Origin of the sequence: Paractinoplanes rishiriensis, from assembly GCF_016862375.1 — a bacterium.
GTDB classification, from domain to species: Bacteria; Actinomycetota; Actinomycetes; order Mycobacteriales; family Micromonosporaceae; genus Actinoplanes; species Actinoplanes rishiriensis.
On the sequence record NZ_BOMV01000078.1, the window covers coordinates 1 to 57,671 of the forward strand.

Annotated in this window: 50 protein-coding genes and 1 pseudogene (1 of these 51 running past the window's edge); 17 read left to right on the forward strand and 34 right to left on the reverse strand. The window is 71.8% G+C overall.

The genetic code is table 11. The features are described 5' to 3' along the window. The 15 genes from Ari01nite_RS36795 to Ari01nite_RS36865 all read right to left on the reverse strand — a co-directional run. On the reverse strand, positions 1-573 hold a 573-nt coding region (locus Ari01nite_RS36795; protein WP_203787120.1), incomplete at its 3' end, for an RICIN domain-containing protein. A gap of 180 nt (positions 574-753) precedes the next feature. Further along, entirely contained in the window at positions 754-3,216 is a 2,463-nt protein-coding gene (fxsT, locus tag Ari01nite_RS36800; protein WP_203787122.1) for an FxSxx-COOH system tetratricopeptide repeat protein, read from the reverse strand. Positions 3,217-3,248: 32 nt separating this feature from the next. Beyond that, entirely contained in the window at positions 3,249-3,980 is a 732-nt protein-coding gene (locus Ari01nite_RS36805; protein ID WP_203787124.1) for an SDR family NAD(P)-dependent oxidoreductase, read from the reverse strand. Further along, complete coding sequence (locus tag Ari01nite_RS36810) at positions 3,977-4,963, reverse strand: alcohol dehydrogenase catalytic domain-containing protein (RefSeq protein ID WP_203787126.1); 987 nt, start codon at positions 4,961-4,963, stop codon at positions 3,977-3,979. The genes Ari01nite_RS36805 and Ari01nite_RS36810 overlap by 4 nt, the downstream gene beginning before the upstream one ends. Continuing rightward, complete coding sequence (locus Ari01nite_RS36815) at positions 4,963-6,069, reverse strand: zinc-binding dehydrogenase (protein ID WP_203787128.1); 1,107 nt, start codon at positions 6,067-6,069, stop codon at positions 4,963-4,965. The genes Ari01nite_RS36810 and Ari01nite_RS36815 overlap by 1 nt, the downstream gene beginning before the upstream one ends. After that, complete coding sequence (locus tag Ari01nite_RS36820) at positions 6,069-7,085, reverse strand: zinc-dependent alcohol dehydrogenase (protein WP_203787130.1); 1,017 nt, start codon at positions 7,083-7,085, stop codon at positions 6,069-6,071. The genes Ari01nite_RS36815 and Ari01nite_RS36820 overlap by 1 nt, the downstream gene beginning before the upstream one ends. Next, on the reverse strand, positions 7,085-8,095 hold the full coding sequence (locus tag Ari01nite_RS36825; protein WP_203787132.1) for a class I mannose-6-phosphate isomerase: 1,011 nt from the start codon (positions 8,093-8,095) through the stop codon (positions 7,085-7,087). The genes Ari01nite_RS36820 and Ari01nite_RS36825 overlap by 1 nt, the downstream gene beginning before the upstream one ends. Next, a complete protein-coding gene (locus Ari01nite_RS36830) occupies positions 8,092-9,597 on the reverse strand; it encodes a M81 family metallopeptidase (RefSeq protein ID WP_203787134.1) in 1,506 nt (501 codons plus the stop codon). The genes Ari01nite_RS36825 and Ari01nite_RS36830 overlap by 4 nt, the downstream gene beginning before the upstream one ends. Continuing rightward, positions 9,582-10,373 (reverse strand): SDR family NAD(P)-dependent oxidoreductase, encoded by a 792-nt coding sequence (locus tag Ari01nite_RS36835; protein WP_203787136.1) that lies wholly within the window; start codon positions 10,371-10,373, stop codon positions 9,582-9,584. Before Ari01nite_RS36835 ends, Ari01nite_RS36830 begins: the two co-directional genes overlap by 16 nt. A 49-nt stretch (positions 10,374-10,422) precedes the next feature. Next, positions 10,423-11,631: an enolase C-terminal domain-like protein gene (locus Ari01nite_RS36840; RefSeq protein ID WP_203787138.1), complete on the reverse strand. Its 1,209-nt coding sequence runs from the start codon at positions 11,629-11,631 to the stop codon at positions 10,423-10,425. Next, a complete protein-coding gene (locus tag Ari01nite_RS36845) occupies positions 11,631-12,908 on the reverse strand; it encodes an aspartate aminotransferase family protein (RefSeq protein ID WP_203787140.1) in 1,278 nt (425 codons plus the stop codon). Before Ari01nite_RS36845 ends, Ari01nite_RS36840 begins: the two co-directional genes overlap by 1 nt. Before the next feature lie 26 nt (positions 12,909-12,934). Continuing rightward, entirely contained in the window at positions 12,935-13,696 is a 762-nt protein-coding gene (locus Ari01nite_RS36850; RefSeq protein ID WP_203787142.1) for an SDR family NAD(P)-dependent oxidoreductase, read from the reverse strand. Then, positions 13,693-15,534: an ABC transporter permease subunit gene (locus Ari01nite_RS36855; protein ID WP_203787144.1), complete on the reverse strand. Its 1,842-nt coding sequence runs from the start codon at positions 15,532-15,534 to the stop codon at positions 13,693-13,695. The genes Ari01nite_RS36850 and Ari01nite_RS36855 overlap by 4 nt, the downstream gene beginning before the upstream one ends. 16 nt (positions 15,535-15,550) lie before the next feature. Then, entirely contained in the window at positions 15,551-16,759 is a 1,209-nt protein-coding gene (locus tag Ari01nite_RS36860; protein ID WP_203787146.1) for a sugar ABC transporter substrate-binding protein, read from the reverse strand. An 81-nt stretch (positions 16,760-16,840) separates the two neighbouring features. Then, the gene (locus Ari01nite_RS36865; RefSeq protein WP_203787148.1) at positions 16,841-18,331 is read right to left on the reverse strand and encodes a M81 family metallopeptidase; all 1,491 of its coding nucleotides are present in this window, start codon (positions 18,329-18,331) and stop codon (positions 16,841-16,843) included. 146 nt (positions 18,332-18,477) lie between these two features. On the opposite strand from Ari01nite_RS36865, the gene Ari01nite_RS36870 reads away from it, so the two are divergent. Genes Ari01nite_RS36870 through Ari01nite_RS36885 form a run of 4 tightly spaced genes read left to right on the forward strand, consistent with a single transcriptional unit; the run spans position 18,478 to position 23,039 of the window. After that, the gene (locus Ari01nite_RS36870) at positions 18,478-19,242 is read left to right on the forward strand and encodes an IclR family transcriptional regulator (protein ID WP_203787150.1); all 765 of its coding nucleotides are present in this window, start codon (positions 18,478-18,480) and stop codon (positions 19,240-19,242) included. 18 nt (positions 19,243-19,260) lie between these two features. Further along, positions 19,261-20,817, forward strand: a complete 1,557-nt coding sequence (locus Ari01nite_RS36875) for an N-acyl-D-amino-acid deacylase family protein (RefSeq protein WP_203787152.1) — start codon at positions 19,261-19,263, stop codon at positions 20,815-20,817. Continuing rightward, a complete protein-coding gene (locus Ari01nite_RS36880) occupies positions 20,810-21,916 on the forward strand; it encodes an alanine racemase (RefSeq protein WP_203787154.1) in 1,107 nt (368 codons plus the stop codon). Before Ari01nite_RS36875 ends, Ari01nite_RS36880 begins: the two co-directional genes overlap by 8 nt. A 10-nt stretch (positions 21,917-21,926) precedes the next feature. Next, positions 21,927-23,039, forward strand: a complete 1,113-nt coding sequence (locus Ari01nite_RS36885; RefSeq protein WP_203787156.1) for a Gfo/Idh/MocA family protein — start codon at positions 21,927-21,929, stop codon at positions 23,037-23,039. Here Ari01nite_RS36885 and Ari01nite_RS36890 read toward each other — a convergent pair. The 3 genes from Ari01nite_RS36890 to Ari01nite_RS36900 form a co-directional block, all read right to left on the reverse strand. Then, positions 23,018-23,311, reverse strand: a complete 294-nt coding sequence (locus Ari01nite_RS36890; protein ID WP_203787158.1) for a TM2 domain-containing protein — start codon at positions 23,309-23,311, stop codon at positions 23,018-23,020. The genes Ari01nite_RS36885 and Ari01nite_RS36890 overlap by 22 nt on opposite strands. Before the next feature lie 8 nt (positions 23,312-23,319). Further along, positions 23,320-24,156, reverse strand: a complete 837-nt coding sequence (locus tag Ari01nite_RS36895; RefSeq protein ID WP_203787160.1) for a hypothetical protein — start codon at positions 24,154-24,156, stop codon at positions 23,320-23,322. 82 nt (positions 24,157-24,238) lie between these two features. Then, positions 24,239-24,892: a DedA family protein gene (locus tag Ari01nite_RS36900; RefSeq protein WP_203787162.1), complete on the reverse strand. Its 654-nt coding sequence runs from the start codon at positions 24,890-24,892 to the stop codon at positions 24,239-24,241. 177 nt (positions 24,893-25,069) lie between these two features. On the opposite strand from Ari01nite_RS36900, the gene Ari01nite_RS36905 reads away from it, so the two are divergent. Both Ari01nite_RS36905 and Ari01nite_RS36910 read left to right on the forward strand, forming a co-directional pair. Continuing rightward, entirely contained in the window at positions 25,070-26,668 is a 1,599-nt protein-coding gene (locus Ari01nite_RS36905) for a sensor histidine kinase (protein WP_203787164.1), read from the forward strand. Further along, complete coding sequence (locus Ari01nite_RS36910; protein WP_203787166.1) at positions 26,668-27,333, forward strand: response regulator; 666 nt, start codon at positions 26,668-26,670, stop codon at positions 27,331-27,333. Before Ari01nite_RS36905 ends, Ari01nite_RS36910 begins: the two co-directional genes overlap by 1 nt. Positions 27,334-27,380: 47 nt before the next feature. Here the strand turns inward: Ari01nite_RS36910 and Ari01nite_RS36915 are convergent, their stop codons facing one another. Both Ari01nite_RS36915 and Ari01nite_RS36920 read right to left on the reverse strand, forming a co-directional pair. Next, positions 27,381-28,169: an ABC transporter permease subunit gene (locus tag Ari01nite_RS36915; RefSeq protein WP_203787168.1), complete on the reverse strand. Its 789-nt coding sequence runs from the start codon at positions 28,167-28,169 to the stop codon at positions 27,381-27,383. Next, on the reverse strand, positions 28,166-29,086 hold the full coding sequence (locus Ari01nite_RS36920; protein ID WP_203787170.1) for an ABC transporter ATP-binding protein: 921 nt from the start codon (positions 29,084-29,086) through the stop codon (positions 28,166-28,168). The genes Ari01nite_RS36915 and Ari01nite_RS36920 overlap by 4 nt, the downstream gene beginning before the upstream one ends. A gap of 219 nt (positions 29,087-29,305) precedes the next feature. Here Ari01nite_RS36920 and Ari01nite_RS36925 point away from each other — a divergent pair, with 219 nt between their 5' ends. The 4 genes from Ari01nite_RS36925 to Ari01nite_RS36940 all read left to right on the forward strand — a co-directional run bounded on the left by Ari01nite_RS36925 (position 29,306) and on the right by Ari01nite_RS36940 (position 35,114). After that, the gene (locus tag Ari01nite_RS36925; RefSeq protein WP_203787172.1) at positions 29,306-30,361 is read left to right on the forward strand and encodes a pectinesterase family protein; all 1,056 of its coding nucleotides are present in this window, start codon (positions 29,306-29,308) and stop codon (positions 30,359-30,361) included. Positions 30,362-30,539: 178 nt separating this feature from the next. Next, a complete protein-coding gene (locus Ari01nite_RS36930) occupies positions 30,540-31,817 on the forward strand; it encodes a TolB-like translocation protein (RefSeq protein ID WP_203787174.1) in 1,278 nt (425 codons plus the stop codon). Positions 31,818-31,858: 41 nt separating this feature from the next. Next, the gene (locus tag Ari01nite_RS36935) at positions 31,859-33,193 is read left to right on the forward strand and encodes a hypothetical protein (protein ID WP_203787176.1); all 1,335 of its coding nucleotides are present in this window, start codon (positions 31,859-31,861) and stop codon (positions 33,191-33,193) included. 100 nt (positions 33,194-33,293) lie between these two features. Next, entirely contained in the window at positions 33,294-35,114 is a 1,821-nt protein-coding gene (locus Ari01nite_RS36940) for a right-handed parallel beta-helix repeat-containing protein (protein WP_239163327.1), read from the forward strand. Between the two features lie 57 nt (positions 35,115-35,171). Here the strand turns inward: Ari01nite_RS36940 and Ari01nite_RS36945 are convergent, their stop codons facing one another. Next, entirely contained in the window at positions 35,172-37,100 is a 1,929-nt protein-coding gene (locus Ari01nite_RS36945) for a putative bifunctional diguanylate cyclase/phosphodiesterase (protein WP_203787178.1), read from the reverse strand. A gap of 228 nt (positions 37,101-37,328) precedes the next feature. After that, complete coding sequence (locus Ari01nite_RS36950; RefSeq protein WP_239163328.1) at positions 37,329-38,171, reverse strand: hypothetical protein; 843 nt, start codon at positions 38,169-38,171, stop codon at positions 37,329-37,331. 209 nt (positions 38,172-38,380) lie between these two features. On the opposite strand from Ari01nite_RS36950, the gene Ari01nite_RS36955 reads away from it, so the two are divergent. Then, complete coding sequence (locus Ari01nite_RS36955) at positions 38,381-39,634, forward strand: toll/interleukin-1 receptor domain-containing protein (protein WP_203787180.1); 1,254 nt, start codon at positions 38,381-38,383, stop codon at positions 39,632-39,634. A gap of 1 nt (position 39,635) precedes the next feature. On the opposite strand, the gene Ari01nite_RS36960 is transcribed toward Ari01nite_RS36955, so the two are convergent. Then, a complete protein-coding gene (locus tag Ari01nite_RS36960; RefSeq protein WP_203787182.1) occupies positions 39,636-40,400 on the reverse strand; it encodes a phosphotransferase family protein in 765 nt (254 codons plus the stop codon). Between the two features lie 112 nt (positions 40,401-40,512). Between Ari01nite_RS36960 and Ari01nite_RS36965 the strand changes: the two genes are divergently transcribed. Then, positions 40,513-41,115, forward strand: coding sequence for a DUF4360 domain-containing protein (locus tag Ari01nite_RS36965; protein ID WP_203787184.1), 603 nt, complete (start codon positions 40,513-40,515; stop codon positions 41,113-41,115). Between the two features lie 7 nt (positions 41,116-41,122). On the opposite strand, the gene Ari01nite_RS36970 is transcribed toward Ari01nite_RS36965, so the two are convergent. After that, positions 41,123-41,782, reverse strand: a complete 660-nt coding sequence (locus Ari01nite_RS36970) for a TetR/AcrR family transcriptional regulator (RefSeq protein WP_203787345.1) — start codon at positions 41,780-41,782, stop codon at positions 41,123-41,125. Positions 41,783-41,862: 80 nt separating this feature from the next. On the opposite strand from Ari01nite_RS36970, the gene Ari01nite_RS36975 reads away from it, so the two are divergent. After that, positions 41,863-42,753, forward strand: a complete 891-nt coding sequence (locus Ari01nite_RS36975; protein WP_203787186.1) for an alpha/beta fold hydrolase — start codon at positions 41,863-41,865, stop codon at positions 42,751-42,753. Here the strand turns inward: Ari01nite_RS36975 and Ari01nite_RS50375 are convergent, their stop codons facing one another. Together Ari01nite_RS50375 and Ari01nite_RS36985 are read right to left on the reverse strand one after the other, a co-directional pair. Next, complete coding sequence (locus Ari01nite_RS50375) at positions 42,754-43,605, reverse strand: pentapeptide repeat-containing protein (protein ID WP_239163329.1); 852 nt, start codon at positions 43,603-43,605, stop codon at positions 42,754-42,756. Between the two features lie 9 nt (positions 43,606-43,614). Then, positions 43,615-43,968: a hypothetical protein gene (locus Ari01nite_RS36985; protein WP_203787188.1), complete on the reverse strand. Its 354-nt coding sequence runs from the start codon at positions 43,966-43,968 to the stop codon at positions 43,615-43,617. Between the two features lie 189 nt (positions 43,969-44,157). On the opposite strand from Ari01nite_RS36985, the gene Ari01nite_RS36990 reads away from it, so the two are divergent. Together Ari01nite_RS36990 and Ari01nite_RS36995 are read left to right on the forward strand one after the other, a co-directional pair. Then, on the forward strand, positions 44,158-44,904 hold the full coding sequence (locus tag Ari01nite_RS36990) for a hypothetical protein (protein ID WP_203787190.1): 747 nt from the start codon (positions 44,158-44,160) through the stop codon (positions 44,902-44,904). Next, complete coding sequence (locus tag Ari01nite_RS36995; protein ID WP_203787191.1) at positions 44,888-45,439, forward strand: hypothetical protein; 552 nt, start codon at positions 44,888-44,890, stop codon at positions 45,437-45,439. The genes Ari01nite_RS36990 and Ari01nite_RS36995 overlap by 17 nt, the downstream gene beginning before the upstream one ends. Before the next feature lie 3 nt (positions 45,440-45,442). Here Ari01nite_RS36995 and Ari01nite_RS37000 read toward each other — a convergent pair whose 3' ends face one another. The 8 genes and pseudogenes from Ari01nite_RS37000 to Ari01nite_RS50380 all read right to left on the reverse strand — a co-directional run bounded on the left by Ari01nite_RS37000 (position 45,443) and on the right by Ari01nite_RS50380 (position 55,634). Continuing rightward, positions 45,443-48,826, reverse strand: coding sequence for a serine protease (locus Ari01nite_RS37000; RefSeq protein WP_203787193.1), 3,384 nt, complete (start codon positions 48,824-48,826; stop codon positions 45,443-45,445). Between the two features lie 166 nt (positions 48,827-48,992). Beyond that, positions 48,993-50,231 carry a trypsin-like serine peptidase gene (locus Ari01nite_RS37005; protein WP_203787195.1) on the reverse strand — a complete coding sequence of 413 codons (1,239 nt, stop codon included), beginning with the start codon at positions 50,229-50,231 and terminating at the stop codon, positions 48,993-48,995. Positions 50,232-50,385: 154 nt separating this feature from the next. After that, complete coding sequence (locus Ari01nite_RS37010; protein WP_239163330.1) at positions 50,386-51,996, reverse strand: methyl-accepting chemotaxis protein; 1,611 nt, start codon at positions 51,994-51,996, stop codon at positions 50,386-50,388. Between the two features lie 103 nt (positions 51,997-52,099). Next, the gene (locus Ari01nite_RS37015) at positions 52,100-52,999 is read right to left on the reverse strand and encodes an AraC family transcriptional regulator (RefSeq protein ID WP_203787197.1); all 900 of its coding nucleotides are present in this window, start codon (positions 52,997-52,999) and stop codon (positions 52,100-52,102) included. 51 nt (positions 53,000-53,050) lie between these two features. Continuing rightward, complete coding sequence (locus Ari01nite_RS37020; protein WP_203787199.1) at positions 53,051-53,569, reverse strand: DUF1990 domain-containing protein; 519 nt, start codon at positions 53,567-53,569, stop codon at positions 53,051-53,053. A 19-nt stretch (positions 53,570-53,588) separates the two neighbouring features. Continuing rightward, positions 53,589-53,966, reverse strand: a complete 378-nt coding sequence (locus Ari01nite_RS37025; RefSeq protein WP_203787201.1) for a DoxX family protein — start codon at positions 53,964-53,966, stop codon at positions 53,589-53,591. 13 nt (positions 53,967-53,979) lie between these two features. Beyond that, positions 53,980-54,600, reverse strand: a pseudogene (locus tag Ari01nite_RS37030) (NADPH-dependent F420 reductase); the annotation flags it as partial. After that, positions 54,594-55,634, reverse strand: a complete 1,041-nt coding sequence (locus Ari01nite_RS50380) for an LLM class flavin-dependent oxidoreductase (RefSeq protein ID WP_239163332.1) — start codon at positions 55,632-55,634, stop codon at positions 54,594-54,596. The pseudogene Ari01nite_RS37030 and the gene Ari01nite_RS50380, both read right to left, overlap by 7 nt. Before the next feature lie 45 nt (positions 55,635-55,679). Between Ari01nite_RS50380 and Ari01nite_RS37035 the strand changes: the two genes are divergently transcribed. Together Ari01nite_RS37035 and Ari01nite_RS37040 are read left to right on the forward strand one after the other, a co-directional pair. After that, entirely contained in the window at positions 55,680-56,171 is a 492-nt protein-coding gene (locus tag Ari01nite_RS37035; protein ID WP_239163333.1) for a MarR family winged helix-turn-helix transcriptional regulator, read from the forward strand. A 63-nt stretch (positions 56,172-56,234) separates the two neighbouring features. Continuing rightward, positions 56,235-57,671, forward strand: the 5' portion of a protein-coding gene (locus Ari01nite_RS37040; RefSeq protein WP_203787203.1) for an RICIN domain-containing protein. It continues 363 nt past the right edge of the window; the window shows 1,437 of its 1,800 coding nt (coding positions 1-1,437); the start codon lies at positions 56,235-56,237; its stop codon lies beyond the right edge, outside the window.

The window sequence follows — 57,671 nt, forward strand, 5'->3', positions numbered from 1 at the left end:
GCCGGTCGGCGGGGTGGTCGGCGTCGTGTTGCTGTATCCGGGCAGCCGCCACACCCGGGCCGCCGCCGTGCTGCAGGTGATCTGCACCAGCGCGGTGCCGGCTGCCGCCGCGTCGCCGGCCGGTGCCACGCACTTGCCGGAGTGGACCGCGACCAGGTTGAACGTGTTCGGCCCGGCACCCGCCGCGCGCAGCTGGAAGCGCTGGTTGGCGTTGCTGTGGCAGGTCCACTGGATGACCTGGGCGTTGTCGGCGGTGCCGGCGCCGGACACGTCGAGGCAGCTGCCGGCCGTCGAGGTGCCCACGTTGTACTGGTCGGCGGTGCCGGCCACCGGGGTGAAGCTGAACGACTGGTTGGCGGCGGACGCACAGCCGGACTGGTTGAGCTGCTGACCGGCGGTGGAGCCGGGCACCGTCGCGCAGTTGCTGTTGCCGGTGTTGACGGCCGTGCTGGTGAACGCCGTGGCGGCGTCCGCCTGCCGGGCCGCCAGGAACAGCCCGCCGAGCACCAGCGTGCCGGTGAGCGTGGCCGCGCCGACCCGTCTGGTCCGGCGCGAAATCCTAGTGAGGAGCATCGGGGATCCCTTCTCAGGACAGGAAGCTGCCGCACGAGCCGGGACGGAACTGGCACTTTCCGTGCGGCCGAATCGACGGGATGGGGAGGCCCGTCGAAAACCTTTTCAGGAAAATACCAGCACATGGGTACGCGTCAATAGCAATGACTTTTCAGGCCGTACCGAAAACATTTCGGCGCACTATCGTGGCTTGCCGGCATCCGCGCGGACGCTGTCCAGGTTGGTCCGCGCCCCGTGGGTCCGCGGGTGGTCCGGGCCGAACACACGCGCACAGGCCGCCAGGTTGTCGGTCAGCAGGGCGATGGCCCGGTCGTACCGGCGGGCCGCCTGGCAGGCCCCCGCCAGGTTGTTGCGGGAGGTCAGCGTGTGCGGATGATCCGGGCCGAACGCGTTCTCGCTGTCCGCCAGCACCCGGGTGGACAGCTCGATGGCCTCGTCGTGCCGGCCCAGTTCCCGATAGGTGCAGGCCAGGTTGTTGCGCACCGCGACGGTCAGCGGATGGCCCACGCCCAGCACCCGCTCGGCATCGGCCAGGGCCCGGCCGTACAACGCGGCGCCCTCGTCCCGCCGGCCCATCGCCTCGTAGGCGCCGGCCAGGTTGTTGCGGGACGCGATGGTGTCCCGGTGGTCCGGGCCGAGCACCCGTTCGCGTTCGGCGAGCGTACGGCCGAACAATGCGAAGGCCTCCTCCCGGCGGCCGAGGGACGCGCAGGCACCCGCCAGGTCGTTGCGCGTCTGGATGGTGTCCGGGTGCTCGGTGCCCAGCACCCGCTGCCGGTCGACGAGCGTCCGGGTGAACAACGCGAAGGACCGGTGCGGCTCCCCGGCCGCGCGGTAGGCACTGGCGAGACCGTGGCGTGAGGTCAGGGTGTCGGGATGGAGCGGGCCGAGCACCCGTTCGCGGGCGGCGAGCGTAGCGGCAAATCGCACGACGGCCTCGACGTGCCGGCCGATCTGCTGGAACGCCGAGGCCAGGTCGTGCTGGAGGGCCAGCGTGTCCGGGTGGTCGGCGCCGAGCACCGCCTCGGCGTCGGCCGCCAGCGCGGCACCCACGATCACGCTGTGCGTCAGGCTGAACGCCTTGACCAGCAGGTGGGTCAGCCGCACGAGCAGCGACACCACCTGCCGGCGCGGGCCCTCGCCGGTGGCGTGTGCCAGCAGGGCCTGGCCGTGTTCGGCGTACTCGGTGAGCAATGCGCGCTGCTCCCACCGCTCGGCCACCCGCTCGGCCGCCGCACCGATCGCCGTCGCTGCCCCGGTCACCGCCCGATCCGCCGAGCCGGCCCGCTCCCGGACCACCCGCTGGATCAGGCGGTGGACCACCAGGCGCTCGCCGTCGCCGGCCACGGCGAGCGACCGGCCGGCCAGGACGGCGGCGGCCTCGTCCACCCCCTCGACCAGATGGCCCAGCAGCACCGGGTCGGCGCCGACGGGGGCCAGCACCGCGAGCCGGTCCAGCAGCCGGCGCGCCGAACCGCTCGCCTCGGCCCGGCCGAGATCGTCCAGGCTGAGCAGGATCGCCTCGGCCAGCCCGAACGGATACGGGTCGCCGGCCGTCCGTGGCAGCAGTTCCGCGGTGCTGGTGCCCGCCGCGGCCGCCAGATATCTGCGGTAGGTGGGATAGCGCCGGCCGGCCCCGATCACCGCACCGGCATGGGCCAGCGCCAGCGGCAGGTGGCCCAGATGCGCCGCCAGTTCGGCCGCACCGGCGTCGTCGTCCAGGCGGGTGCGCCGGCGCAGGTACGACCCGGCCTCCGCGGCGGTGAACAGGTCGACGTCGACCAGCTCGCCGAGCGCGTCGAGGGCCCGGACCGTGGTGGTCACGACGGTGTGCACCGAACCGACCGGCGGTGTCCACGCGCGGATCAGGTCGGCGTCCACCGCGTTGTCGTAGACCAGGAGACAGGGGCCGCGATGGTCGCGCAGCCACCGCAGGCCGGCCCGGGCCGCCTGCACCGGATCGTCCTCCGGCCGGCGCCGGCCCGCCGCGGTGGCCAGTTCGTCCAGGGCGGTGACGATGCCGGCCGCGCCGGCCGCGTTCGCCCACACCACGATCGGCCAGCCGTGCCGGATCCGCAGCCGGGCGTAGGCGGCGGCCAGCTGCGTCTTGCCCACCCCGCGCTGCCCGGTCAGCGCCGCGATGACCGCCGTGCCGCCCAGACCGGCGGAGCGGACCAGCTCGTCCACCGGACCGGGTCGTTCCTGCCACGCCACCGCCTCGCCCGGCAGGTCGCCGACCACCAGGGACCGGGCGCCGCCATCCGGCACCGCGACGCCGCCGAGTCGGTCGACGAACCGCCGGTCGGGCAGCTGTCCGGCGCGGGCGTCGAAGTAGTTGCTGGTGCCGAGCGCGAAGAACGCGGTGCCGGCCAGCAGCACCGGCAGGATCGGCTTGCCCTGGTCGCGGGCCCGCTGCAACTCGTTGCCAACGTGCGGGGACGCCTCCGCCGCCGGGCTCATCACCACGATCATCGCGGCGCAGTCGTCGACCCGGTCACGCACCACGTGTTCCCACCGGTCGCCCACCGCGAGTTCGTCGGTGTCCAGCCACACCCGTACGCCCGCCCGGGTCAGGTGGTCGGCCAGTCCGGTCACGTACTCGCGGTCGCGGCGGCTGTAGCTGATGAAGACGTGGCCGGACATGGACCCACCTCATCACAGTGGACCAAGCCGCGTCAGCGGTAGACCAGGCCGGCGCCCACCTCGATCACCTGTCCGGTCGTCGCGCCCGCGTCCGGGCCGGTCAGGAAGCGCACCACGGCCACCAGGTCGGCCGGCACCAGGCGGCGCGGGATCGCCTGGGTCGCGAGGATCTCGGCGTCCTGGTCCCGGCCGCCGGACAGTTCGGCCTCGCTCTCGGTGCGGATCGCGCCGGGCGACACGGCGTTCACCGTGATGCCGGCACCGCCCATGGTGCGTGCCAGCGACCGGGTGAGGCCCACCAGGGCCGCCTTGCTGGCCACATAGGAGGGTCCGGACGGGCCACCGAGCCGCACCGTGGCCGAGGTGATGTTGACGATCCGGCCCCAGCCGCGCTCCGCCATGCCGGCGCCGAGAGCCCGGCTCAGCAGCATCGGGGCGGTGACGTTGACCGCGAAGGTGGCCTGCCACTCGGCCGGGGTGAGCTCCTCGATGGCCACGTTCGACGCCCGCGCCGCGTTGTTGACCAGCACGTCGATCGGCCCGGCCGCAGCCGCCAGGCGCTGCACCGCGGCCATGTCGGACAGGTCGGCCTCCAGGATCTCGACCGCGGCACCCCGCTCCCGGCAGCGCCGGGCCACCGCGAGCGCCTCCTTCGGCGCGTCCAGGTGGTGCAGCACCAGCCGGCCACCCGGCTCGGCGAGACCGGCCGCGATCGCCGCGCCGATCCCCCGCCGGGCACCGGTGACCAGGATCCGCCGGCTCACGGGGTCAGCACCGTCTTGACCGTGGCGCCGGAGCGCACCAGGTTCAGGGCCGCGTCCACCTGGTCGAGCGGAAACCGGTCGGTGACCAGCGGCGCGAGCCGGCCGGCGTGCCGGCGCACCGTGTCGACGGCCGGCGGGAAGCTGTGCAGGATGGCCATCGAGCCGACGATGGTCAGCTCGTCGGCATAGATCCGGTGCGGCGACACCGCGGCCCGCGCGTCCGGCGACGCCACGCCGAACACGAGCAGGCTGCCGGCCCGGTCGACGCACGCGAGGGCCTGCTCGAACGCGGCCGGGTTGCCGGTCGCCTCGATCACCCAGGGCGCCCGCAGGCCGGTGACGTCCGCCGGTGCGGCCACCGTGGCGCCGGTGAAGCGGGCGGCCAGTTGCCGGCGGGCCGGGTTGACGTCGACCACCGTCACCGGGCCGACCCCGCGGGCGTCCAGCAGGATCGCCAGGATCAGGCCCATGGTGCCGGCGCCGAACACGACGGCCGGCTGGTCCGGCTGCGGCGCGAGGCGGCGCAGGCCCCGCTCGGCGCAGGCCACCGGCTCGGCCAGCGGGGCGGCGTCCAGCGGGAAGTCCGGCTCGAGCCGGTGCAGGTTGGCGGCCGGCACCGCGGTGAGTTCGGCCCAGGCGCCGGCCGTGGTGGCGCCGATCGCGGCCCACTCCCGGCACATGTTGCCCTGGCCGCGGCGGCACCGGTCGCAGGCGCCGCAGTGCAGCGACGGATCCACCGCCACCAGGTCGCCGGCCTGGTGCCCGCGCACGTCCGCGCCGACGGCGACGATCTCGCCCCACGGCTCGTGCCCCGGCACCAGCGGGAACCGGTCCTGCCCCAGGTCGCCGCCGAGCAGGTGCAGGTCGGTGCCGCAGATGCCGCAGGCGCGCACCGCGATCACCACCCCGTCCGGCGCCGGAGCCGGGTCGGGCAGGTCGGTGACGGTCAGTTCGCCCGGCCCGGTGGCCAGCACGGCCCGCATCAGGCCACCGCCTCGTCGAACACGATCAGCCCGCGGGTGGCGGTGCCCGCGCGCAGGGCGTCGTAGGCCTCGTCCATCTGCTCGGGACGCCACCGGTGCGACACCATGGCCGCCAGGTCGAGGCGGCCGGCCAGATAGAGCCCGGCGAGGTCGGGGAAGTCCACCGGCGGGTTCGAGGAGCCGTACTTGCTGGCCACGATCCGGCGCTCACCGTTGAGCAGATGCCCCGGGTCGAACGTCACGCTCGCCCCGTCCGGGTACCCGGCGATCAGCACGCACGTGCCGCGGGCCGCCAGCACCGTCATGGCCAGCGGGAACGCACTCGCCGCGCTGGTGGTGACGAAGGAGTGGTCGACGCCGCGTCCCACGATCGCCCGCACCTGCTCGGCGGCGTCCGGGTCGCCGGCGTTCACGCAGTGGGTGGCGCCCATCCGGAGCAGGGCCGGAAACTTCAAAGGCTGAACATCAAGGGCAATGACCGGGTACGCGCCGGCCAGCGCCGCCGCATGCAGGGCGGCCATGCCCACACCGCCACACCCGACCACCGCGACCCCGTCGCCGGTGCGCACCCGCGCGGTGTTGCGGACGGCGCCCACTCCCGTGGTGGCGGCGCAGCCGATCAGCGCTGCCAGATCAAGAGGAACGGCCGGGTCGATCGGCACCACCGCGCGCTCGGTGACGACGGTGAACGGCGCGTTGGTGGCCGGCCCGTAGTGGAAGACCTCCCCGCCCGCGTGCCGGAACCGGGTCTCGCCGTCGGCCATCCGCCCCAGCGGCGGCTGCCGGGTGCAGAGCGCCGGCCGTCCCTGCCGGCAGGTGCGGCAGGTGGCACAGCCCGGCGCCCACGAGACCACAACGTGATCGCCGGCCGCGACCCCGGTGACGCCCGGTCCGACCGACTCGACCACGCCGGCCCCCTCGTCGCCGAGAATGATCGGCTTCGGGATCGCGGCATGCTCACCGTCGATCGCGTAGAGGCACGAGTGGCAGACGCCCGACGCGGCCATCCGCACCCGGACCTCCCCGTCCCGAGGCTCGGCCACCGTGACGTCCAGCATCGCGTGCGGCTCCCGCGCCGCCACCAGCACCGCCGTGGCTACCCGCATCAGGCACCTCCCTGTGGCCCCGCCAGATGAATCTTGACCTCGCCCCCGGCGGCCGCCGCCGCCAACGCTTCCGGCGCCCCCGCAAGCGGCCGGACGGAGGTGATCAGCCGCTCCACCGGCGCCCCACCGGCGATCAGCCGCTCGGCCGCCGCGAAGTCCGCCGCCACATACATGGCCGACCCGGCAATCCGGATCTCGTGGTCCTGCACCGCCTCGACGGTGAGGTCCATCGGCCCGTGCCCCACCCCGACCACCACCACGGTCCCGCCGTTCATGGCCAGCCGGACCGCACCGGCCAGAGTCGCCCGACCGGCCACACAGTCGAAAACCACATCGGGCCGCCCACCAAGCGCCGCCCGGATCTCGCCCTCGGCCGCATCGGACGACGGGTCCACCGTGGCTGCGACGCCCAGCGAGCGGGCCAGGTCGCGTTTCGAAGCGACCGGGTCGGTGAGGACCACCTCGCCGGCGCCCGCGCCCAGGGCGGCCAGCAGCATGCACTGGCCGATGGTGCCGCCGCCGAGGATGGCCACCGTGGCGCCGGCCAGGCCGGCGGGGGCGGCCACCGACACGGCGTGCACTGCGGTGGCCAACGGCTCGGTCATGGCGGCTGCCGCCAGCGAGACGCCGTCGGGGACGGGGGCCAGGGCGGCGGGCGGGACCGCGAAGCGTTCGGCGAAAGCGCCGGGGGTGTGGGAGCCGACGCCGATCAGGTTGGCGCAGAGGTTGGTGCGGCCTCGGGCGCAGTAGAAGCATCTGCCGCAGGAGACCGCGGGGCGCAGGTAGACCCGGCGGCCCGGGGCGAACCCCGGGCCGCCGAGCACCACGCCGGAGGCCTCGTGTCCGGGCGCGATCGGGTAGGGCAGCCAAGGGTGCCCGCGCCGAAGGGTGTGCAGGTCGGAACCGCAGATCCCGGCGTACGCGACCTCGACCAGCACCTCCCCGGCGGCGGGTACCGGTTCGGCCACCTCGCGCACCTCCACGGACCCCGGCGCGGTGATCCAGGTTTGCCGCATCACGGCACCTCCGGTGGTAGGCAGACGATGGCGGTGACGCTGCCGCGGAACTCGAGCGGGCCCGCGGCGTACGGGATCACCAGGGTTTGGCCTTTCTGCACCTGCAGTGAGCCGCACTCGCCGGCGCCCTCGGTGACCACGACGACCGCGAACGACGGCTCGGCCAGGCGCACCGCATCCGTGCAGTCGACCCGCCAGGCGCGGAAGAACTCGTCGGCCTCGGCGGCGAACAGGCTGGTCACACCGGGGGCCAGCGATCTCGGAGTGGGCAGCAGGTCGGCGCTTCGCCGCGCGTACCCGCTCAAATCGAAGCAGTCGAGCGCGACGTCCCAGCCCAGCCCTAGTGTCGCGGCCTGCTCGCCGACGCCGAAGGCGTCATGGTCGGCCAGCACGGAGAATGACGTGGGCTCCTGAAGTTCGGTGATCAGCACGCCGGGGCCGATCGAGTGCGGCACGCCGGCCGGCACGTAGAGGACCTGGCCGGGACGGACGGTCAATTCGTTCATGGCGGCGAGCATCGCGGCAGTGTCCTGGCCGGCGATCCAGCGGCGCAGGTCGTCGCGGTCCACCTGATCGCGCATGCCGAGCCAGACCTTCGCGTCGGCGGCGGTGGCCAGCACGATCCAGCCCTCGGTCTTGCCGAACAGACTTCCCAGGCGGGCACGCGCGAACTGCCGGTCCGGGTGGCAGTGCACCGGCAGCCGCTCCCCCGCGTCGAGCAGCTTGACCAGCACGCCGCTCGATCCGCCGTAGGCCGCCGCCAGCTTCTCGCCCAGCCATGCGGCCGGATCGGCGGCGACCAGTTCGGCCAGCGAGCCCGCTCCGGTGCGGGAGACGCCGGTGTCGGCGGGGTGCCCGGCCGGGAGGATCGCGGACGGCAGCGCGGACAGCGAGCCCACCCAGTCCTCGGGACCGGTGGCCGGTGCGACGCCGCGGAACTCGCTGATCCGCTCGCCGCCGGCGTAGTAGACCGGCACCCGGTTGTCGGCCAGGCGCAGCGGGTGGGTCATCCGTCCTCCCCACCTTGCAGCGGTCCGGGGTCCAGCGGGAACAGCGGGCGCGGGGCGTGCTGGAAGGTGAGGTAGTCGAGCCGCGGGGTGCTGGCGCCGGGCAGGTCGAGCAGCACCGCCTCGGCGTACTGGCCGGCGAAACCGGCGCGGTACATGGTGGCCGAGCGGACCAGCACGGCGTCCACGTCGGCCGGCTCCAGTCCGGCGTGCCGGTAGCCGGCCGGGTCGAAGGTGGGTGCCGGGCGTTCGGTGAGCAGCAGGCCCAGCCCGGAACCGGTGTCCAGCACCGCCCAGCGGCCCAGCGCCACGGTCTGCCCGGTCATCGAGTCGCCGGTGAGCACCACCGGGTCGGCGGCCAGCCGGGTCACCGTTCCGGTCACCCGCACCGGCTCGGACCAGCGGCGGTCCAGGGTGGCACCGATCGGGGTGTTGACCAGGCCGCCGATGCCGGCGCGGTGGCAGGCGTCGACCGCGGGTGCGTCCACCAGGGTGGCCACGGCCCGGATCTCGCCGGCCCGTTTGAGCAGCGCGGCGACCACGACGGCGCTGTCCGCGGTGGCGCCGGCCGTGGGTGAGTCGGCCGACTGCACCAGCAGCACCGGGCCGCGGCCGGGGCGGATCGCGGCGACCGCGTCGTCCACCGGAACCGGGTGCACCGCGAACGACTCCCGGGCCGCCCAGGCGGCGCCGGCGATGCGGTCGGCCACGGCCCGTGCCGCGGCCTCGTCGCCGTCGTGGGTCACGGTCACCCCGAAACCAAGCTCCGGTACGTCGAGCCAGGGCTGCACCGGGAACAGCGAGACATCCAGGATCGGCCCCACGGTGGCCTCGTCGGCGAGCCGGCGCAACGCTCCCATCGGCGGGTCGGCGATGGCCTGCGCCTCGGCCGGGATCAGCAGCGGGCGCTTGGCCAGCACGGTTCCGGGCCTCTTCCGGCCGGCGAGCAGGTCGACCGCGAGCACCGCGCCGCGCCGGCCGGTGTCGCCCTGGTCGATGTGCGGGTACGTGTGGAAGCCGACCAGCGCGTCCGCGGCCGCCACGATCCGGCCGGTCAGGTTGGCGTGCAGGTCGTGCGTCACGATCACCGGGGTGCCGGGCCGGAGCGCGGCCCGGGCGGTCTCGGCGAGCACCGCGTCGGCGGCCGGTTCCCCCTCGGCCACCAGCGCGCCGTGCAGGCAGAGCACCAGCGCGTCCAGCGGGCCGGCCCCGATCAGCCCGTCGAACAGTTGCCCGCGCAGCACCGCGAACGCCCGCGCGGTCAGCACCCCGCCGGACATCGCCCAGGCCCGCACGATCGGCACCGGCTGGTGCCCGGACCGGTGCACGTGCGCGATCGCGCCGGCGATCTCGGTGTTGGTGCCGGCCGACCGGTCGGCGGCCTCGACGCCCCGCCAGTAGCCCTGCGCCACGAAGTCGTCCAGCGTGGACGGCTGCGGCGAAAAGGTGTTGGTCTCCTGGATGATGCTCGCCACCGCGATCCGGCCCATCAGTGCATCGCCCACCCTCCGTCGACGACCAGCAACTGCCCGGTGATGAAGGACGCCTCGTCACTCAGCAGAAACGCGCAGGCGGCGGCCACGTCGGCCGGCTCACCACGGCGGCGGAGCGACTGCAGCGCGAACATGGCGGCGTCCACGTCCTCGGGGTCGCCGTAGACGGCTTCGGCCGGCGTGCGGATGGCGCCGGGTGCGATCGCGTTGACCCGCACGCCGTCCGGTCCCGCCTCCCGCGCAAGCGCACGGGTGAAGCCGATGAGTGCCGCCTTTGAAGTGACATAATGCAAATTCCCGGTACGCCCAAGAAGCGGCGTAACGGACGACAGAACAACAATCGAACCGCCCGGCCCACCGCCGCCCTCGCCGGCCACCGCGCCGCTGCCCGCCCATTCCGCGGCCAGATCCGGATATGTCGCCTGACAGAGGTTAAATGCGCCGGTCACATTCACCGCGAGCACGCGCTGCCAGTCGGACGCGGTCAGCGTGTGCCACGGCCGCTGCGCGGCCACCGAGGTGGCCGCATTGCAGACCACCGAGGTGATCGGCCCCAGGGTGGCCCGAACCTGGTCGACCATGGCGTGCACCGCGCCGGGATCGGCCACATCCGCCGCGACGGCGAGCGCCAGGCCACCGCTGTCCGAAATGTCCCGCACGACGGCCTCGCCGGCCGCCTCCTCGCCCGGTAGGTGGTTGACCGCGACCGCGGCGCCGTCCGCGGCGAGGCGGGCGGCGATCCGCGACCCGATGCCCCCGGCCGCGCCGCTCACGATGGCCACCCGCATCAGAACCCCGTGCCCGTCAAGATCCCGCGCCCACCACGAGCCGCCTCCATCAGAACCTCGGGAACTTCGCCCGGAACCCGGCCCGGCCCGGGTCCACGAATTCGCTCGCCTCGCCGACCTTGCGGTGGTGTTCGGCGTAGAAGTTCAGCTTGTCCCGGTCGATCTCGACGCCCAGGCCCGGACCGGCCGGCACCTCGAGGCAACCGTCGCGGAACCTGAACGGCGTGGTGATGATGTCGTCCGCCTGTTCCGGCAGGTGCGAGTCGATGGCGTGGCTGACCATGGTCTCGGCGGCCGCCAGGTGCAGCACGGCCGCGGTCGAGATGCCCAGCTCACGGTCGCTGTGCAGGCTCAGGCCCAGGTTGAACGTCTCGCACACCTTGGCCAGTTGCAGCACCGGGGACGGGCCGCCCCAGAAGTGCACGTCGCCGAGGATCACGTCGACCGCGCGGGCGCGTACGGCCAACGGAATTTGTTCGAACGTTACGCAGCACATGTTGGTCGCCAGCGGCACGGGCGTGCGCTCGCGGACCAGCGACATGCCCTCGATGCCCCAGGTCGGGTCCTCGCAGAACTCCAGGCCGAAGTCGTTGAGCTCGTTGAGCACCCGGACGCTGGTCTCCACCGACCACACCGCGTTCGGGTCGAGCCGCAGGTTGCGCAGCCGGTCGCCGAGGCGTTCGCGCATCATCCGGACCGAGGCGATCTCCTGGCGCGGGTCGAGCACGCCGTTCTTGAACTTGATGTCCCGGAAGCCGTACGTCTCGAACAGTTCCTCGGCGTGGTCGGCGGCGTCCTCGGGCCGGTTGCCGTTGCCCACCTCGGTGCGCGACGCGTACCGGTAGAAGACGTACGCGGCGAATTCCACCCGGTCGTCCTCGATGCCGCCCCACAGGTCGCCGCAGCGCTTGCCGAGCGCCTTGCCGACCAGGTCCCAGCAGGCCATCTCGATGCCGGCGCCGGCCAGCTTGGCGGCACCGACCAGGGCCAGTTGCTCGCTGGTCATCCGGAACACCCCGAACCGCCGGGTGATCCGGCCGACCTCGAGCGGGTCGAGCCCGATGAACAGGTCGCGGTGCAACTCGACGGCGTCGGCCACCTCGTCGCCGCCGCGGGTCTCGCCGATGCCGACCAGGCCCTCGTCGGTGATCAGCTCGATGATGGTCCGGGTGGTGGTCACCTCGACCCCGAACGACCAGCGCAGCGGGCGGCGCAGCGGCACCGTGACCGGGGTGGCCCGGACGTCGACGATCCGCATCACTCAGCCCTCCCGGCCAGCACCGCGCGCACCGCGGCCAGCGTCCGGTCGACGTGCTCGTCCTCGTGCGCGGCGGAGACGAACCAGGTGCCGCGGGGCAGCACCCGGACGCCGAGGTCGAGCAGGGCGGCGGCCAGGTCGGCATACCGGGCCCGGTCGGCGCGTAAACCTTCGCGGTAGTCCCGGGGCGGGACCGGGTCGAGGCGTACCTGGAAGACCGCGGGCCAGCCGACGATCCGGGCGTCCACCCCGGCGTCCGCGAACTCCTTGCGCAGGCCGTCCATCAGCCGCTTGCCGACCTGGTCGATGCGCCGGTACGGCTCGCCGCCGGCGATCTCGGTGAGCGTCGCGACGGTGGCGGCCATCGCGACGCTCTGCGTGTTGTACGTGCCCCCGTGCAGCACCGCGCCGCCGAGCTGGGACATCGGCCCGCGCCGGCCGACCAGCGCGGCCACCGGGAAGCCGTTGGCCAGCGCCTTGCCCAGGATGGTGAGGTCGGGCGTGACGCCGAACTCGCGCTGCGCGCCGCCCGCCGACACCCGGAACCCGGTGATCACCTCGTCGAAGATCAGCAGGGTGCCGGTTTCGTCGCAGGCCGCGCGGGCCGCCTCGAGATAGCCGGGCAGCGGCAGGATGCCGGCGTTGTTGAACATGACCGGCTCCATGATCACCGCGGCCACGTCGTGGCGGCGCAGGCGCTCGGCCAGCAGGCCGGCGTCGTTCCAGGGCAGAACGGCCACGTCGGCCGGTTGCTGGCCGGCCGAGCCGGGCACCGGGATGGGGGCCTCCCGGGGCCCGGCGTCGGCCGGTTCGGGGGCGACACTCCACAGCACGTTGTCGAACCAGCCGTGATAGTGGCCCTCGAACTTGAGCACCGTCGACCGGCCGGTGTGCGCCCGGGCCACCCGCAGCGCGGCGTGCACCGCCTCGCTGCCGGACAGCGCGAACCGCACCTGCTCGGCGGACGGGATCAGATCGGCCAGCAGTTGTGCGGCCGCGTACTCGGCCTCGGTCTGCCCGGCCACCAGGATGCTGCGGTCCAGCGCCTGCCGGGCCGCGGCCACCACCGGGGGCGGCCGGTGGCCGAGCAGCATCGGGCCCATGCCGAGGAAGTAGTCGATGAGATGGTTGCCGTCGAGGTCGGTGAGGATCGCGCCGTCGGCGGCCGTGAAGACCAGCGGGTGCGGCCGGATGCCCTGCCGGAACGCGCTGTTCACGCCGTTGACGACCAGGTCGGAGGCGTCCTCTATCCGTTGCCGGGAAGCGGTGAATCGCATGGTGGTGCTCCTAAGCGGTGAACGGCCTACCAGACGGTCCAGCCGCCGTCGACGGCGAGGCTCTGGCCGGTGACGAACGACGAGGCGGGCGCGGCCAGGAAAAGTACGGCGGAACGCAGTTCCCGGTCGGTGCCGAGCCGGCCCATCGGGGTGCCGCGTTCGAGCGCGTCGATCACCTCGGGCTGCAGGGCGTCGTCGTTGGCGGGGCTCGGGAACATGCCCGGGCAGAGCGCGTTGACGGTCACCCCGGACGGCCCCACCTGCGCGGCGAGGAACCGGGTGAGCCCGACCAGCGCGTGCTTGCTGGCGAAGTACGACGCGATGTCGAGGCCGATGCCGGGATAGCGGGACGCGTCGCCGCCGACCAGGCCGTACACCGAGGCCACGTTGATCACCCGGCCCCAGCCGCGCTCGATCATGCCGGGCACGAACTTCTGGAACAGCGTGAACGGCGCCTCGACGTTCAGCTGCATGATCCAGCGCCAGTCCTCGGCCTTGGCCTCCGGCCAGGGGGCGCGGTGGGCGAGGCCGGCATTGTTGACCAGTACATCGATCGGCCCGGCCTCGGTGACCAGGTGCTCCACGTCGGCCGGGACGGTGACGTCGGCCCGGACCGGGATCACGTTGCTCAGTTCGGCCGCGGTCCGCTCCAGCGGCTCCGGGCGGCGGCCGCAGATCACCACGGTGGCGCCGGCGTCCACGAACGCCCCGGTCATCTGCCGGCCCAGGCCGTCGCCGCCGCCGGTGACCAGCACCCGGCGCCCGGTCAGGTCGAAGTCCGCGGTCATTGCTTCACTCCCTCGGCGTCCGAGACGTCCTCCAGGCCGGCCATCAGATGCAGGAGCTTGGTGTGGGTGACCCGGTCGATGGTGTCGTCGTGGACCACCTGGCCGAGGCGCAGCACCACGACCCGGTCGGCGACCGCGAAGACCGTGCGGATGTCGTGGCTGATCAGGATCACGCCGGCGCCGTTGTCCGCGGCCTGCCGGGCGATCCGCAGCACGTTGCGGGTCTGGGTGACGCCGAGCGCCGCGGTCGGCTCGTCCAGGATCACGAGCTTCACGCCGTCCTTCATGGCGCGGGCGATCGACACCGACTGCCGCTGGCCGCCGGAGAGCCGGCCCACCGAGCGGTTCAGGTCGGTCAGCGTGATGCCGAGCGAGGCCAATCGTTGCTTGGTACGGGCGACGGCCGCGGCGTCGTCGCGCACCGGGATGAAGCCGAGCAGCCGCTTCTTCGGTTCGTCGCCGAGGATGAGGTTGTGCGCCACCCCGAGGTTGGGGCAGACCGCGAGGTCCTGGTGCACGGTCTCGATGCCGGCCCGCCGGGCGTCGATCGGACCGCCGAAACTGACCTCCCGGCCGTCCAGCTCGATCGTGCCCGAGTCCGGCCGGTGGACGCCCGAGATCAGTTTGATCAGCGTGGACTTGCCGGCGCCGTTGTCACCGACCAGGCAGACCACCTCGCCGGAGCGCACCGAGAAGGTGCCGTCCCGCAGGGCGAAGACCGAACCGAAGCGACGGGACAGGCCGGTGGCGGTCATCACCACGGGGCCCGGCTCGTGCGCCGGATCGCGCTCCAGGTCGTACTCGTCCATGGGTTTGGATGTTGATTTGACCTCGCCGGTGTCGGGGGGTGCCTCCTTGCGCAGCGAACGGGCCCGGCGATGCTCGGCGATCTGGTCGGCGCCGAGCGCGAGCAGCAGCACCAGCCCCTTGCTGATCTGCTGCCACCAGTCCTCGAGGCCGGCGAAGATCAACCCGGAACTGAGGATGCCGATGGTGGCCACGCCGACGAACACGCCGGCCGGGTGCCCGCTGCCGCCGGCGAAACCGACCCCGCCGAGGATGACCGCGGTGAGCACGTCCAGCTCGAACGAGGTGCCGATCTGTGGCGTGCCGCTGCCCAGGCGGGCCGTGGTGAGCACCGCGACCACGCCCATCAGCAGGCCGTTGAGCACGTAGAGCCGGACCACGGTCCAGTCCACGTTGACGCCGGTGAGCCGGGCCGCGTTCGCGTTGCCGCCGATCGCGAACAGGCGCAGCCCGCCCGAGGTCCGCAGCAGCCACAGGCCGCCGGCGATGAAGATGACGGCCGCGATGATCACCGGCAGCGGCACCGTGTTGATCCGGGCGCGGCCCAGGAAGATGAACGACTCGGCGAACCCGAAGACCGATCGGCCCTCGCTGACCAGGTACGCCAGGCCCTTGAAGACCGCCATCGTGCCCAGCGTCACGATCAGCGGCGAGATCTTCATGTAGCGGACCAGGATGCCGTTGGTGGCGCCCAGGATCAGGCCGGCGACCAGTCCGGCCACCACCGCCAGCACCACGTTGCCCGAGTCCTTGGCGAACTGGGCGGTGATGACGGAGATGAGCGCGTACTGGCCGCCGATCGAGAGATCCACGTTGCCGGAGATGAGCAGGAGCATGGCGCCGACCGCCGCGATGGCGATCGCCGAGACGTTCATCAGGATGGTCAGGCCGTTCGAGACGGTGAGGAAGTTGTCGAAGGAGATTCCGAAGTAGGCCACCAGCACGAGGCAGAGCAGCGCGAGGCCACTGCGCCGGCTGGGTTCACCGGGTACGAGGTATCGGCGGCTGCCCGCCACGGACGCGATCGACACGCTTCCCTCCGCAGGCTCAGGCGGCGTAGTTGATGAACTGCTCGCGGTCCTGGTAGCGGATCGAGCCGAGCATGGTGAAGTACTCGGCCGAGTTCTTCCAGGTCTCCGCGACGGCCTTCATGTCGGCCTGGTACTTGTCGATGGTCGCGGCCGAGTTGAGCTCGATCGCGTTGAACTGCATGACCTGCGGGATCGGCTTGCCCTCGATCCAGTCGGCCGCGAACTGGCCCCACGCGTACCCCATCAGCGGGTAGGCGAAGGCGAAGCTCGCCTTGTAGGCACCGCCCTTGCGGATCTCGGCGAGGGCCTGCTCGTCGCCGTCGATGCCGGACAGGTACATGTCCGGCTTGGCCTTGCCGGCCGCCTGCAGCGCGGAGAGCGCGCCGAGGCAGTACGTGTCGCCGCCGATCACGACGTTCACGTCCGGGTTCTTCTGCAGGATGGTGTTCATCGCCTTGAACCCGCCGTCCTGGGTGATCGCCGACGGCTGGATGTCGGAGACGATCTTCATGCCCGGGCCGGCCGTCTTGAGGCCGTCGAGCGCGCCCTGGTGCCGGGCCTTGAGCACCTCGATGGTGTCGGTGTTGAAGTAGACGACGTTCGCGTTGCCGCCCATCTTCTCGGTGATGTACTTCGCGGCGGCCAGCCCCTGGGCGTTGCCCACCTTGTACTGGTCGGCCACCACCTGCGAGGTGCTGGGCGGGGTCACCAGCGAGAGCACCGCGGCGCCCGCCTCGATGGCCCGCTTCATCAGCGGCGCCTGCGCGTTGGCGTCCAGCGGCTGGATGCACAGCGCGGCGATACCGCGCTGCAGGAACGTCTCGATCTGCTCGACGTTCTTGGCCGAGTCGTCGTTCGCGATCGCCGTCACGAACTCCAGGCCGCGAGCCGTGGCCGCACCCTCGATGGCCCGGGTGATCTGCAGGAAGAACTCCGCGTCGGAGGTGTTGGCCCAGGCGATCCGCTTGGGGATGTTCGGCTTCTCGCCGGCCGGGGCGTTGAAGTCGAACGGCGCCAGCTCTTTCTTCTCGGTGATGCCGTTACCGATGACCTTGGCGCTGGCCCCCGCGTCCGAGCCCGACCCGGTGCCCGAGCCGTCGTCGACCGAGCAGCCGCTCAGCAGGGGTACGCCAAGAAATGTTCCCGCGCCCGCAAGCGCGCCGAATCGCAGAAGGTTACGCCGGTTGATCTGCCCCCGAAACGCGTTTGTGTCGTCACCAGGCATGTCGACTCCTCTGAGATCGGGTCCGCATTGCGGACTCCGATTTTGCTATGCGGACCACGGTAGGAATGTGGCGAGGATCTGTCAATCAGTTGGGCGCAGGCTCTTGACCAGGGCCGCTTCCCACACCGGGTCCTGGTCGAGCGGGTACAGCGGCGTCGGGCGGTCGCGGTAGGGGAGCTGATCGACGGCCGCCGGGCAGTAACCGGGCGTGCGGACATAGATCGACCTCGCGCAGTACGGGCCGAACGCCGCCTTCCACGCGATCGCGCCCTTCGCGACGATTGCCCGGGCCTGCCGCGGCCGGACCTCGACCGCGGCCAGGTGGTCGTCGTCGAACGGGACCACCCGGCGCTCGGTCAGCACGATCTCGCCGATCGGGGCCTGCACCACCGCGACCCGGCCCATGTCCACCCGCTGCCCGCGCATGTAGGAGCCGGAGCGCAGGTAGGTGACCCCGTCGTAGCGGCGGACCCGGCCCTCGGCCAGGAACGGCGGACCCATCGCCGGGTCGCTGTGCCCGCCCGCCTGGACCACCACGGCGTCGCCGGTCACCCCGAAGATCCGGTCCACCGCGCCGGGGTCCCAGAGCACCGCGACCGCGCCGGACACCCGCTGCCGGGCCAGGGCGTGCAGCATCGCGGTGCCGTCGCCGGGCGAGCCGCCGCCCACGTTGTCGGCCACGTCCACGAGCACCACGGGACCGGCGCCCTGGGTCACCGCGGCCGCGGCCTGGTCCGGATCGACCAGCGGGGCGGCGAACTCGGCCCGGCGCTCCCAGACCGTGGCGGCCAGTTCCCGGGCCAGTTCCTCGGCCCGGTAGTCGGCCGCCACGTACACCGCGAAGCCGAGCCGGTCGGTCTCCGCGTACGCGAATCCCGGCAGCGCGCTGGCAGCCCACACCCCCGGCTCGGCGCGCAGCGCCTCGGCCGCCGCCAGGATCGAGCGCATCGGCTCGGCCGCGTCCTCCTGGGCGTGCGGGACGGTGAGCAGCGGGAGCTTGACCAGGTGGGTCCGCGGCCGGCGGCCGGACCGGACCATCCGCAGCACCGCCTCGAGCGCCTCGGCGCCGCGCTCGGCCATGTCGGTGTGCGGATAGCTGCGATAGCCGCAGAGCACGTCGGCCAGTCCGGCAAGCCGCTCGCCGGCGTTCGCGTGATAGTCGAGGGTCACCCCGATCGGCAGCGAGCCGAGCGCGTCCCGGAGCACCGCGACGATCTCGGCCTCCGGGTCGGGATGGCCGTCCACCACCATGGCGCCGTGCAGCGAGAGCACCAGCCCGTCGAGCACCGGGCCGTGCCGGGCGCGCTCCACGACCGCCGCCAGCATGGTCTCGAACGCGGCGCGGTCCACGGTGCCGGCCGGCAGCGCGGCGCCGAACAGCAGCCCGACCGGCTCGACCCGGTGGAACCGCGCCGCCCCGATCGCGCCGCCCAGTTCGGTGCCGGTGCCGGCCAGTGCCGAGACCAACTCGGGGCCTTCGAAAAGCTGGTATCGCCGGAAGTCTTCCAACGTCGTGACCTGCGGTGCGAAGGTGTTCGTCTCCTGCCAGATGCCTCCGAGCCCGATCCGCACGAGCGCCCCCTGGTAAAGATTCCGAAAAGCTGTACGCTAAGCGGAACCTAATTCCGCGAAGCGGACTAGGCAATCGTCTAAAGCGCCAGGAGGTTCCTAGAATCCAGGCAACATCCCTACCGATTCCCGAACGGAGCACGGCTACCGTGGCCAACGAACGCCGCTCGGACGAGGTCGGAGTCCTCGTCAAGGCACTCGATCTGCTCGACCTGATGGCGACCGACGCACCCTGTTCGGTGGCCCACCTCTGTCAGGTCACCGGCGTCACGAAGCCGGCCGCGTACCGGATCCTGAAGACCCTCGACCAGCGCGGCTACGTGGTCCGCGACGAGGTGCGCCGGGAGTATTCGCTGGGCCCCGCGCTGCTCGGCCTGAGCCGGGCCGCCCGCAACTCCACCGACCTGGTGCGCATCTGCCGGCCGGCCATGCAGGCGCTGCACGACGAGTTCGGCGAGACCGTCAACCTCGGCGTGGTCACCCACGGCCAGGTGGTCTACCTGGACGCGATCGAGAGCGTCCAGCGGCTGCGCACCACCGTGCACATCGCGCTGCGCGACAAGGTGCACACCACCGCGCTGGGCAAGGCCGTGCTGGCCGCGCTGCCCCCGCCGGTCGTGCGCGAGCAGCTGGCCGAGGCGGACTGGACGGCCAGCACGCCGAACACCGTGCTCTCGGCCGAGGCGCTGCTGGCCGAGCTGGACCGGTACCGGGCTCAGGGCTACGCCATCGACAACGAGGAGAACGAGGTCGGCTCGCGCTGCGTGGCCGCGCCGATCCTGGACGGTGCCGGCCGCCCGGTCGCCGCGATCAGCGTCTCGGCGCCCACCCCGCGGATGAGCGACGAGATGCTCGCCCTCGTCGGAACCCGCCTCGTGGACACCTGCAAGAGGCTGGGCAACGCGCTCGGCTGATCTTTAGGGAGCACGGACTTGGACCTCGACCTGCTCCTGCGCGGCGCCACCGTGCTGGACGGCACCGGCGGCCCGCCGCGCCGCCTCGACGTCGGCATCCGGGCCGGCCGAATCATGTTGGGGAGCATCGGCCCGGCGGCCCGCGACATAGACCTCGACGGCCTGGTCCTGGCGCCCGGCTTCGTCGACATCCACACCCACTCGGACGTCAGCCTGCTGCACGATCCGGCCGGCGAGAGCGCGGTGCTGCAGGGCGTCACCACCCAGGTGGTCGGCAACTGCGGCTACTCGCCGTTCCCGGTGCACCCGGAGCGGCGCGCCGATCTGGCCGACCACCTGGCCCGGCTGGGCGACCCGCGCACCGCGATCACCTGGTCCGATCTGAACGGCTACGCCGCATCGATGCATCCTGCACTGAACGTGGCGCCGCTGGTCGGGCACGGTGCGCTGCGGATCGCGGCGATGGCCGGCCCGTACGGGCCGGCCTCCGCCGGCGATCTGGCCCGGATGCGGGAGCTGCTCGACGCGGCCCTGGCGGCCGGGGCGTTCGGGCTGTCCACCGGCCTCACCCACTCGCCGTCCTCGTCCGGCGACCCGGCCGAGGTGACCGCGCTGGTCGAGGTGGTGGCCCGGCACGACGCCATGTATGCCACCCACGCCCGGGCGGCGGCCGGCAAGGAGTTGGACGCCATCGACGAGGCGATTTCCGCGGCCCGGGACACCGGCGGCCGGCTCCAGTTCTCCCACCTCGCGCTCAACGACCCGGCGTTCTGGGGGCGGGCGGCCGACGCGCTGGCCCGCTTCGACGACGCCCGCGCGGCCGGGCTGGACGTGGCGTTCGATGTTTATCCGTACGACGCCTCGTCGTCGGCGGCCATCCAGTACCTCCCGCTCTGGGCCCAGGACGGCGGCAGCGACGGGCTGCGCGCGGCGGTGGCGTTCCCGGCCGGCCGGGAACGTGTGCTGGCCGGTATCCGCGAGGGTTTCTTCGGCGGCATCCCGTGGCACTGGGACCGGATCGTGGTGACCTGGGGCGAGCCGTTCACCGGGCAGTCGATCGCACAGATCGCCGCGGACCTGCGCAAACCGCCCGAGGACGTGCTGCTCGACCTGTGCGTCACGCACGGCGGGGCCTGCCAGGTGGTGCTGCACTACCGCACCGAGGCGGACATGACCGCGTTCCTGGCGCACCCGCTGTCGGTGGTCGGCTCGGACGGCAGCGCGCTGCCGATCGACGGGCCGGGGCTGCCGCATCCGCGGGCGTTCGGGACGTTCCCGCGGGTGCTCGGCCGGTATGCGCGCGACACCGGGCTGCTCACCCTGCCGGAAGCGGTGCACAAGATGACGCTGGGGCCGGCCCGGCGGCTCGGCCTGGCCGACCGCGGCGAGATCCGGCTGGGTGCGCGGGCCGACCTGGTGGCATTTGATCCGGTACGAGTGGCCGACCGCGCCACGTTCGCGGCGCCCCGGCAGGCACCCGACGGGATTGCGCTGACCATCGTGGACGGTGTCGTCGTGGCCCGGGACGGATCGATGACCGGGGCGCGGCCGGGGAAGGTGTTGCGGCGTGGGTGAGTGGCTCAAGGGGACCCCGGCCGGCGGGGTGACGGCCGGCGCGAACATCTTCGACTTTCCGCTGCCGGTGGCGACGCTCGACGCGGACGCGCTTTCGCACAACCTGACGACCATGGCCGGCTACTGCGCGTCGCACGGGGTGCTGTTCGCGCCGCACGGCAAGACCACGATGAGCCCGGAGATCGTCCGGCGGCAGCTCGGCCACGGCGCCTGGGCGATCACGGCGGCAACCGCGTGGCAGGCCGCGGTGCTGGCGTCCTTCGGCGTCGAGCGGATCATCCTGGCCAACCAGGTGGTCGATCGCGGCTCGCTACAGGTGCTCCGCAATCTTCCCGACGTCGAGTTGTACTGCCTGGTCGACTCGCCGGAAGCGCTACGGCTCGTCGAACCGCTGAAGCCACGGGTGCTGGTCGAGCTCGGACTGCCGGGCGGGCGCACCGGGCTGCGCGACGACGCGGCGGCGCTGGCCCTGGCGGCCGAGGTCGAGGCCGGCCCGGCCACGCTGGCCGGCGTCGCGGCGTTCGAGGGCATCGTGGCGGCGCCGACCCTGGCCGGCAACCTTGAGCTGGTCGACGGCCTGCTGCACCGGATGGCCGCGCTGGCCGCCCAACTGCCGGTCGACGACCCGATCGTCACGGTCGGCGGCAGCGCCTACTTCGACCGGGTGGTCGCGGTGCTCGGCGGCGGTCCGTGGCGGGTGGTGCTGCGGAGCGGCTGCTACGTCACGCACGACGTGGGCGCGTACGACGAACTGTCCCCGTTCGGCGCCGCCGGCCGCGGATCGCTGCGGCTGCGCGACGCCCTGCACGTCTGGGCACCGGTGCTGTCCCGGCCCGAACCCGGCCTGGCGCTGGCCGGGCTGGGCCGCCGCGACGTGTCGGCCGACGCGGGCCTGCCGGTGCCGCGGGCCGCCGCGCGGGTGACGGCGCTCAACGATCAGCACGCGTACCTCTCCATTCCGGCCGGCAGCGACCTGCGGGTCGGCGACATCATCCGGTTCGGCATCTCGCATCCGTGCACCACCTTCGACAAGTGGCGGGTCATCCCGGTGGTGGCCGCCGACGGGACGGTGCGCGACCTCGTTCACACGTACTTCTGAGGAGGTTCTCATGGCACACCGTCTGGCGATCATCGGTTGCGGCGACATGGAAGACGCCCATCGGCAGGTCTTCGACGAACTCGGCGACCGTATCGAAATCATCGGCACGGCCGACGTCGTGCTCGAACGCGCGCGGGCCGCGGCCGACGCGCTGGGTGCACCGCGCGCGGTCACCGACTACACGGAGTTGCTGGACGAGGCCGACGCCTGCCTCATCGTCACCCCGCACGACCTGCACCACGAGATGGGCATGCGCTGCCTGGCGGCCGGCAAGCACGTGCTGATGGAGAAGCCGATGGCGATCACCGAGCAGCAGTGCCTCGAGCTGATCCACGCGGCGGACGAGGCCAAGCGGACGCTGATGACGGCGTACCCCATGCGATTTCACCCGGTCGTGACCCGCCTGCGCGAGTTGGTCGCCGAGAAACCTCTCGGCGAGATCTTCCAGATCTCGATCTACACCGAGCAGCACACCGAGCACCCGCCCGGCCACTGGATCCGCTCGGCGGCCCGGCTCGGCGGCGGCCAGCTGTTCAGCCACGGCTGCCACTACGTCGACCTGCTGCTGTGGATGCTGGGCCGGCCGGTGCGCGGCACGCACCTGGGCAGCCGGCTGGGCACGCCCTGGATGGAGTGGGAGGGCACCAGCAACGCCAGCATCGAGTTCGAGAGCGGTGCGGTGGGTTACCACTTCGGCACCTGGGGAGCCAGGGCGACAAGGCACGGGTACGCGATCCACGTGCACTGTGAGAAGGGCATGCTGGAGGGCGACCTGACCAACGGAATGCTGTACGCGCACCACGGCTTCGACGGCGAGGCCCCGCGCGGCGGGCTGTCCGGCCGGCTCTCCCCCGACCCGGCGACCGCCTCGGTTCTGCTGCAGGTGCCGGCCAACTCCAAGCACCTGGGCGGCGAGCTGGTCCATTTCGTGGACTGCCTCGACTCGGGCGCGCCCCCGCTCACCGACGGCCCCGGCAGCCTGCAGGGCCTGCGGGTGATCTGGCGCCTCTACGAGGCCGAGCGCCGGGGCGTCATCGCCGACCTCAGCGGCCTCGGCCTGGATCAGGACTGGGATCAGGCCGGCCTGGACGCATTGCCCGGTCAGGCATCCAGGATGCCGTAGCGGGCCATGATGGCGGCCCGGCGAGAGCGGTTGACGGCGCGCACCCGCCGGCCGACGAAGAACCCGTCGAGAAGAGTCCAGACGCCCAGCCCACCCAGCGTGAACAGCATCGCGATGGAGCGCCCGGTATCGCCGAGGTAGAAGCGGTGACCGCCGAAAATGCCCAGCAGAACCCAGATGGCGTACGCCACTCGCGTGTCCTTCTTGACGGCGGCGAACTCGGCCTCGGCGCGCAACACCCGAAACCGTTCCCACTCCGGGAGGGGATTCATCGGCGGACTCAGGTGCCGCGGTGGTGGCGTTTGACGAACGTGTAGCCCGGTTCCAGGGAGCTCGTTTCGATCTCCTCGCTCGCCACGGCCTGCTGGTGCAGCGTCACCTGCTTTTCCGAGGCGTGCGCGCCCCGCGGCAGCTTGCGGACGAAGCTGTGCACCAGATGCTCGGGGCGGGATTCGTCGTCCGGGTCGGGGACCGGCTCCACCAGCGGGGCGTAGAAGAGCATCTCCGCGGGTTTCTGGCCGTCCACCGCGGGATAGGCGGGATAGCCGGACGAGTCCACGCTGCCCGGCACGCGGGTCAGGAAGCCCTCGCGGATCAGCTGGTCGACCGCGTTGCGCAGCAGGAACGACCCGCGCGCGCCGCGGCCCAGGCCGCAGTGGGCGGCCAGGCCGGCCTCGGGCAGCACCGCGCTGCCGTCGTCGAAGACCCGGCCGCGCTTGCGGACCGCGTGCAGCACCTGGCCGCGGTTCGAGCCGTCGGGGACGAATTCGCGGGTGACCACCCTGGGGTCGTACTCGTGGAAGTAGGCAACCCCGTCCACCTGGACCGGCTCGTCCAGCCGGGCGGTACGCACCACGACCTCGTCCCTGGCGGGCTGCCAGCTGACCGTGACCAGCGTCCCGGGGTGCAGGCCGGGCGGCCACGGCACGCCGGTGAACTGCCACTCGACGTCCTGGTGCAGCGCGCTGTCGAAGGGCAGCCGGGCCGGCGGGTGTTCCAGGACGACCGGCACGGCCGCCCGCTCCCGTAACGCGTCGACGCACTCCTCCGGGGCGGCGCACACCCCGCCCTCGAGATCCGCCCGCCAGAGCGCAAACCGGCGGCTCACCGTCCTCATGCGGACCGAACTTACCGGACCACCCCGGGGTTCAAGGGCGGTGAGCCGGCAGATGCCGGCTCACCGCCCGGACCGGACCGGGTCATCGACGGGCGGCACGGGGCCCGGTCCGGCGCCGCAGGCGGACCACCACGAACACCGCGGCGGCCACCAGCACGGCCACAACAACGACCATCGGGACCAGACCGGCGTTGCCGATCCGCTCCCAGTTCTCCCCGAGCGCGTACCCGGAGAAGACGAACACGCTGTTCCAGATCAGGCTGCCCAGCGTGGTGTACAGCAGGAACCGGCCGAGCGGCATCCGGGCCACCCCGGCCGGCACCGAGATCAGGCTGCGCAGCAGGGGGATCATCCGGCCGAAGAACACCGCCTTGCTGCCGTGCCGGTCGAACCAGGCCTGGCAGCGGTCGATGTTCTCCGGGTTCACCAGCGGCATCCGCTCGGCGATGGCCCGCACCCGGTGGATGCCGACGGCGGCACCGATCCAGTACAGCGTCAGCGCGCCGATCACCGAGCCGAGCGTGGTCCAGAACAGCGCCGCGGGGAGGCTGAAGTCGCCGCGGCTGGCCGCGAACCCGGTCAGCGGCAGGATGACCTCGCTGGGCAGAGGCGGGAAGAGGTTTTCCAGGACGCTGGCGAGGCAGGCGCCGGGACCCCCGATCCGGTCCATCAGGTCCAGCGCCCATCCGGCGATGCCGCCGTCCGGGGCTTCGCGGGCCGCGTACTGGTCGACCATCGTGCTCCCCCCGCGGTCACCACCCCTTGCCTCGTCGGCCGTACCGCATCAACGCTAGGGAATGCGGTACGCCGTGCCTGCCGACGATCGGCAGTAATCGGCCCTTACTTTCGGTGGTGTCAGCGAGGGGCCGCGCGCCGGTAGGGTGGCCGCGATCGGCGGGAGGAGCACTCGGTCATGTGGCCGTGGCAGCCGGGCGGTGGGCGGCCCGACATCGTCCGCCGGTGCTGGCCGGCGGCGTCCGCCGTCCTGCTCTGGTGCCTGTTGGTGGCGCCGCCAACGCTCACCGCGCTTGCCGTCGACCCGGCCGATTTCCGCTGGTGGGAGCTGGTCGGGCCGATGCTGCCGATGGCCGCCGCGGTCGCCCTGCACCGCCGCCGGCCGCTGGCCGCCGTGGGCGTCGCGGTGCTGCTCAGCGCCGTCGACCCGTGGAGTCCGATCGACCGGTTCACGCTCGCCGTGGTGGTCCTGGCGTACCTGGCCGGTGGCCGGCCCTCGCCGCCCCGCGCGCTCTGGTGGTGGACCGCCATCGCGGTGTCCGGCACGCTGGTCGCCCTCGGCTTCAGCGCGGAACGCTGGCAGTGGTTCTACACCGTCACCGTCACCCCGGTGCTGATCGCGTTTCCCTGGCTCGCCGCCCGTTACCTGCGACAGCGCCGCGACCTCATGCTGGGCGGCTGGGAGCTGGCCCGCAACCTCGAACGCGAGCAGGCGGTCGTGGCCGACCGCACCCGGCTGCTGGAGCGTTCCCGGATCGCCCAGGACATGCACGACTCGCTGGGGCACGAGCTGAGCCTCATCGCGCTGCGGGCCGCCGCCCTGGAACTCGGCCCCGACCTGCCCGCCGGGCGCCAGGCGGACGCGGGCGAGCTGCGGGTCGCGGCCGGGGAAGCCACCAAGCGGCTCCAGGAGATCATCGGCGTCCTGCGGGCGGACGGCGGCGCGCCCGTCGAGCCGGTCAACGCGAGCATCGAGGACCTGGTGGCGCGGGCCGCCGCCTCCGGGGTGCTGGTCGAGCTGCGCCGGACCGGCGAGCCGCTGGACGTCGCACCGCTCACCGGTCGCACCGCGTACCGCATCGTGCAGGAGTCGCTCACCAACGCCACCAAGCACGCGCCGGGCGCGGAGATCACCGTCCAGGTCGGCTACCGGGCCGCCGACGTGCTGGTCACGGTCGTCAACGGCGCGGTGGCTCCGGCCGGCCCACCCTCGGGTCTGGCCGGCGGCGGGCACGGCCTGGCCGGGCTGCGGGAACGCGTACGGCTGCTGGGCGGGACGCTGGCGGCCGGCCCGCACGACGGCGGCTTCCGGGTCGCCGCCACCCTCCCGAACCGGCCCGCGCCGATCGACGCCGCCGCCGCGCGGCCGCACACCGAACCGGCCGCCGAGACCGACGCCCGGCAGACCCGGGCGGCACGCCGGGCCCGCCGCGGTTCGATCGTCGTGCTGGGCCTGCCGGTCGCGGTCGGCGTGGTGCTGGCCGCGACCGTCGCCGGCTTCCTGTTCCAGATGCTGAACTCGGTGCTGCCGCCGGCCGACTTCGCCCGCATCGAGGTCGGCCAGACCGCGGCCGAGACGGATCCGCTACTGCCCGCGCAGGAGCTCACCGAGCTGCCCGGCAATGTCCGGGACCGGCCGGTCCCGCCCGGCGCCGGCTGCCACTACTACCTGTCCACCCACAACCTGCTGGCCGACGCCGACGTCTACCGCGTCTGCCTCGCCGGAAACCGGGTGGTGTCCACCGACGTACTGACACCCGACGGCCGAGGAGAGTGATGGCGGAGACGATCCGCGTCGTGCTGGCTGACGACGAGGCGATGGTCCGGGCCGGAATCCGGGGAATTCTCACCCTGGACCCGGCGATCGACGTGGTCGGCGAGGCGGCCGACGGCAGCGCCGCGGTCGAGCTGGTGCGCCGGCACCGGCCGCAGGTCGTCCTGCTGGACATCCGGATGCCCCGGCTGGACGGGCTGGGCGCGGCCGCCGAGATCCGCAGCGCGGTGCCGGGCACCGGCGTCCTCATGCTGACCACGTTCTCCGAGGACGAGTACATCGCCCGGGCGCTGGCCGAGGGGGCGAGCGGCTTCCTGCTCAAGTCCGGCGACCCGCGCGAACTGCTGGCCGGCGTGCACGCGGTGGCCGACGGGGCCGCGTTCCTGTCGCCGGCCGTGGCGGCCCGGGTGATCAGCACGCTCAGCAACGACCGGATGTCCCGCGGCCTGGCCGCCCGCGAGCAGGCCGCCCAGCTCACCGAGCGGGAACGCCAGGTGCTCGCGCTGGTCGGCGCCGGCCTGTCCAACGCCGAGATCGCCGCGAAGCTGTTCCTGGTGGAGGGCACGGTCAAGAGCTACATGAGCACGATCCTGACCCGGCTCAACGTCCGCAACCGGGTGCAGGCGGCGATCATCGCGTACGAGGCCGGCCTGGTCGACGAGGCATGAGAAAGCCGCGGCCGGTCCGGCCGCGGCTTTCTCCCCCCGTCAGGTTGTCACGCGTCCCGGCTGCGCAGCCGGCGGTAGCCGATGAGCAGCGCGGCCAGCGACCACGCGGCAACCACGAAGAATCCGGCGTACGCCGGGTAGTACTCGTCGATGCCGCGCATGAAGTTCATCCCGGCGTAGCCCGGCAGGTACTGGTTGACCTCGCGCAGCACCTCGTCGGCGCCGGGGTTGCCGGTGGGCTGCAGCAGCACCGGGAGCACCACCAGGGCGACGAACACGATGGCCAGCGCGCCGGCCGCCTTGCGCAGGGCCGCACCGGCACCGATCGCCATGATGCTCAGCAGCGCCAGGTTCGCGCCCACCAGGACCGCGTCGACGATGACGTCGCCGGCCTCGACGATTCCGTAGCCACCGAACAGCGGCCAGGCGACCAGCGCGCCGAACACACCCAGCAGGGTGCCCACCGCGAACGTGGTCGCGGCCGCCACCAGCACCTTGGCCAGCAACAGGGTGAACCGGTCGGGCACCCACTGCAGGGTGGTGCGGATGCTGCCGGTGGAGTACTCGCTGGTGACGCTCTGCATGGCCCAGACGATCGCCACGAACTGAACGACCAGGACGGCCGACTGCGGCGCGTTGCCGATCGGCTGGGCGTCGGCCGCGTTCTCCTCGTTCTGGATCAGCACGATCGTGCCGTAGTAGGCGCAGTAGACCGCCATGATCACGATGGCCGAGGCCAGGCACGCCCAGGTCGAGCGCACCGCCAGCTTGGTCCACTCGGCGGCCACGGCGCCGCGCAGGCCGGCCCGGGCGGGCGGCAGGCTGGTGGCGGTCATCGCGGCACCGCCGATCCGTACTCGACGCTGCCGGCGGTCAGCTCCATGTAGGCCTGCTCCAGCGAGGCCTCCATCAACCGCAATTCGTGTACGCGTACGCCCAACTCGTGAATGCGGTCACCGACGTGGGCGGCGGTTGCCCCGCGCACCAGCAGGCTGTCGTCGCCGGTCGGGCGGATCTCCAGCCGGTCACCGGCCAACCTGGTGTGCAGCACGTCCCGGGCGGCGGGGTCGGGTACCCGTACGACCACCGCCTGCACCGAGCTGCGCGCGATGAGCTCGCCGATCGGTGCGTCCGCGATGAGCCGGCCCCGGCCGATCACCACCAGGTGGTCCGCGGTCAGCTGCATCTCGCTCATCAGGTGGCTGGAAATGAGGATGGTGCGTCCCTCGGCGGCGAGCGAACGCATCAGGTCGCGCACCCAGCGCACGCCGTCCGGGTCGAGGCCGTTGACCGGCTCGTCGAAGATCAGCACCTCCGGGTCGCCGAGCAGCGCGCCGGCGATGCCGAGCCGCTGGCCCATGCCGAGCGAGAACCCGCCGGCCCGCCGCCCGGCCACGTCGGTGAGCCCGACGATGGAAAGCACCTCGTCGACCCGCCGCTTCGGGAGGCCGTGCGTGCGGGCCCCGGCCAGCAGGTGCCGGTACGCGCTGCGGCCCGGGTGCACGCCCCGGGCGTCCAGGAGCGCGCCCACCCGGCGCAGCGGGTGCGCCAGGTCGCGGTACGGCCGGCCGAACACCAGCGCCTCGCCGGAGGTGGGCCGGTCCAGCCCGAGAACGCACCGGATGGTCGTCGACTTGCCGGACCCGTTCGGGCCCAGGAACCCGGTGACCCGGCCGGGCTTGATCTCCACCGACAGGTCGCTGACGGCGGCCTTGTCTCCGTAGCGCTTGGACAATCCTCGTATCGTGATCATCGATATCTCCCCCCGTTCGGTCCCTCGTGTCCCGCTGAAGGTAGGGCCCGCCCGGGGTCGCTCCCCACTGGCGAAGGTGGACTCCGCACCCCTGACTTTCGGCAGTACTCCCCTTAACTTTCGCTTAGGAATAAACCGATGAACGTCGATGCGTCCCTTAGCATCGAGACGCCTGGGCAAGCGCTTACCCACGGCTGACGCTCATCGATTGGAGCTCTCATGCGTGCACCACGCGGCAGGATCGTCCCGCTGTCCGGCGTCGCCCTCGCCGGCGCCCTGACCGCCACCGTCCTGCTTGCGCCGGGTGCCTCAGCGGCCACCACCATCACGGTGGCGGCCGACGGCAGCGGCAACTTCACCACCGTCCAGGCCGCGATCAACTCGGTCCCGGCGAACAACACCGCCGCGGTCACCGTCAACATCAAACCCGGCACCTACCGCGGCGTGGTCACCGTCCCCGCCAACAAGCCGTACGTCTCCCTGATCGGCACCGGCTCCGCCGCCAACCAGACGGTGCTCGTCGAGGGGCACGCGGCCGGCATGACCAACCCGAGCGGCGGCACCTACGGCACATCCGGCAGCGCGTCGGTCTTCATCCAGGCCAACGACACCACGGTCCGCAACCTGACCATGTCGAACGACTTCAACGAGGCCGCCGTCGAGCTGAGCGGCGAACAGGCCGTGGCCGTCAACACCTCGGGCGACCGGGTCGAGTTCGACAACGTCCGCATCCTCGGCAACCAGGACACGCTGCTGGTCAACGCCCCCAGCGCCAGCGCCGTCCGCCGGCTCTACGTGCGGAACTCGTACGTGGAGGGCGACGTCGACTTCATCTTCGGCCGCGGCACCATGGTCTTCCAGAACGGCACCGTGCACTCGCTGACCCGCGGCTCGTCGTCCAACAACGGCTACCTCACCGCCGCCGCCACCGACATCAACAACAAGTTCGGCTACCTGTTCTGGGGCACCACGCTGACCAGCAACGCCCCCGCGAAGACCGTCTACCTGGGCCGCCCGTGGCACCCGAGCGGCGACGTGAACGCCCGCGGCCAGGTGCTCTACCGCGGCGTGACCATGGGCGCCCACATCCGCGACGACCCGTGGACGGACATGTCCGGCTTTTCATGGAAAGACGCCCGGTTCACCGAGTACAGCAGCACCGGAGCCGGCGCCGCGGTCAACGCCAACCGTCCGCAGATGACAGCCGCGACCGCCGCCCAGTACGTGCCCACTGCCTACCTGGCCGGCACCGACGGCTGGAACCCGATCCGCTGACCACCCCGGCGCTGCGGACGGGCATACCAGGGGCATCAAAGGTTGCGGTGCCGCTGCCGGATCTTCGGTGAACTTCGCCACGGCAAAACGACCCACGCGGCGGAGCCCGACACGTTAGGGTCTGGCTGCCCGGTGGATATCGACATCGGCGCATGTTTTTAACGGGGAGGAATTTTTCATGCAGTTCATGCTGCCCGCGCGCCGCGCGGTGGCAATCGGGGCCGGTACGGTGCTGGCGCTCGCGCCGGCCGTGGCCGGGCATGCCGCACCTGCCGTTTCCACCGTTCGGGTTTCCCAGGCGGCGGACGGCGCCGAGCCCGACTCCAACTCGACCGACCCGGCCATCACGCCCGACGGCCGGTATGTGCTCTTCGGCTCCAACGCCACCAACCTGATTCCCGGCGACACCAACGGGGTTCGCGACCTGTTCGTCCGGGACGCCGCCACCGGCGAACTCGACCTGGTCACCCGTGGGCTCAACGGGGCACAGTCCAACGGCGCCGCTTACAACGGGCGGATCAGCGACAACGGACGGTTCGTCGCCTACTGGTCGGCCGCCTCCAACCTGGCGCCGGACGACACCAACGGGGTCGACGACATTTTCGTGTACGACCGGCAGACAGCCTCCACCACGCGGCTGCCGGGCGGTCTGTACGAGGCCACGTTCCCGGACATCAGCGGCACCGGCCGGTACGTCGCGTACTCGACGCGGTCCGCACTGCTGCCCGAGGACACCGACCTCTTCAGCGACCTCTACCTGTGGGACCGCACCACCAAGGCGGTCACCCTGCTGGTCGACGGCGGCGACGGCGAAAACTCCTCGCCGGTGATGAGCAGCAACGGCCGGTGGATCACGTTCACCTCGAGTTCCACCAACCTCACCAAGGACACGGTGGCCTCGGGCAACAACTCGTACCTGCTGGACCGCACCACCGGCACGGTCACCCTGGTGTCCAAGGCCAGTGACGGCACGCCGGCCTCGGTCGGATCGTATCCGCAGAGCATCAGCGACAACGGCCGGTACATCGCGTTCACCTCGGCAGCCACCAACCTGGTGGCCGGCGACGAGAACGGTGAAACCGACGTCTTCCTGCACGACCGGGTCACCGGCCGGACCGTGGCGGCCTCGTCCACGCCGGACGGCGCGACCGGTGACGGCGCCTCGTACGACCCGGACGTGAGCCCGGACGGCCGGTACGTGTCCTACTTCTCGCTGTCGCAGAACCTCACCGGCGAAGCGCTGCCCGAATGGGACATCCACACCTACCTCTACGACCGGGTGAACGGCACCAACACCGTGGTGTCGCTGCCGGCCGAGGGTGCGGGCAGCGGCGGCGGCTGGACCTCGGCGGTCTCGTCCGGCGGCCGGTTCGTCGCGTACGAATCCTTCGGCAACGGCCTTGTCGACGGCGACACGAACGACGAGATGGACATCTTCGTCACTCAGCTCTACTGATCTCCGTACGGTAACGTGCTTCATCGGCCGCTGTTGGGTCGGTGAAGCACGTCTTATTTCTGCCTTACGACACGCGCGAAGCCATTGACGCATCTGGATTATTGGCGGGCCAGTTCATCCGCCCGTGGAGACGTCCCGTGTCTAAGTCAGCTGCATCGCGACGATGGTTGCTCGGTGCTTTCGTTGTGGTGGTGACGATGGGCGGCACCGGCGCCCTCGCCCTGAACGCTGCGGCTGAAGAGATCCTGGTGTCCCCAGCGAAGCCGCCGGCGCCCGAGGCCGCACCGGTGGAGACCGATGTCGAGGAGACCGTGACCTCGGACGTCGCGCACACCCTCGGCCTGCTGGCCGGCGGATGCCTGGGCATCACGAGCGAGGAAGAGTCGCGGCTGGTCGAGGCCTGCACGGACGCTGCGGACCTGCAATTCTCCATGCTCAATGCCGTGTACGACCGATACGCCATCCCCGGCGACGCCGGCGACATCTGCCTGGACGCGTTCGAGGAATGCGGCCCCGCGCGGACGCCGCCCCCGACGCGAACCACCAAACCGAAGCCGTCGCCCACCGCCACGCCCACCGCCACACCCTCGGCGAAGCCGACCACCACGAAGCCGAGTCCCGAGCCGACCAAGCCGTCCGAAACGGCGGAGCCGTCGAAGCCGACCAAGCCGTCGGAGCCGTCGGAGCCGAGCGAGCCACCGACCCCGGCCCCCACCACCCCGACCCTCACCCCGCGAATCACGATCACCCCCACCACGGCGCCCCCCACCTCAAGGCCGCCGGCCACAACGCCGCCCACCACCCCGCCCACGCCCACAGAACCCGCACCCACAAAGCCCACCACCCCGCCCACGCCCACAGAACCCGCACCCACAAAGCCCGCGCCCACAGAGCCCGCCCCGACGACGCCGGCCGATCCCGCCTGCACCCTCCCGGCCGACACGATCCCCCTAATTACCGATAAATCGGATATGGGCGGCGAGCTGAACGGCCGAAATGGCGAGGACCAGCAAGGCCACGAGGAACGGGAAGGCCAGGACGACCGGGCGGACCGGGAGGACCGCGATGGCCGGGAGGACCGCGATGGCCGGGAGGACCGCGATGGCCGGGAGGACCGCGACGGCGACCAGGGAGCCGGCGATGAGGACACCCGGCTGATCGCCCCCGTCCCCGACGGCAGCGGCTTCTGGATCGCCTGGCCCGGCGGCGACGGCAAGATCTACCTGGGTCGCCTGAACTGCGCCGGCGAACTTACCGCCCCGCCCACCTCCTTCGCGGGCGTCGGCGTCAAAGAACTCCGCAGCGACGCCGACGGCGGCGAACTCCTGGTGATCCGCGAGGACGGCGCCGAGGACCGGATCCGCTTCGGCAACTGAGCACCGGCACCTGAGCATTGATCTTTTTCCTGTCGCCCGGCAACCTTTTCGCCGGACCGGACCACTACAGGTGTCCACCACACGCGACAGGAGAAGTTCCATGGCACCCACTCCCCGCGCCCGCCGGTTGCGCCGGCTGGCCGGTGTCGGCGCACTGGTCACCGCTGTGACGGCCGCCTTCGCCGTCACCATGACCGGCGCCGAGGCGGCGACCGTGTTCACCGCCGACTTCGAGTCTGGCAGCAGCGGCTGGTCGAAGTCGGGCGGCTCCTGGACGGTCACCGCCGACGGCTCGCAGACGCTCCGGCAGACGAACGCGGGCAGCGAGAACGCCCGGAACTTCGCGGGCGACGCCGCGTGGACGGACTACACCGTCACCGCTCGGGTCAAGCCGATCTCGTTCGGCTCCGGTGGATTCGCCGGCCTGCTGGCCCGCGCCAAGGGCTCGACCACCTTCTACCGGCTCGCGCTGCAGGGCGACCAGGCCCAGCTGCAGGCCGTCGCGAGCGGCAAGGTCACCGTGCTCGGCACCGCGTCCCGCACCATCGCGACCGGCACCTGGTACACCCTGAGCCTGACCGTGGCCGGCGCCAGCATCAGCGGCACCGTCGACGGCACCTCGGTGGGTTCGACCACCAGTTCGGTGAGCGCCACCGGCCGGATCGGCGTGCAGACCTCGTACGCCGCAGCGGGTTTTGATGATGTGACCGTGACCACCGGCAGCGGCAGCACCCCCACCACCCCGCCGACCACCCCGCCGACCACCCCGCCGACCACCCCGCCGACCACGGAGCCCACGACGGGCCCGACGACCCCGCCGACCACCCCGCCGACCAGCGGCGCCCTCTACGTCGCCCCGAACGGCAGTGCCAGCGCGGCCGGCACCGAGGCGGCCCCCACCACGCTGACCTCGGCCATCACCCGGATCGCGGCCGGCGGCACGATCTTCCTGCGCGGCGGCACCTACTCCTTCGCGCAGACGGTCACCATCGCGCCGGGCAACGACGGCACCTCGAGCGCCCGCAAGAAGCTTTCCGCGTACCCCAATGAGAAACCGATTTTGAACTTCTCGGCCCAGGCCGAGGACCCGGCGGCTCGCGGTCTGGCGATCAACGCCAACTTCTGGCACGTGTACGGGTTGATCGTGGAGCGGGCCGGCGACAACGGCATCTTCATCGGCGGCAGCAACAACATCGTCGAGCGGACGGTCACCCGCTTCAACCGGGACAGCGGCCTGCAGATCTCCCGGATCGCCTCGGACACCCCGAACAGCAACTGGCCCGCCAACAACCTGATCCTCACCTCGGAGTCGCACGACAACGCCGACTCGGACGGCGAGGACGCCGACGGCTTCGCGGCCAAGCTCACCTCCGGACCGGGCAACGTGTTCCGCTACACCGTCGCGCACCACAACATCGACGACGGCTGGGACCTCTACACCAAGTCCGACACCGGCCCGATCGGCGTGGTCACCATCGAGGACTCGCTGGCCTACAACAACGGCACCCTCTCCGACGGCAGCCAGGCCGGCGCGGGCGACCGCAACGGCTACAAGCTGGGCGGCGAGGACATCGGCGTGAACCACATCGTCCGGCGCAGCTTCGCGTACCGGAACGGCAAGCACGGGTTCACCTTCAACAGCAACCCGGGCACCATGACGATCTCGAACAACGTGAGCGTCGACAACGCCGAGCGGAACTTCAACTTCGACGGCGGCACCTCGGTGTTCCGCAACAACACGTCGTGCCGGTCCGGCAGCGGCACCAACGACCGGATCATCGGCAACTCGGACAGCTCGAACCAGTTCTGGTCGGGCTCGAACGGTTCCCGGTGCGCCACCCTCTCCGGCGCCTTCGGGTGGTCCTTCGCCGCGGACGGCCGCCTGGTCGTCACGTTCGGCGGAAGCCCGGTGACGCCGTAACCCAGCCACCGTAGGGGCAGGGGCGGGCCGGTAGCGGGGAGCTGCCGGCCCGCCCGTCTATCCGGTGAGCTGTCCGGCCAGCCGGTACCGCTCGGTCAGGTCGTCGGCCGGCAGCGGCCGGGCGAAGTGGTAACCCTGCGCGGTGTTGCAGGCCAGCGCCGCGAGCGCGGCCACCGTGGTGGGGTCCTCGACGCCCTCGGCCACGACCGCGAGGCCGAGGTTGTGCCCGAGCGCGATGGTGGACGCGACCAGGGCGTGACTGCTCGGATCGGCGACCATGTCGGCCACGAACGACCGGTCGATCTTCAGTTCGTCCACCGGCAGCAGCTTGAGGTAGCTCATCGAGGAGTACCCGGTGCCGTAGTCGTCGATCGACGTCTTCACGCCGAACGCCCGGATCCGGCGCAGCGCCTCGATCGCGGTGGTCGGGTCGCTCATCACGCTGTGCTCGGTGACCTCGATGCAGAGCAGTTCCCCCGGCACCCCGGCGGACTCCAGCGCCTCGGCCAGCCGGTCCGGGAAGCTCAGGTCGAGCAGGCTGCGGGTGGAGACGTTGACCGCCACCGGCACCCGGTGCCCGGCGTCCAGCCAGCGCCGGGCCTGCTGCAGCGCGAGCGCCAGCACCCGGTCGGTGAACCGGTGGATCAGGCTGGTCGTCTCCAGCACCGGGATGAACTCGTTCGGCGGGACCATGCCCTTGGTCGGGTGCTGCCAGCGGGCCAGCGCCTCGACGCCGGTCAGTTCGCCGGTGCCGACCGCGATCTTGGGCTGGTAGTGCAGGGTGAACTGGTCCGGGTCGTCCAGGCCGCGGCGCAGGTCGCCGAGCTGGGTGAGCCGGGCCGCCGGGTCCAGGTTGTGGTCCACGGTGAACCGGCGGAACCCGTCGTGCTGCTGCTTCGCGTCGTGCATGGCGATGTCGGCGTTGCGCAGCAGGGCGGCCACCTCGGTGTCCGGTCCGGCGGTCGCGGCGCCGATGCTGATCTCCAGGTCGACGGTGATGTCGTCGAGCAGGAACGGCTGGTCGAACGCCTCGCGCAGCCGGACCGCGACGGTGTCCCCGTCGTCCGTGGCGCCCGGGCGCAGCAGCACCGCGAACTCGTCGCCGCCGAGCCGGGCCACCAGGTCGGCCTCGCGGACCGAGGACGCGAGCCGGCGGCCGGCCTCGATCAGCAGGTGGTCGCCGATGCGCGGGCCGAGCTGGTCGTTGACCTCGCGGAAGCCGTCGATGTTCACGGTCAGCACGGTGGGCAGGCCGGCCTCGTCGGCGGTGTCCAGCGCGTGCTGGGTGTGCGAGGTGAACGCGGCCCGGTTCGGCAGGCCGGTCAGCGCGTCCGTGGTGGCCAGCAATTCGACCTGGCGGCGGTGGGTGCGCGTGGACCGTGCGAACCACACCAACACCAGAAGGCTCAGCACGAACGTGACCAGGCTGCCCCAGGCCAGCCGCCGGGAGTCCCGCTCGGCCGACGCCTGGTGCTGGATGTAGCTGGCCAGGTGCTGGTTCTGCTTGTCCAGCAGGCGGTCCATGATCCGCGCGTACGCGGGCTCGATGACGGTCTTGAGCGTGTTGCGGGCGCCGGTCACCTCGCCGCGGTCCAGCTGGGTGAGGTACCAGTTGATCTGCGGGCGCAGGTTGAGCTGGCGGGACGCGAGCGCGCCGGCCTCGCGGGCGTTCGCCCGGTCGATCGCGGCGATGTGCAGGGTGGCCGCGTACGTCTGCTGGTCGGCCGCCAGGACCTGCTGGCGTTCCGGCCCGTCCGGGTCGTTGATGGTGGCCCGGATCAGCGCCATCTCCCAGGCCGACCGGTACGCGGCCTGCTGGTACGCGGCCACGTGCCCACCGGCCACGCTGACGTCCCGGACCAGCAGGTTCTGATGCCAGCTCGCCGCCAGCCCGTACCCGGACAGGACGACCAGCGTGCCCGCCAGCCCCGCGGTCACCCAGTGCCGGGTCCGCTCGGGGCGGGCCTGCCGCCGTGTTGGAACCATCGTCGCCCTCCGCTGCCGGATCCGCACAACCGTCTCGCACCCTCACCATCGGCAGGGCGGGCGCCAGATGCGCCGGGACAAAGTTGCGAATCGGTAGCACGCCGACGCGGGCTAAGGCTGATTCCGGAAGCAGGTGCGGCCCAGACCGCCGGCGCCGCCAGGGAACTGGCGGATCTGGCCGGCGGCCTGGGCCGCACGATGACTCACTTTCAGGTGTGGCAGTCCGGATCAGTAGCCGTAGCGGCTCTTCAGGTGACGCCACCAGTCGCGGAACATCCAGGCGTCGAACTCCGTGATCGACTGGGAACTGCCGGCCTTCATGATGAAGTTGCTGACACCGCTCGGGGTCCAGTCGTAGAAGTCGTCCAGACCCCAGGTGTGCCCGATTTCATGTAGCAGGATTGTCATGTTGGCCGTGCCCAGGCTGTTCATGAAGTACTCGCGGCCCATGCGCTGACCCCAGTCGCCGCCGGCACCGCCGCCGAAGCCGTCGGTCAGCCACAGCGACTGGTCGTAGTGCCGGGCCACGCCGCCCGGGCAGTTCGGGTACTGCCCGTTCTGGTTGAAGAAGCGGCCGCACGGTGCCGAGCACTGCGGCGCGTTCTCCCGGATGTCGTTGACGTAGATGTCGACCGACGTGTCGGTCCACTGGAGCTGGGAACGGTTGCGCACGGCCCAGCCGACGACCCGGATCGGCACGTCGGTGTACGGCCAGGCGTTGTGCCCGACCAGCTCGTCCATCCACTTCTTGTACTGCTCGGCGACCTTGGCGTGGATCTGGTCCCGCTGCGCGGCCGTCACGTTCGCCGAGGAGTCCCAGCGTACGCAGTAATTGATGTAACCCCGGTTGGCCATGACCTGGTCCCAACCGTAGTTGCGGAACCCGTACAGGTTGCCGCCGTTGTACGTCTGCTCCTGGTGCTGCCAGACCTGGTTGAGGGGAGTCACCAGGTTGGAGGGCGGGCTCCAGGTGGCCGGCGCTGCCTGCGCCGCCATCGGAGTCATCGTGATCGCCGCGAGCGCGGCGACCAGGGCGGCCAGGAGGGTCCGCACCGTTCGTCGGGTCCTCACGAGACCTCCTCTTCCGTTCGGGGGGTACGGATAGATGTCAATCAATAAGGCAGAGTGCCCGACGAAAACCTTTTCGGCAACCCGGGCATCGAGCTGGCCACTCGCCCGAAACCTTTTCGGCACACCCGGAACCGGGGACCCGCCGGGCGCTGGCACCGCGATCAGGCATGGCCCGGCCCGCTCTGGCAGGCGTCGGCCACAATGGCGCGATGCGCAAGAGCGTCCTGGCCGGCCTGGTATTCGCCCTGCTGGCGCTGTGCGGCGCGGTTCTCACCCTGCGGATCTGGGTCCAGGCCGGCGAGATGCGCGATCTCCGCGACCGTCACCTGGCCGCCGCCGAACTGCTTGCCGGCCAGGCCGCCGGCCTGGACGCCACCGGTCAGTCCGAGGCCGCGGCCACGCTCCTGACCGAGTCCCGCCGGCGCGGCACATCGGCCGCCCGCATCGACGCCGACCTGACCGAGGCCGGCTACTCCGGCGGCGGCACCGCGGCCGGCATGCTGCTGTTCGGCTCGCTGGCCGCCTGGCTGCTGCTGCGTCAGCGCCGCCTCTATCACGACGTCGCCCCCGACGAGCCGCAACCCGCCCTCCTGCCGGCCGAGCCCGCCGCGTCCACCATCTTTTTGTCGTACGCCCGAGCCGACCGCGACGCGGTGCTGAAGGTGCACGCCGCCCTGGCCGCGCGCGGCCGGGACATCTGGGTGGACTGGACCGGCATCCCGCCCACGGCCGACTGGATGGACGAGATCGTGCGCGCCGTCGAACGCTGCGACGCGATGCTGTTCGCGCTGAGCCCGCACTCGCTGCGCTCGACCGTCTGCCGCCAGGAACTCGACCACGCGCTGGCGGCCGGCAAGCGGGTGCTCCCGGTCCTGCTGGCCGACGTCGACGACGAGTCGATCCCGGACGCCCTGCGCCCGATCAACTGGGTGATGTGCCGCACCGGCGAGGAACGGGAAGCCGCCGTCGACGCCGTCATCAGGGCCGTGGACCTGGACCTGGACTGGGTTCAGCTGCACACCCGCCTGCTGGTCCGGGCCCGCGAGTGGCAGTCCGCCGACCACGACCCCGGCTACCTGATCGCCGGCACCGACCTGCGCCGGGCCCGCGCCGCCGTGTTGTCAGCGGCCGCCCGCACCCCGCCCCTGCTCCCCCTGCACCACCAGTTCGTCAACGCCGCCGAACGCCACGCCGCCGCACAGGGCCGCCGCCAGCAGCGCGGCGTCTACCTGGCATCGCTGGCCTTCGGCATCCTGTTCCCCGCGGTCGTCTACTCGGTGGCCTTCGACGACATCAGCGAATCCGGCCTGGTGCGCCTGGCCCCGGTCTGGATCCTGGCCCTGGTCTTCGGCCTCACCGGCATCACGGCCCGCCGGGCAACCTGGCGCCGCCCGCTGCTGGGTGTGCTGGCGGGCGCGGGCGTGCTGGTCGCCTTCTTCGGGGGCATCTTCCCGGCCCTCTAGTCTAGCGCTCCATGAGTTCGCGGACTCTGCGGCGCACCCGGGCGATCCCCTCCGCGCTGTTGAACGCGGCGAACCGCGGCCACAGAAACACGAGAATGGCGAGTTCCTCGGCCACCAGGGCGGACTCCAGCGCCCGCCGGTCACCGGGCCGGCCGTCCAGATAGGCGTCGAGCAGCGCCGCGGGCACCCGCACGCCGGCCGGAGTGGCCCGCACGCTGAGCAGGGCGAGATCGGCGACGGGCCGCCCGATGCCGGTCGCCTGCCAGTCGCAGAACGCGAGTTCACCGGCCGGGTCCACGATGTTGCCGGTGTGGCAGTCACCGTGGATGAACGCCGTCGGCACCGAGCTGATCCGTTCCGCCAGCTCGCCGCGGCGGGCGATGAGCTGCGGCACTTCCGGCCCCCAGAAGGCGGAGATCTGCTCCAGATCCGGATCGGTCAGGGCCGCCCGGAGCACATCCGGACCATCCCAGCCCTGATCCTGCGGCACCGGCATGGCGTGCAGCGCGGCCAGCTCCCGCCCCAGCCGCGACCACATCTCCACCGTCCACGACCCGGCCGCCCGCACCTCGCCGGCCGCCTCCAGCAACAGCGCGACACCTTCCGCACCATCAAAAAAGTCCACAATTGCCGGCGTACGCACCGGCACAACCGGCGCGATTTCCTGGTAGAAACGCAGCTCCCGCCGAGCCGCTGCCAGCGCATCCGGCCCCAGCGCGGCCGGCGTGGTCTTGAGATAGGCGGCCCGGCCGTCCGCCGTCCGCACCGCACGCACCCCGGCACCGGACCGGGACTCGAGCCCTTCGTCGCCGCTCCATCCATCGATAGATATAGATGTAAGCGGTAGACTTCCGACTCCGCGTCCGGGAGGAATCACCATGATCTCCACTATCTCCGGCCTGCGCTGGGCTGCCCTGACGTCCGCGTTCCTGCTGCCCGCCCCGGCTGCAGCCGCCGCACCGGCCGCCGACCCGGCACCGGTCGAACAGGTCGCCATCGACATCCTCGCGGTCGAGGGCTCCGGCTGTCCGGCCGGCACGGTCACGATTTCGGCGCTGCCGGACAACGCCGGTTTCCAGCTGCACCACACCGACTACCGGGCCGCGGCCGGCCGTCGAAACTGTCACGTCGAGCTCGCCGTGGACGCTCCGGCCGGCTTCGCCTATGCCATCATGCACGCCGGATACCGGGGCGAGTTGCAGGTGGGGCCGGGCGCCTCCACGGCGCTGCGCCCCACCTTCCACTTCACCGGCCGAGCGCCCCTCATTCTCCAGCGGCACACGTTCACCGGCCCTCTCGACGGCGATTGGCAGGTCACCGACGACGTCGAGCCCGCCGCCCGCGCCTTCTCCTCCTGCGAACAGCTCCAGAACCTCCACATCAATACCGACCTACGCGCGATCGCAGCCGACCCGCCCGCCCAGCCAAGCTGGATCTCGCTCGCCCACGCCCTCTTTGAGTTCGAGTGGCGGCGCTGCTGACCGCTGTTCACTCCCCCAGCAGGCCGACGAGAACCCGCGACACCGTGTCCGCGAAGCGGGGCGCCGGCACCAGCGGACCGCCGGTCAGCGCCGCGGTCAGGTGGGGGTGCCGGCCCGCCTCGATCGCGTGGGCCAGATATGCGCCCTGCCTCTGATGGGCAGCGGAGCCACCGTTGAGCTCGCTGAGGACGAGCGCGGCGGTGAGCGTGTTCATCACGGCGAACGTCTCCAGCTTGCGGCTCACCTCGGCCGGGTGCCCGGCGAGGACCGCCAGGACGTGCTCCAGCAGGTCGGTGCCGTGCGGGCCGAGCGCCGAGCGGGTGAGCACCAACTCGGGCAGCCAGCCGTGCCGCCGCATCAGCTCGCGTCCCTGCCGGCACACCGCCAGCAGGCCCGGCAGCCAGGGGCCGCCCGGCGCGGGCAGCTGATATCCGGCCGCCACCTCGTCGGTCATCAGGTCGAGCAGGTCGTCCCGGCTGTCGACGTAGCGGTAGAGCGACGCCGCGCCGGTGCCCAACTCGGCGGCGACCCGGCGCATCGAGACCGCGGCCAGCCCCTCCCGGTCGGCCAGCGCGATCGCCGCCGCGGTCACCTCCGCCCGGGACCGCTCGGCGGGCCGGCCCACTCCCGTACGCCGTTCCCGAAGCCAAACCGGCACCGCCTCCATGCCACCCCTCTCGATGGCGCCCACCCTACCGTTCCGGTTACAGTGTTCGCGAACGACGTTCCCGAATTAGCGAGGCAGAGATGATCCGGATCCCGCACACCGCGCGCAACGGCGACGTGCACCTCGCGGCCGACGACCTCGGCGGCGCCGGCGGCGATCCGCTGCTGCTGATCATGGGGCTCGGCGTCTCCCGGTTCTTCTGGCCCGACGGCCTGGTCGCCGCGCTGATCGACACGGGCTTCAGCGTGGCCTCGTTCGACGGCCGCGACGCCGGCGGCTCCACCCGCTTCGACGACGCCCCGGCGGCCAACCCGGTGACCGCGCTGTGGCGCCGGCGCCCGCCCGCCTACACCGCCGAGGACATGGCCGACGACACCGTCGCCGTGCTCGACGCGCTCGGCTGGCGGCGCGCCCACCTCTTCGGCATCTCCCAGGGCGGCCTGGTCGCTCAGCGCACCGCGCTACGCCACCCGGCGCGGGTGCACACCGTGACCTCGTTCGCCGCCATACCCAGCGACGTCCGCGGCGCCGCCGTCCTGCGCTACGTACGCCTGCCCTTCCTGGCCCGCCTGACCCGCATGCGCCACCCCGCCGGCCGCGACGGCGACGTAGCGGCCGGCCTGGCGCTGTTGCGGGCGGTCGCCTCGCCCGGCTACCCCTTCGACGAGCCGGACGCCCGCCGCCGCGTGGAGCGCGAACTCGACGCCGGGCTGCCCAGCGGTGTCCGCGACAGCCGCGCCCAGGCCCGGCAGACCGGCGCCACCTGGCACGGCCCGCGCCTGCGCGAGCTCCGCGCGCCCATCCTGGTGCTGCACGGCGAGCAGGACCCGCTGATCCGCCCGGCTGCCGGCCGCCGCATCGCCGCATCGGTGCCGGGCGCCCGCTACGTCGAGCTGCCCGGCACCGGCCACGACCTGCCCCGGGAAATCTGGCCGGCAGTGGTCCGCGAGATCCGCGCCCGGGCCGGGTGATCAGTCGGCGCGCAGGTGGCCCTTGCAGGTCTGGCCGTTCGCGTCGCTGACGCTGCCGTCCGGGCAGGTGGTCCGCGACCAGACGACCTTGACCAGCGACGCGCCGGTCAGGTCGGCCCCGGTGAGGTCCGCGCCGGTCAGGTCGGCGCCGTCCAGCTTGGCGTTGCGCAGGTCGGCGTCCCGCAGGAACGCCCCGGTGAGACGGGCGTTGCGCAGGTCGGCCGTGACCGTTTTGGCCGGCGGGTTGGCGGCCCAGGCGAACGCGACCACGCCGGCCGCCACGACAGCGCTCGCCACCAGCAGCCGCCGCAGGCACCGGTCGAAGGTGGCGGCCAGCGTCTCGTGGCTCGCCATGCTCTCGATCGCGTCGACGCGCTGATCCATCGCCGCGATCTTCCGGTCCAGGTTCGGGTCGGCGCCGGGCTTGCCGAGCTGGTCGACCAGGGCCTGCCGGCGATCGATCAGCTCCTGCGGGCCGGCGACACCCTGCAAGTATTTCGGCCGCCGCCGGAAGAACTCCACCGCCCGGCAGAAGCGGGGCTCGGGCGTCGCCCAGTTCTCGGCGAGGTCGGCGATCAGCACGCCGACCGGGAGCAGCACCCGGACCGCGCCGGTGATCGCGAACACCACGGCGGCCAGGGCCAGCACCGCACCGGAGACGGCCACCCAGAGCCGGGCGGTGGCCACACTGGTGGGCCATCCCACCTCGAGCCGGCCGATGCTGGAGAGCTGGCTGCCCGCGATCAGCGCCGCGCCGACCGCGGCCAGTCCGGCGATGAACCACTTCGCGGTGTCCCGGATGCGTTCGTTGCCCGCGACGATGGGGTCAGGCACGGCCTCCGGCGCGGTCATGTCGCGCCCTCACCCGGAATGTGCGGGCCGGGTGACCACGATCGGCGGCAGGTCGTCGTCGCCGATCCCGGTGATGCGCGGCACGGTGTGCACGTCGGCGAAGCCGCCGGAGACGTCGCCGACGCCGTCGGCCCGCTCGGTCAGCGGCCGGTCGACGGCCACCGGCCGGCCGTAGTAGGTGAGGACCGTGGTGATCACGCCGACCGACAGCGGCGCGTCTGCCTCGACGGTCGGTCCCGAGGTGACCTGCTGCGCCGGGTAGCTCAGCACGAGCCCCTCCGCCGTCAGCTCCGCCCCGAAGAGCGGCGCCACCAACGGCGTGGCGCTGTCGTCGGGAAAGGCGACCAGCAGGGGCTGCGTCAATCCCTCCGATATGTACACAGCTCCGACCCGTCCGAGTAACTCGCCGTCGGCGGAACGGACCTCAATCGACCGCAGACGGCTGGCGTCGGGAACTTGCATGGTCACCTTCCGCGAGCGATTGGCTACGATGACTTCCTGGCTTCAGCATGAGGAGCTTACTTGTCCGAGCCGTCGCAGGAGCCGCCGCGCGTGCGACCCGGAGACACGGACGGCTTCACCAACCCGATTCTCTACATCGAAGAGTTGCGCCGCATCCCGCTGAACCGTTCACGGGCCCCGGCGACCGGCACCGCCCTGGTCTTCCGCACCCGCTCGGGCCGGCTCCGCGCGCCGGCCGGCGGTTACACGGCCGGCGAGATGTTCCTCCTCGGTCCTCGCACCGGCTACCGGATCGATGTCACACCGCATGGCTTCTGGGCGTCGTTCGAGGTGGGCACCGCCTTCGCCGTCGACGTCGTGGGACGGTGGACGGTCGTCGACCCGATCGAGGTGGTGGCCAACCGGATCAGCGACCCGGAATATGCCTGCACCGCCGCCCTGTGCGACCGGATGGCCGCCGCCCTCCCGGTCAAGGCCGACGACCCGGAGGCCGTACGCGAGCGGCTCACCGCGGCACTCGCCGGCGAGGTGGCGGTCACCGGCGGCGTACGCCTGGACGAGCTGCGGGTCGACGTCGGGGTGGCCGAGGTCCTCACCGGCGAGCGGGTGCTGCAGATTCTGGTCGCCGAGGAGGACGTGGAACCCGGCGACCCCGACGGCACCGAATCCGGTCAGCTCCTGCAGGAGCTGACCGAGCTGGCCCGGCAAGGGCTCGACGAGCACGGCGCCGGCGGCAAGGCCGGCCGGGCATTGGTCCGCTTCCACGAGTTGGTCACCCGGATGGGTGAGATGCTCCCGCCCGGCGAGCGGCAGGTCCACGATGATCACAACGAATGACGTGCTGGGCATCTTCGACCGGCTCCTGGTCTGGTTGCCGGAGCACCTGGACTGGCTGCCCGCCGAGACCGCCGGCTATGCGGTGGTGCCCGCCGTCGTGGTGGTGATCCTCGTGGTGCCCGCGCTGATCGTGCGCCGGGTGCTGCCCTGGATCGGGCGGTACCTGGTGGTGCCGGCCGTTGTCGTTCTGGCCGGCGCGGCGACGGCGGTCATGCTGGTCGTCGATCTCGTGTGCACCGGCGCCTTCCGGCTGCTGGGGCTGCCGCTGACCGGCGCTCACTACGCGATCGGCGACTGGACCATCGGAGGCGCACGGGCCGTCCGGCGGGCCACCCGGTACCGGGTGCACCAGGCCGGGGCGTGGCTGCGCCGGTTCAGCCGTCTGCTACTCCTGCTGGCCGGGGTCGTGGCCGTGGTGATGTGGAGCCGGGGATACTGCGCGCGGAATCCCGCGGGCGGCTGCGCCGAGCCCATCGGCCAGTGGTGGCACGCGGTCGACGCGGCGCTCCGCGACCTCGCGGCGTCCTGGGCATGACCGTCAACCACGCCCGTTCAACCGGGCCAGCAGCGGCAGGGTCTTGCGCCAGAGCCGGCACTCCACCCTCTCCCACCAGCTCGCCGTGGGCGCCCGGGAGAGCAAAAGCAGGAGAGCGTACGTCTCGGCGAGCTTGTCGGCGCGCAAGCCGTGCTCGACGGCTGCTCGCAGCCGCAGCACGACGGGCAGGCCGGCGTCGAGGGCGATGACTCGCAGGTCGTCGGCGTCGACATAGGTGAACAGCGCGGAGAGGATCCCGTGCCGCTCCTTCATCGGCGCGTGCCCGGCCCGCATCCACCGGTCCAGCAGCGCGGTCACGTCGCCGGTCCGGCCCGGCACCTTCCGGGCATAGTCGACCAGCAGGCCGATGCGCCTCGACCACGGCTCCTGGCCGTCCGATGCCAGCAGGGTCACGGCGTGCCACGAGAGCGGCTCGGTGGGCGGAACGCGAGACTGCCCCGCGGGGGACGTCAGCCAGCCCCAGGACGGCAGCATCGCCATCAGGGAGCGGGAGCGCCAGTCAATCGGGCGGGCACGGACGTATCGCCCGATGGCCGAGGTGCCCAGCACCACGCCGGCCGCGGCGGTCACGTTGCGGACCGCCAGCATGGTCCAGGTGTCCCCGGGGACCGGGCGCGACACCACCGCCCGCCACGTCTTCTCCTCCCACTCGTCGCCCGCGTCGAGGCTGTCCGGCGAGGACCAGTCGGTGCGGCTGTCCTCCAGGTAGAAGGAGAGCAGAAGGCCGGCTTCCTCGCGCTCCGCCTCCGGCCGGTGCATGTCGAGTGCGCGACGCAGCAGTGCGGCAGCGGCGGCCGGGATCTGGTCGTGGCGGCGCAGAATCTCCATGGCCTCCATGCGGATGCCCAGGTCGTGGGCGGTCTCGACGAACTGGGCGAGCCGCTGGACCGCGTGCAGCCGCTCGTGCCGGGGCGCCACCTCGACGATCACGGAGAGCGCCTGCAGCCGCTCGATGTCCCGCAGGCCGGTTTCGTAGGCGAGTCTGAGCAGCTCGACCAGGCCAACCTCGTGATCGGCCGGATTTTCGCTGGTGACCAGCACCCGGCCCGCCTCCGCCCGCTTGCGGACCGAGAGCAGGTTGTCGCCGATCATCCGGACCACCCGGGTGGCGTCCCGGGTCCGCTGCAGAATGGCCCGCAGCGCCTCCCGCACCGCCGGAATCGTCGGGTCGGCGGCCTTCGTCTCCGCGCGCGCCGGAACCTCGACCTGTCGCACCGCCGCCTCGGCCAGCTCGATGATCTCCCGGGTGCCGCCGGAGGCGAGCACCCCGCCGTCCTGGATCATCGCCGCCGCCTGCCGCAGGTGCGGATACTGCCGTTTCTCGCCGGGCTCCATCAGCGCCTCGACGACCGGCCGGGTGTCGTGGCCCGCGTCGCCCCAGGCGGCGAGCACGAACAGGCCGAGGCTGTCCGGCCGGGCACTGCGCACCTCCTGCAGCCACTCGGCCGGGTCGAACTCGCCGACCAGAAGCAGCGAGGCTAGATACTCGGCGAAGCTCTGATGAATGAAGACCAGGTCGTCGCCGTAGATCGCGACCAGCCCGGTTTCCACGAGCAGGTCACGGACGTGCTCGGCGGAGACTCCGAACGGCAGGCGGGAATATCGGTCGCGGATCCAGTCGGGCAGCGCGTCGCTCAGCCGGCGGGCGTACTTGAGGTATTGCACCGCCAGGAAGCTCAGGCAGGGGAGCCGGTCCTCGAGCAGCCGCTCGCCGAACTCCTCCGCGGCCCGGCCGAGCGGGGTCAGCTGGTCGTGCAGGGCCCGCCGCACCCCGAGCCGCTGCACGCGAAGGGTCAGCAGTACCCGGACGAACGTCTCGTAGAGGCCGGCCCGGTCGAGGGGCAGCGGCAGGGTTGGCTTCTCCTCGAAGACGATCGCCGCGATCGTCGCCAGCAGCGGCACCTCCACCAGCGGGGCGAGCCCGGCGGTGGCGATCGCATCGAGGAAGTCGGCCGGCTCGACTGCTGACTGCTCCGCGCCGACCGGGCGGAACCAGTTGCCGGCGAACTTCTTCACCCGTTCCCAGTCGAAGGGGCGCAGGTCGTATTCGCCGAAGCGCTTGGTGCGGTCGCTGCCGCTCAGCCCGGTGCGCAGCAGGGTGAACTCACGCTCTTCCAACGGCCGGCTGGCCACCAGGAACCGGGTGTTGGAACCGTACCGGCCGACGCGGCTCGCCAGGACGGACATCAGCTCGCGACGGGTCTCCCGGTCATGCACCTCGTCCAGGCCGTCGACCAGGATCAGCCAGTCGGCGCCCGGAGCAGGCGGCCGTTCGAAATACTCCGGGGCGATCACGGAGTCGAGCCGGCCACCCAGATCGTTATGGACTGCGCGGGCGAGCAGCACCGGCCAGGAGCCGCGTTCCAGCAGGTCCTGCGCCGCGGCGTAGACCGCCACCACCCGGCCCAGCGGCGGCTCCGCCGCGCCGTCCGGCTCCTGCAACCACCAACTGGCCGAGGTGGCGACGAGCTGCTGGATCAGGGTGCTCTTGCCGCCACCCGCACCGCTGACGATCAGAGCGTTACGGTGCCGGTGCAGCAGATCGATCGGACTGATCTGCTCGGGCTCCAGGTCGCGCCGCGTCTTGTGTGGCTGGGTTCGCTGTTCGACGTAGACACTGGTCAGGGGCGGCGGTTCGCGCCTGGTCAGCGAGGCCACCCGATAGGGGTAGCGCTGGGCAACCTCGCGCTGGGCGGTGAGCAGCATGTGCAGCGGTGTGCCGGCCCGGGGACGCACCAACGTCGGCAGGTCCCGCATGTGGGCGCGGAGCACGGCCTTGTGCAGCCGATACGACTTTTTGATCTCCCAGGCCGGGATCATGTACGCGCTGCTGCCCTTGGCCAGCCTGGCGGACTTCAGCATCCCCCGGACGTTGTCCGAGCCCTCGCGCTCCACGACCGGCGAGCCGCTCATGCCCGGCACGATGTAGCTGTCGCTCAGCAGCAGGTAGCGGTCGGCCTCGCCGAGCACCGGAACCATGCGGCGCTCCAGTGCCACTCCCCCGGTGGGATTGAGCGTGCTGAAGCCCTCGATGAAGAATTCGCGGAGGTCGCGCCCGACCGCACTCGTCTCGAGAAAAACGCGGGGATTGTCGAGTGTCTCGACGCCGATGAACGCGATGTCGGGGCCCGGGTAGGAACCACCGGCCCCGGCGCGGCTCGGCGGATCCCGCACCAGCACCCGGCCCGGCAGGTCGGGGCCGGACCAGCCGATCACGACGTTCTCGTGATGCTCGACCACGTGGGCGCAGGTCACGACGGTGCGCTTGGCCACGAAGAAGCCGGTGCCCCGGTAGACGCCGTCCTCGGTACAGATCTTGACGAGGCTCGGGCTGGGCGGTGCGAGCCAGGCATCGAGATCGCCCATCGGACTCCTCACCGGACTGTGGACAAACGGGGGTCGCCGGTCCGGTACGCACCGGCGCGGCGCCGGTCGAGGAAGCGTCGCGAGAACAGCGCCGCAGGGGCCCGATTCTCTCCGGACCCCTGCAACGCCGCAAGCGACGGCAATGTCGCATTACTTACCGGTGGTGTCAGCCGTTGTTGTCGATCAGGCTGGCGATCTCGTTGTAGATGAGGTGGGCCTTGGCGCCCTGGTTGGACGGGCAGCCGCCGAGGTGGTGCAGGGCGACCACGCGGTGGCTGCCGTTCAGCACCGGGGAGCCCGAGTTGCCGCCCGAGGTGTCGCAGCTGTAGCTGATGTTCCAGGTGTTGTAGTTCGCGCTGCGCACCGAACAGGTCGCGCCGTTCTGGGCGTCCTCGTAGATCGCCACCCGCTTCGCGGTGCCGTCGCCGTGTCCGGGGATGTAGATGCGGGTGCCGGCGGTGGTGGCGGCCGTTGCCAGGAACAGCGTGCCGAAGCCCTGGATGGCGGCGAAGTTGTTCACCGAGTACAGGGTGTAGTCCAGCTGGTTGGAGCTGCCGCTGCTCACCTTGTAGAGGGTGGCGCCGCTGACCTTGGTGCCCGCACCGGGATTCGAACCGCCGCACGTGGCGCACTGGTAGTTGAACTGCATCTCGCTGCCGCTGACCGCGGACTGCGTCGAGAAGCAGTGTTTGTTGGTCAGCATCCGGTTGGTGTTGCCGACCCGCCAGGTGGTGCACCGTCCGCCACCGCTGATCAGCAGCCGCGCCACCGCACCGGCCCGGGCGTACTCGGTCGGGTGGCTGCTCTGGTAGCAGACCACGTCGCGGCGGGCGTCGGTGCTGCACACCGACATGGTGGACATGTTGTACTGCGCGATCTCCGCCTGGTCGTAGCCCCGCCAGAAGCGGTCGACGGTCACCGAACTGGCGGTGCGAACCCGGTTGCTGTGCAGGGTCACCACCGCGGTGTCGCCCTCCACCGACATGGCCCAGAAGCCCGGCTGCCCGTCGGTGGTGAAGTCCGAGCCGGTGGCCCGATTCAGGTCACGGTCGTACCGGTAGCTTTCCCGGCCGTCGGGGCTCGACACGGTCAGATAGTCGCCGCGTGCCAGTCGTACGGCATTGAAATGGACTTTGATGTATGTCGCACCGGGATGCCGAATGATCTGGGCGCGCCCACTGCCGGAGTGGGACATCGCGACGCTGAGGGTGCGCAGCTCGCCGACCGTGGTGACGCCCTCCGCCGAGAACTGATCCGATTCCGGCGCGCGCTCCGAGGCGGGCGCGGGCGATGGGACTGATGGGACGTCGGCCCGGGCGGGCGACATCGGAAGCAGAGCCAGCCCGAGCGTGAGGGCTCCGGCCGCGACCGCCGCCTTCCGCAACCAGCGCAGATCGTGTGCCATGGTTGTTCCTTCCCAGGAAATGCACCGGTAGGTGATTCCGCCTGTGGGTGACCGAACAATTTGGCGTCACGCTACGAGCAATACATTTACCCAGGTAGATATCGCTTGGCTCATACGATGCCAAGCTGGAACGCGGTACCTGCCGGCTGACGGGTCAGAGCCGGAACTGGCCGACCAGTTCCTCGAGTTCGTGGGAGATCGTCGCCAGCTGCTCGGCGGTCTGGCGGGACTCGGTCACGCCGTGGGAGGTCTCCTGCGCCGCCAACGCGACGGCCGAGATGCCCGAGGCGATCTGATGGGAACCGGTGGCCGCCTCGACGATGTTGCGGCTCATCTCGGCGGTGGTCGCGGTCTGTTCCTCGACCGCCGCCGCGATCGTGGTGGAGTGCTCGTTGACCTCGCCGATGATCCCGGCGATCCGGTTGATCGCGGCGACCGCGGCGCCGGAGTCCTGCTGGATCGCCTGCACCCGGCGGTCGATGTCCACGGTCGCCCGCGCGGTGGCCTGCGCCAGGTCCTTCACCTCGCCGGCCACCACCGCGAAGCCCTTGCCCAACTCGCCGGCGCGGGCCGCCTCGATGGTGGCGTTCAGGGCGAGCAGGTTGGTCTGCTCGGCGATCGACGTGATCAGGGTGACCACCTCGCTGATCTCGCCGCTGGACCGGCCGAGGCGGTCGATCGTGTCGCCGGCCTCCCGGACGCTGTCCACGCCGCCGGCCGCGACGGCGGCGGCCCGGCCCGCGCCGTCGGAGATCTCCCGGATGGCCGCGTTCATCTCCTCGGTGCCCGCGGCCACGACCTGGACGCTGCGCGACACCTCATCGGCCGAGGACGCGACGTCGTCCGACTCGCCGGACGCGTTGGTGGCGGCCTGCGCGATCCGGGCCGACGTGGCGGTCAGCTCGGTCGCCGCCTCGGCCAGGGAGCGGCTGTTGTCGCCGATCGCCCGGAACGAGGAGCGCAGGACGTCGAGTGTGCTGTTCACGGCCCGGCCCATCGCGCCCAACTCGTCGCGGCGGGCCGCCGGCACACCCACGGTCAGATCCTTGGCGGCAACCGTTTTGAGCGCCGACACCGTCACCGCCAGCGGCCGCACGATGCTCCGCGTGATCAGCACGCCCACCATGACGGCCAGCGCGACGCAGACCAGGCCGGCGACGACCATCATGGTCCGGGCGGTGCCGGCCGCCCGGTCCGCGGCGTCGGTGGCCGCGGCGGCCGACGCGGTGGTCACGGCGACGAGTTCGTCCACCGAGCCGATGATCTTGCCCATCCACTCGAGGGATTCGCCGGACGCCAGGTCGTTGGCCCGCCGCTGCGCCGCCGCGGTGCCCTTCCGGTAGTCCTCGATGATCCGCCGGTCGACGGTCAGGAACTGCTCGAACGACGCGGCGGCGTCCTCGGCCAGCGCGCGCTCGGCATCGGTCAGCGGCAGGGCGCGGAGCTGGCTGAGGTCGTCGCGGAAGGCGGCGGTGGAGGCGAGGAACTCCTTGCGCTGACCGACGGTGTCCCCGGTGGCGTCCGCGACGCCCCGGATCGTGTCGAAGGCGTAACCCGTCTGCCAGCCCGCGAAATCGGCGGTCCGGAACTTCGCGACCAGCGCCGCCGCCCGGATCTTCGACGCGTCCGCCAGGTCTGCGGTGGCCGCCCGAGCGGCACTCTGTCCCCACAGACCCACGCCGATAGCGGCCAGCATGCCGAGGCAGACCACCGTGAAGGCACCGCCAAGGCGTACGCCGATCTTGATGTCACCGAGACCCCGCACGTCCCCTCCTCAGCCCAAACGATAAGGAAAGGTCCCGGCGTCCGCGGCCGTTCCGCGACGGCGGTGCCGGTGATGCGCGTGTGGTCAGCCCGGCGGCTTCGCGTCACTGCACGGGCTGGACGATTTCGGTCTCCCACGTCGCCGGATCGGGGCGCTCCCCCGGATCGGTCAAATACGTCTCCCACGGCGCCCCCGCCGCGGACAGCCCCTGCTCCCGCATCCATTTCTCGATTTCCTGATACGACTCCGGCAGGGTGTCGTACGGCCCCCGATGAATCGTCACGACCGCCCGCCCGGCCGGAATGGTGAGCGCCTCGATCCCGTCACTGAGCGCTTCCGGCGGCGGCCCGGCGACGGTGATTCCGCCCTCGATCACGAGCGATCCCATGCCCACTTCCGGATAGCGGGCGAACGGCGGCCCGGCAATGGCCAGCCCGTGCTCCTGGGCGTAGCCGAACACGGCCGGCAGGCACTCGCCGAGCGCGGCCGCGATTTCGTCGCGGGTCACCCGCCGGCGCATCACGAGGGCGTGGAAAGCGGGCAGTTCACGAACCGAAATGTCGAGCGGCACAGCGGATTTCCTCTCGATAGTGCTGATCCGATACAGGCTGATACAGGGCGCCGCCGCATGCACCGCCGCAGCATGCACCGCGGCGGCGCGCGGCCCGGCGACGTGCAGTCCGCGGGAGCGATAGCGCCGCGGACTTCGGCCGAGGTGCCGGGTGAAGGTCCGGGTGAAAACCTCATGACTTCCAAACCCATGGTCGTACGCGACGGCCGACACCGGCCGCCTGCCCGACACCAGCGCGGCCGCCGCCCGGGCCAGCCGCACCCGCGTCGTGTAGGCCTTGGGGGTCTCACCGACCAGCCCCTTGAACCGCCGGTGCAGCGCGAACCGCGACCGGTGCGCCCACGCCGCCAGCGCCGGCAGCGAGACGTCCCCGCCCAGCCGCGCGTTGACAGCGGCCAGGAGCCTCAGCAGCTCACGCGTTCCCGACGACACGAGGGCAACGTACCAACCCGGCGGCGCCGCGACTTGACGCTTCTTGCCCGGTTACCCGGGCGGTAAGGCCCGGAGATAGCGGCCGCGATAGAACCGCTGCGCGATCAGCAGCACCGGAAACAGCCAGCGCCACCCGCTGTCCGCCGGCCGGGTCAGCGAGCGGATCGTAAGCCACACCCGCCCATCGGCGGACCGATGCGCGACAAACGCTTCCTCACCGCTGACCGGATGCCCCTCCAGAGTCCCGTACGAGAATCCGCAGCGCTCCGCTCCGGTAACCACCTCGACCACCCGCACCGGCTCCCGAACCGTCAGTGGCCCCACCCGGACGGTCAGCTCGTACCGGGCGCCGCTGCGCGCCAGGACCTCCCCGTCGACCGGCCGGACCACGAACCCGCTGCGAATCTTGACCTGCCAGCTCAGCACCGAGGCCGCGACCGCCTCCCACCGGTCGGTGCCGCGCCCGACGCACACGGTCCGCTCGAAGCGGCGGTAGCCGGCCGGCCGCCCCAGCCATCCGTCCTGCGCCGGGCGAGTCTCCCCCACGACGTCATAGCTGAACCCGGGCACCGCCCGATTGTCGCAACGATCAGAAGGCGTACGGGCCGAATCGGCCCCAGGCGACGAAGGCGGCCAGCAGCAGCAGGACCACGTTGATGACGACGGCCTGGTTCTCCTTGCGGCGCAGGTGGGTGAGCGCCGCGCCGGTCATCAGCAGGACGAGGCCGGTGGCGGCCAGTGGCACCAGGACGGGCGCGATGTCGAGCAGGGCCGGCAGAGTCAGGCCGGCGGCGGCGAGGACCTCCAGCGCGCCGATCAGCTTGATGGTGCCGGGCGAGAACTGTTCGGCCCAGGCCATGTTGGGGTTGGCGGTGAGCTTCTCCCTGGGCTGGGTCAGCTTCATCGCGCCGGCGATCAGGAAGGCGCCGGCGAGCAGGATGGCGACGATCCACAGGACGACGTTCATGGTGGTTGTCCCTTCAGGTGACGGCGAGCATGGCTCGGATGTCGGCGGCGTCGGTGTTGGCGCCGAAAATCTTGGTGCCGGGTTCCATCCGCACGCCCTCGGCCAGCGGGCCGGCGACGACGGGGTCGAAGCCGAGGGCGTCCACGATCGCGGCGACCGCGGCCACGTCGCCGGGGTCGTCGCCGGCCACGGCGATCGCGCGGCGGCCGGGAGTGCCGGCGGGCCGGGCACCGTCCTCGAGGTCGTGGTAGCCCATGTGGTTGAACGCCTTGACGACCCGCGACTGCGGCAGGAACGCCTGGACCATCGCGCTGGAGCCGGTCAGGTCGTCGCGCACGCCGTCGACCTCCCACCAGTAGTTCATCGCGTCGATGACCAGCTTGCCGCACAGCTCCGCGGCCGGGATCGCGCGGTATTTGCCCAGCGGGAGCGCGAGGATCACGACGTCGGCCCGGGCGGCGGCCTCGGCGGCGGTGACCGTACCCGCGCCCGGGCTGAGGATCTCGGCGATGAGCTCGATCCGGGCGGGGTCGCCGGAGCCGGCGAGCAGGACGCGGTAGCCGGCGGCGACCGCGAGGCGGGCCAGCACGGTGCCCACCTTGCCGGCGCCGAGAATGCCGACGGTGGTCATCGGCTCTCGCCGGCCAGGATGTCGCGGACCATGGGTGCGACCTTGGCGCCGAACAGTTCGACGGCGCGCATCCGGTCGCCGGCCGGCTGGGCGCCGGCGCTGTAGATGAGATCGAAGCGGCCGACACCGAGCGCGCGGACGCTCCGGGCGATCTTGCGGGCCACGGTGTCCGGCGAGCCGAGGTAGAGCGAGCCGTGGTCGACCTCGGCCTCGAACTCGGCCCGGCGCAGCGGGGGCCAGCCGCGCTGCGCCCCGATCCGGTCCCGGATGACCTTGTACGCCGGGTAGAAGATCTCCTTGGCCTGGTCGTCGGTGTCGGCGACGAACCCGGGCGAGTGCATGCCGACCGGGTGCGCGACCGTGCCCAGTTGGCCGGCGGCCCGGCGGTACAGGTCGAGGTAGGGGGCGAAGCGCTCGGGGGCGCCGCCGATGATGGCCAGCATCAGCGGCAACCCGTGCCGGGCCGTGCGGACCACCGACTGCGGTGAGCCGCCGACGCCGACCCAGGTGGGCAGCCGGCCGGACTCGGTCTTGGGGAAGACGTCGGCGTCGTGCAGCGCCGCGCGGGTGGTGCCGCTCCAGGTGACCGGCTTCTCGTCGAGCAGCTTCACGAACAGGTCGAGCTTCTCCTCGAACAGCACGTCGTAGTCGCTCAGGTCGTAGCCGAACAGCGGGAACGACTCGGTGAACGAGCCGCGGCCCAGGATGACCTCGGCCCGGCCGCCGGAGATCGCGTCCACGGTCGCGAACCGCTGGAAGACCCGGACCGGGTCGTCCGAGCTGAGCACGGTCACGCCGGACGCTAGCCGGATGCGCGAGGTGCGGGCGGCGATGCCGGCGAGCACCGTCTCGGGCGTGGAGATCGCATACTCGGGGCGGTGGTGCTCGCCGAGCGCGATCACGTCCACGCCGAGTTCGTCGGCGACCACGGCCTCGTCGACGACCTGCCGGATCGCGGCGGCGTACGACAGGGGCGCGCCGGAGCCGTCCACCGGCACGTCGCCGAAGGTGTCCAGTCCGAGGATGAGATCCGTCATGGTGCGTCCTCCCATAATTGACGTGTCAACTATGGCTCAATATGATTGACACGTCAAGCACAGGAGGTGGACGTGGTGGCCGGGTCCCGCAAGCTCCCCACCCGGGAGGAACTACGCGTCTGGCGGGAGTTCGTCGAAACCGGCGAGACGCTCCGCAATCTGCTGTCCGCCCGGCTGCAGAGCGACACCGGGCTCTCCCCCGGCGACTACGCCGTGCTGCTCGCCCTCAGCGAGGCGGACGGCCACCGGGTGCGCTCGTCCGAGCTGGCCACGCTGATCGGGTGGGAGCGCAGCCGGCTGTCGCACCACCTCGGCCGGATGGAGCGCCGCGGACTGATCCGCCGCGAGGAGTGCGCCGTCGACAGCCGGGGCGCCGAGGTGGTGCTGAGCACGGCGGGCCGGGACGCGTTCCACGCGGCCACCGTCCCTCACCTGAGCGCCGTACGGGAAATGTTTGTCGATGCTCTTTCGCCCGAGCAACTCGCCGCCGCCGGAGAAATCGCCGCGGCATTGCGCCGTCGTCTTAGCGGAGCGTGAATCCCGGCTTAGGTTTGCGCCAATCGGCCACCACCCGCGACGCCGGGCTGGATCCTGCCATTCATGCATGGACATCTATCTTCGAGGCGGCTGGTCTCGCTGGCCGCGGTGGCCGCGCTGGCCGCCGGCGGCACGGCATACGCGGCGGTGCAGGCGGTGGCGGCGGCGGAGTTCACCAGCACGCTGGTCAACGCGACCTCCGCCAAGTGCGTCGAGGTGCCCGGCGCGGCCCGGCGTAACGGCCTGCAGCTCAACCAGGCGGCGTGCACCGGCGGCCCAGCCCAGCAGTTCCGGTTCACCCAGGTCGGCACCGACACCTACACGGTGCGGAACACGGCCACGGGCTACTGCCTCGAGGCGACGGGCACCGCCGACGGCGCGGCGGTCGTCCAGCGCCGCGCCTGCCGTGACCAGGCCGGTCAGCGGTTCACGCTCAAGGCGGCCGGCGACGGCTACCAGGTGGTCGGCGAGGGCTCCGGCAAGTGCGTGGAGATCGCGGCCGGTTCGGCCGCGGACGGCGCCGCGCTGCAGCAGTGGGCCTGCGGTGACCCGGCCACCGCCGGCAACCAGATCTGGCAGCTCGCCGACGTACCGGAGGCCGCGCCGTCGACGCCGGCCGCGCCGGTCGCCGCGGGCGCCAGCGGCACCAATCCTGACTGGGGCACCGCCCTGCCGCCGGCGGACGCCCCGCTCAGCCGGGCCTATCAGCTGATCCAGGGCGAGCAGGACAAGGGCTACCAGCCCAAGGCCGGCGAATGCAGCTCCGAGATCCACGCCCGGTACTGGACCTGGGGCCCGGACGGCAAGGTGTACCCGACGTGGCACCCGCCGCGGGACGCCAGCGGCTGCTCCTTCGGCCACGAGCACGGCGACGACCCGCGTACCTCGAACCTCTTCGAGAAGACCGGCTGGAACTGGTTCGGCTACACCAACGAGCTGCTCGCCCCGAGCAACCCGGCCAGTCAGCGCAACGAGGACCACGTCGGCCACAAGATCGCCGTCGGCAACAAGATCAACACCTACCTGGACAACAACGCCCGCAACTCGCCGCAGATGTCCTGCGACGCGCTGCTCAAGGCGCACCAGGGCACGCACTCCCCGGACGCGCTGACCAACAACCTGCACGAACTGTCGTACAACGTGCGGTGCGTGTTCAACGCCACCGGCGAGGTGACCGAGACCCGCTTCAACGTGCTGCTGCCGATCGGCCACCCCGGCGGCCACACCGTCAACAACATGTGCGACGGCAGCGGCACCACCCAGCACAACGGCGTGGGCACCGCGTCCCCCGCCGACTCACCCGACGGCGGCTACGCGCACCGCAAGATCGCCGACGCCGCGTGCGCCAGCAAGGTCAAGGCCGGCGACGGTCAGATCACCCGGATGGACGAGCTGTGGTCGCTCGAACTGCACGTGCGCAACCAGGGCGGTCTCAAGCGGTTCGACCTCAACCCGTATCTGATCGTGTCGAACCCGAGCCGCTACTACGACCCGGCCCTG

Bases quoted from the DNA above. Each gene is read 5' to 3' on its own strand.
- Ari01nite_RS36930 (WP_203787174.1), top strand. From the start codon at position 30,540: ATGCAGTTCATGCTGCCCGCGCGCCGCGCGGTGGCAATCGGGGCCGGT.
- Ari01nite_RS36945 (WP_203787178.1), bottom strand. From the start codon at position 37,100: ATGGTTCCAACACGGCGGCAGGCCCGCCCCGAGCGGACCCGGCACTGG.
- Ari01nite_RS36850 (WP_203787142.1), bottom strand. From the start codon at position 13,696: ATGACCGCGGACTTCGACCTGACCGGGCGCCGGGTGCTGGTCACCGGC.
- Ari01nite_RS36955 (WP_203787180.1), top strand. From the start codon at position 38,381: ATGCGCAAGAGCGTCCTGGCCGGCCTGGTATTCGCCCTGCTGGCGCTG.
- Ari01nite_RS36905 (WP_203787164.1), top strand. From the start codon at position 25,070: ATGTGGCCGTGGCAGCCGGGCGGTGGGCGGCCCGACATCGTCCGCCGG.
- Ari01nite_RS36810 (WP_203787126.1), bottom strand. From the start codon at position 4,963: ATGCGGGCCGTGCTGGCCACCGGGCCGGGCGAACTGACCGTCACCGAC.
- Ari01nite_RS36940 (WP_239163327.1), top strand. From the start codon at position 33,294: ATGGCACCCACTCCCCGCGCCCGCCGGTTGCGCCGGCTGGCCGGTGTC.
- Ari01nite_RS37000 (WP_203787193.1), bottom strand. From the start codon at position 48,826: ATGGGCGATCTCGATGCCTGGCTCGCACCGCCCAGCCCGAGCCTCGTC.
- Ari01nite_RS36835 (WP_203787136.1), bottom strand. From the start codon at position 10,373: ATGCGGGTGGCCATCGTGAGCGGCGCGGCCGGGGGCATCGGGTCGCGG.
- Ari01nite_RS36860 (WP_203787146.1), bottom strand. From the start codon at position 16,759: ATGCCTGGTGACGACACAAACGCGTTTCGGGGGCAGATCAACCGGCGT.
- Ari01nite_RS36970 (WP_203787345.1), bottom strand. From the start codon at position 41,782: ATGGAGGCGGTGCCGGTTTGGCTTCGGGAACGGCGTACGGGAGTGGGC.
- Ari01nite_RS36825 (WP_203787132.1), bottom strand. From the start codon at position 8,095: ATGACCCACCCGCTGCGCCTGGCCGACAACCGGGTGCCGGTCTACTAC.
- Ari01nite_RS37025 (WP_203787201.1), bottom strand. From the start codon at position 53,966: ATGAACGTCGTCCTGTGGATCGTCGCCATCCTGCTCGCCGGCGCCTTC.
- Ari01nite_RS36840 (WP_203787138.1), bottom strand. From the start codon at position 11,631: ATGCGGATCGTCGACGTCCGGGCCACCCCGGTCACGGTGCCGCTGCGC.
- Ari01nite_RS36975 (WP_203787186.1), top strand. From the start codon at position 41,863: ATGATCCGGATCCCGCACACCGCGCGCAACGGCGACGTGCACCTCGCG.
- Ari01nite_RS36915 (WP_203787168.1), bottom strand. From the start codon at position 28,169: ATGACCGCCACCAGCCTGCCGCCCGCCCGGGCCGGCCTGCGCGGCGCC.
- Ari01nite_RS50375 (WP_239163329.1), bottom strand. From the start codon at position 43,605: ATGACCGCGCCGGAGGCCGTGCCTGACCCCATCGTCGCGGGCAACGAA.
- Ari01nite_RS36895 (WP_203787160.1), bottom strand. From the start codon at position 24,156: ATGAGGACGGTGAGCCGCCGGTTTGCGCTCTGGCGGGCGGATCTCGAG.
- Ari01nite_RS36890 (WP_203787158.1), bottom strand. From the start codon at position 23,311: ATGAATCCCCTCCCGGAGTGGGAACGGTTTCGGGTGTTGCGCGCCGAG.
- fxsT (WP_203787122.1), bottom strand. From the start codon at position 3,216: ATGTCCGGCCACGTCTTCATCAGCTACAGCCGCCGCGACCGCGAGTAC.
- Ari01nite_RS36845 (WP_203787140.1), bottom strand. From the start codon at position 12,908: ATGCGATTCACCGCTTCCCGGCAACGGATAGAGGACGCCTCCGACCTG.
- Ari01nite_RS36910 (WP_203787166.1), top strand. From the start codon at position 26,668: ATGGCGGAGACGATCCGCGTCGTGCTGGCTGACGACGAGGCGATGGTC.
- Ari01nite_RS36995 (WP_203787191.1), top strand. From the start codon at position 44,888: ATGATCACAACGAATGACGTGCTGGGCATCTTCGACCGGCTCCTGGTC.
- Ari01nite_RS36920 (WP_203787170.1), bottom strand. From the start codon at position 29,086: ATGATCACGATACGAGGATTGTCCAAGCGCTACGGAGACAAGGCCGCC.
- Ari01nite_RS36900 (WP_203787162.1), bottom strand. From the start codon at position 24,892: ATGGTCGACCAGTACGCGGCCCGCGAAGCCCCGGACGGCGGCATCGCC.
- Ari01nite_RS36815 (WP_203787128.1), bottom strand. From the start codon at position 6,069: ATGCGGGTAGCCACGGCGGTGCTGGTGGCGGCGCGGGAGCCGCACGCG.
- Ari01nite_RS37005 (WP_203787195.1), bottom strand. From the start codon at position 50,231: ATGGCACACGATCTGCGCTGGTTGCGGAAGGCGGCGGTCGCGGCCGGA.
- Ari01nite_RS36965 (WP_203787184.1), top strand. From the start codon at position 40,513: ATGATCTCCACTATCTCCGGCCTGCGCTGGGCTGCCCTGACGTCCGCG.
- Ari01nite_RS36925 (WP_203787172.1), top strand. From the start codon at position 29,306: ATGCGTGCACCACGCGGCAGGATCGTCCCGCTGTCCGGCGTCGCCCTC.
- Ari01nite_RS36885 (WP_203787156.1), top strand. From the start codon at position 21,927: ATGGCACACCGTCTGGCGATCATCGGTTGCGGCGACATGGAAGACGCC.
- Ari01nite_RS36820 (WP_203787130.1), bottom strand. From the start codon at position 7,085: ATGCGGCAAACCTGGATCACCGCGCCGGGGTCCGTGGAGGTGCGCGAG.
- Ari01nite_RS50380 (WP_239163332.1), bottom strand. From the start codon at position 55,634: ATGACGGATCTCATCCTCGGACTGGACACCTTCGGCGACGTGCCGGTG.